52 protein-coding genes and 2 pseudogenes (1 of these 54 running past the window's edge) are annotated in these 57,056 nt (G+C 59.9%); 35 read left to right on the top strand and 19 right to left on the bottom strand.

Annotated elements, in window-relative coordinates:
* The 9 genes from ACXAIC_RS05140 to ACXAIC_RS05100 all read left to right on the top strand — a co-directional run.
* A protein-coding gene (locus ACXAIC_RS05140; RefSeq protein ID WP_475174338.1) for a response regulator transcription factor crosses the window boundary here: on the top strand, positions 1-447 show its 3' portion. 231 nt of this gene lie to the left of the window's left edge; the window shows 447 of its 678 coding nt (coding positions 232-678); its start codon lies beyond the left edge, outside the window; it ends in the stop codon at positions 445-447.
* Entirely contained in the window at positions 434-1,819 is a 1,386-nt protein-coding gene (locus tag ACXAIC_RS05135) for a sensor histidine kinase (RefSeq protein ID WP_475174336.1), read from the top strand. Before ACXAIC_RS05140 ends, ACXAIC_RS05135 begins: the two co-directional genes overlap by 14 nt.
* Positions 1,820-1,905: 86 nt before the next feature.
* Positions 1,906-2,556 carry a YfdX family protein gene (locus ACXAIC_RS05130; RefSeq protein WP_475174334.1) on the top strand — a complete coding sequence of 217 codons (651 nt, stop codon included), beginning with the start codon at positions 1,906-1,908 and terminating at the stop codon, positions 2,554-2,556.
* A 125-nt stretch (positions 2,557-2,681) separates the two neighbouring features.
* Positions 2,682-3,671 (top strand): AAA family ATPase, encoded by a 990-nt coding sequence (locus tag ACXAIC_RS05125; protein WP_475174331.1) that lies wholly within the window; start codon positions 2,682-2,684, stop codon positions 3,669-3,671.
* A gap of 22 nt (positions 3,672-3,693) precedes the next feature.
* On the top strand, positions 3,694-4,629 hold the full coding sequence (locus tag ACXAIC_RS05120) for a DUF58 domain-containing protein (RefSeq protein ID WP_475174329.1): 936 nt from the start codon (positions 3,694-3,696) through the stop codon (positions 4,627-4,629).
* Positions 4,626-5,102 (top strand): DUF4381 domain-containing protein, encoded by a 477-nt coding sequence (locus ACXAIC_RS05115; RefSeq protein WP_475174327.1) that lies wholly within the window; start codon positions 4,626-4,628, stop codon positions 5,100-5,102. Before ACXAIC_RS05120 ends, ACXAIC_RS05115 begins: the two co-directional genes overlap by 4 nt.
* Positions 5,099-6,118, top strand: coding sequence for a vWA domain-containing protein (locus ACXAIC_RS05110; RefSeq protein WP_475174324.1), 1,020 nt, complete (start codon positions 5,099-5,101; stop codon positions 6,116-6,118). Before ACXAIC_RS05115 ends, ACXAIC_RS05110 begins: the two co-directional genes overlap by 4 nt.
* 4 nt (positions 6,119-6,122) lie before the next feature.
* Positions 6,123-8,414, top strand: coding sequence for a tetratricopeptide repeat protein (locus ACXAIC_RS05105; RefSeq protein ID WP_475174322.1), 2,292 nt, complete (start codon positions 6,123-6,125; stop codon positions 8,412-8,414).
* Positions 8,415-8,429: 15 nt separating this feature from the next.
* Positions 8,430-10,244: a BatD family protein gene (locus tag ACXAIC_RS05100; protein WP_475174320.1), complete on the top strand. Its 1,815-nt coding sequence runs from the start codon at positions 8,430-8,432 to the stop codon at positions 10,242-10,244.
* 204 nt (positions 10,245-10,448) lie between these two features.
* Here ACXAIC_RS05100 and ACXAIC_RS05095 read toward each other — a convergent pair whose 3' ends face one another.
* The gene (locus ACXAIC_RS05095) at positions 10,449-11,357 is read right to left on the bottom strand and encodes a LysR family transcriptional regulator (RefSeq protein ID WP_475174318.1); all 909 of its coding nucleotides are present in this window, start codon (positions 11,355-11,357) and stop codon (positions 10,449-10,451) included.
* 349 nt (positions 11,358-11,706) lie between these two features.
* Between ACXAIC_RS05095 and ACXAIC_RS05090 the strand changes: the two genes are divergently transcribed.
* On the top strand, positions 11,707-12,036 hold the full coding sequence (locus ACXAIC_RS05090; protein ID WP_475174616.1) for a hypothetical protein: 330 nt from the start codon (positions 11,707-11,709) through the stop codon (positions 12,034-12,036).
* Between the two features lie 14 nt (positions 12,037-12,050).
* On the opposite strand, the pseudogene ACXAIC_RS05085 reads toward ACXAIC_RS05090, so the two are convergent.
* From ACXAIC_RS05085 to ACXAIC_RS05065, 5 genes and pseudogenes are all read right to left on the bottom strand, one after another.
* A pseudogene (locus tag ACXAIC_RS05085) lies at positions 12,051-12,926 on the bottom strand (hypothetical protein); the annotation flags it as partial.
* 15 nt (positions 12,927-12,941) lie between these two features.
* Positions 12,942-13,991 (bottom strand): glycosyltransferase family protein, encoded by a 1,050-nt coding sequence (locus tag ACXAIC_RS05080; protein WP_475174316.1) that lies wholly within the window; start codon positions 13,989-13,991, stop codon positions 12,942-12,944.
* 120 nt (positions 13,992-14,111) lie between these two features.
* Positions 14,112-16,559, bottom strand: coding sequence for a mechanosensitive ion channel family protein (locus tag ACXAIC_RS05075; protein WP_475174313.1), 2,448 nt, complete (start codon positions 16,557-16,559; stop codon positions 14,112-14,114).
* A 274-nt stretch (positions 16,560-16,833) separates the two neighbouring features.
* On the bottom strand, positions 16,834-17,919 hold the full coding sequence (locus ACXAIC_RS05070) for a DUF2336 domain-containing protein (RefSeq protein ID WP_475174311.1): 1,086 nt from the start codon (positions 17,917-17,919) through the stop codon (positions 16,834-16,836).
* A 751-nt stretch (positions 17,920-18,670) separates the two neighbouring features.
* Complete coding sequence (locus ACXAIC_RS05065; RefSeq protein ID WP_475174310.1) at positions 18,671-22,204, bottom strand: indolepyruvate ferredoxin oxidoreductase family protein; 3,534 nt, start codon at positions 22,202-22,204, stop codon at positions 18,671-18,673.
* Between the two features lie 146 nt (positions 22,205-22,350).
* Between ACXAIC_RS05065 and ACXAIC_RS05060 the strand changes: the two genes are divergently transcribed.
* Complete coding sequence (locus tag ACXAIC_RS05060; protein ID WP_475174309.1) at positions 22,351-22,830, top strand: Lrp/AsnC family transcriptional regulator; 480 nt, start codon at positions 22,351-22,353, stop codon at positions 22,828-22,830.
* A gap of 32 nt (positions 22,831-22,862) precedes the next feature.
* On the opposite strand, the gene ACXAIC_RS05055 is transcribed toward ACXAIC_RS05060, so the two are convergent.
* The 3 genes from ACXAIC_RS05055 to ACXAIC_RS05045 all read right to left on the bottom strand — a co-directional run bounded on the left by ACXAIC_RS05055 (position 22,863) and on the right by ACXAIC_RS05045 (position 25,420).
* On the bottom strand, positions 22,863-23,447 hold the full coding sequence (locus tag ACXAIC_RS05055; RefSeq protein ID WP_475174307.1) for a helix-turn-helix transcriptional regulator: 585 nt from the start codon (positions 23,445-23,447) through the stop codon (positions 22,863-22,865).
* A gap of 201 nt (positions 23,448-23,648) precedes the next feature.
* Positions 23,649-23,954 (bottom strand): PepSY domain-containing protein, encoded by a 306-nt coding sequence (locus ACXAIC_RS05050; protein ID WP_475174305.1) that lies wholly within the window; start codon positions 23,952-23,954, stop codon positions 23,649-23,651.
* Between the two features lie 185 nt (positions 23,955-24,139).
* Positions 24,140-25,420 carry an NAD(P)/FAD-dependent oxidoreductase gene (locus tag ACXAIC_RS05045; RefSeq protein WP_475174303.1) on the bottom strand — a complete coding sequence of 427 codons (1,281 nt, stop codon included), beginning with the start codon at positions 25,418-25,420 and terminating at the stop codon, positions 24,140-24,142.
* A gap of 310 nt (positions 25,421-25,730) precedes the next feature.
* Here ACXAIC_RS05045 and ACXAIC_RS05040 point away from each other — a divergent pair, with 310 nt between their 5' ends.
* The 5 genes from ACXAIC_RS05040 (at position 25,731) to ACXAIC_RS05020 (ending at position 30,928) form a co-directional block, all read left to right on the top strand.
* A complete protein-coding gene (locus ACXAIC_RS05040; protein ID WP_475174300.1) occupies positions 25,731-26,696 on the top strand; it encodes a sodium:proton symporter in 966 nt (321 codons plus the stop codon).
* 74 nt (positions 26,697-26,770) lie between these two features.
* On the top strand, positions 26,771-27,541 hold the full coding sequence (locus ACXAIC_RS05035) for a DUF2259 domain-containing protein (protein WP_475174297.1): 771 nt from the start codon (positions 26,771-26,773) through the stop codon (positions 27,539-27,541).
* 169 nt (positions 27,542-27,710) lie between these two features.
* Complete coding sequence (rpe, locus tag ACXAIC_RS05030) at positions 27,711-28,379, top strand: ribulose-phosphate 3-epimerase (RefSeq protein ID WP_475174296.1); 669 nt, start codon at positions 27,711-27,713, stop codon at positions 28,377-28,379.
* Positions 28,380-28,546: 167 nt separating this feature from the next.
* A complete protein-coding gene (locus ACXAIC_RS05025; RefSeq protein WP_475174600.1) occupies positions 28,547-30,163 on the top strand; it encodes an APC family permease in 1,617 nt (538 codons plus the stop codon).
* Between the two features lie 141 nt (positions 30,164-30,304).
* Complete coding sequence (locus tag ACXAIC_RS05020; protein WP_475174293.1) at positions 30,305-30,928, top strand: YitT family protein; 624 nt, start codon at positions 30,305-30,307, stop codon at positions 30,926-30,928.
* Positions 30,929-30,941: 13 nt separating this feature from the next.
* Here the strand turns inward: ACXAIC_RS05020 and ACXAIC_RS05015 are convergent, their stop codons facing one another.
* Positions 30,942-31,424 carry an NUDIX hydrolase gene (locus ACXAIC_RS05015; RefSeq protein WP_475174291.1) on the bottom strand — a complete coding sequence of 161 codons (483 nt, stop codon included), beginning with the start codon at positions 31,422-31,424 and terminating at the stop codon, positions 30,942-30,944.
* Positions 31,425-31,583: 159 nt separating this feature from the next.
* Between ACXAIC_RS05015 and purB the strand changes: the two genes are divergently transcribed.
* The 3 genes from purB to ACXAIC_RS05000 all read left to right on the top strand — a co-directional run bounded on the left by purB (position 31,584) and on the right by ACXAIC_RS05000 (position 34,519).
* Entirely contained in the window at positions 31,584-32,912 is a 1,329-nt protein-coding gene (gene purB, locus ACXAIC_RS05010; protein WP_475174289.1) for an adenylosuccinate lyase, read from the top strand.
* 271 nt (positions 32,913-33,183) lie between these two features.
* Positions 33,184-33,945 carry a metallophosphoesterase family protein gene (locus ACXAIC_RS05005; protein WP_475174287.1) on the top strand — a complete coding sequence of 254 codons (762 nt, stop codon included), beginning with the start codon at positions 33,184-33,186 and terminating at the stop codon, positions 33,943-33,945.
* Between the two features lie 19 nt (positions 33,946-33,964).
* Positions 33,965-34,519, top strand: a complete 555-nt coding sequence (locus ACXAIC_RS05000) for an RBBP9/YdeN family alpha/beta hydrolase (RefSeq protein WP_475174285.1) — start codon at positions 33,965-33,967, stop codon at positions 34,517-34,519.
* A 232-nt stretch (positions 34,520-34,751) separates the two neighbouring features.
* Here ACXAIC_RS05000 and ACXAIC_RS04995 read toward each other — a convergent pair whose 3' ends face one another.
* The 3 genes from ACXAIC_RS04995 to ACXAIC_RS04985 form a co-directional block, all read right to left on the bottom strand.
* Positions 34,752-34,970, bottom strand: a complete 219-nt coding sequence (locus tag ACXAIC_RS04995) for a hypothetical protein (protein WP_475174282.1) — start codon at positions 34,968-34,970, stop codon at positions 34,752-34,754.
* A gap of 224 nt (positions 34,971-35,194) precedes the next feature.
* Positions 35,195-35,998, bottom strand: a complete 804-nt coding sequence (locus ACXAIC_RS04990; RefSeq protein WP_475174281.1) for an HpcH/HpaI aldolase family protein — start codon at positions 35,996-35,998, stop codon at positions 35,195-35,197.
* Between the two features lie 242 nt (positions 35,999-36,240).
* Entirely contained in the window at positions 36,241-36,564 is a 324-nt protein-coding gene (locus ACXAIC_RS04985) for a DUF1476 domain-containing protein (RefSeq protein WP_475174278.1), read from the bottom strand.
* A gap of 308 nt (positions 36,565-36,872) precedes the next feature.
* Between ACXAIC_RS04985 and purC the strand changes: the two genes are divergently transcribed.
* From purC to ACXAIC_RS04955, 6 genes are all read left to right on the top strand, one after another.
* Entirely contained in the window at positions 36,873-37,637 is a 765-nt protein-coding gene (gene purC / locus ACXAIC_RS04980) for a phosphoribosylaminoimidazolesuccinocarboxamide synthase (RefSeq protein ID WP_475174277.1), read from the top strand.
* Between the two features lie 136 nt (positions 37,638-37,773).
* Entirely contained in the window at positions 37,774-38,307 is a 534-nt protein-coding gene (locus ACXAIC_RS04975; protein ID WP_475174274.1) for a hypothetical protein, read from the top strand.
* Positions 38,308-38,428: 121 nt separating this feature from the next.
* A complete protein-coding gene (gene purS, locus ACXAIC_RS04970; protein WP_475174597.1) occupies positions 38,429-38,671 on the top strand; it encodes a phosphoribosylformylglycinamidine synthase subunit PurS in 243 nt (80 codons plus the stop codon).
* Between the two features lie 16 nt (positions 38,672-38,687).
* Positions 38,688-38,795, top strand: coding sequence for a phosphoribosylformylglycinamidine synthase-associated small membrane protein (locus ACXAIC_RS04965; RefSeq protein ID WP_475174272.1), 108 nt, complete (start codon positions 38,688-38,690; stop codon positions 38,793-38,795).
* A 17-nt stretch (positions 38,796-38,812) separates the two neighbouring features.
* Entirely contained in the window at positions 38,813-39,481 is a 669-nt protein-coding gene (gene purQ, locus ACXAIC_RS04960; RefSeq protein ID WP_475174270.1) for a phosphoribosylformylglycinamidine synthase subunit PurQ, read from the top strand.
* 28 nt (positions 39,482-39,509) lie between these two features.
* Complete coding sequence (locus ACXAIC_RS04955) at positions 39,510-39,764, top strand: DUF2164 domain-containing protein (RefSeq protein ID WP_475174269.1); 255 nt, start codon at positions 39,510-39,512, stop codon at positions 39,762-39,764.
* Here ACXAIC_RS04955 and ACXAIC_RS04950 read toward each other — a convergent pair whose 3' ends face one another.
* Positions 39,765-40,568, bottom strand: a complete 804-nt coding sequence (locus ACXAIC_RS04950) for a helix-turn-helix transcriptional regulator (RefSeq protein WP_475174266.1) — start codon at positions 40,566-40,568, stop codon at positions 39,765-39,767.
* A 156-nt stretch (positions 40,569-40,724) separates the two neighbouring features.
* Here ACXAIC_RS04950 and ACXAIC_RS04945 point away from each other — a divergent pair, with 156 nt between their 5' ends.
* Positions 40,725-41,261, top strand: coding sequence for a peroxiredoxin-like family protein (locus tag ACXAIC_RS04945; RefSeq protein WP_475174264.1), 537 nt, complete (start codon positions 40,725-40,727; stop codon positions 41,259-41,261).
* Between the two features lie 195 nt (positions 41,262-41,456).
* Here the strand turns inward: ACXAIC_RS04945 and ACXAIC_RS04940 are convergent, their stop codons facing one another.
* Entirely contained in the window at positions 41,457-41,702 is a 246-nt protein-coding gene (locus ACXAIC_RS04940) for a DUF1127 domain-containing protein (RefSeq protein ID WP_475174262.1), read from the bottom strand.
* A 103-nt stretch (positions 41,703-41,805) separates the two neighbouring features.
* Here ACXAIC_RS04940 and ACXAIC_RS04935 point away from each other — a divergent pair, with 103 nt between their 5' ends.
* From ACXAIC_RS04935 to ACXAIC_RS04910, 6 genes are all read left to right on the top strand, one after another.
* On the top strand, positions 41,806-43,317 hold the full coding sequence (locus ACXAIC_RS04935) for an aminotransferase-like domain-containing protein (protein WP_475174260.1): 1,512 nt from the start codon (positions 41,806-41,808) through the stop codon (positions 43,315-43,317).
* A gap of 335 nt (positions 43,318-43,652) precedes the next feature.
* The gene (locus ACXAIC_RS04930) at positions 43,653-43,802 is read left to right on the top strand and encodes a hypothetical protein (RefSeq protein ID WP_475174257.1); all 150 of its coding nucleotides are present in this window, start codon (positions 43,653-43,655) and stop codon (positions 43,800-43,802) included.
* A gap of 193 nt (positions 43,803-43,995) precedes the next feature.
* Positions 43,996-46,194: a phosphoribosylformylglycinamidine synthase subunit PurL gene (purL, locus tag ACXAIC_RS04925; protein ID WP_475174256.1), complete on the top strand. Its 2,199-nt coding sequence runs from the start codon at positions 43,996-43,998 to the stop codon at positions 46,192-46,194.
* A gap of 47 nt (positions 46,195-46,241) precedes the next feature.
* Entirely contained in the window at positions 46,242-46,475 is a 234-nt protein-coding gene (locus tag ACXAIC_RS04920) for a BolA family protein (RefSeq protein WP_475174254.1), read from the top strand.
* Positions 46,476-46,710: 235 nt separating this feature from the next.
* Complete coding sequence (grxD, locus tag ACXAIC_RS04915; RefSeq protein ID WP_475174252.1) at positions 46,711-47,046, top strand: Grx4 family monothiol glutaredoxin; 336 nt, start codon at positions 46,711-46,713, stop codon at positions 47,044-47,046.
* Between the two features lie 411 nt (positions 47,047-47,457).
* Positions 47,458-47,739, top strand: coding sequence for an antitermination protein (locus ACXAIC_RS04910; RefSeq protein WP_475174250.1), 282 nt, complete (start codon positions 47,458-47,460; stop codon positions 47,737-47,739).
* A 96-nt stretch (positions 47,740-47,835) separates the two neighbouring features.
* On the opposite strand, the gene ACXAIC_RS04905 is transcribed toward ACXAIC_RS04910, so the two are convergent.
* From ACXAIC_RS04905 to ttcA, 3 genes are all read right to left on the bottom strand, one after another.
* Positions 47,836-49,416 carry a DUF427 domain-containing protein gene (locus ACXAIC_RS04905; RefSeq protein WP_475174247.1) on the bottom strand — a complete coding sequence of 527 codons (1,581 nt, stop codon included), beginning with the start codon at positions 49,414-49,416 and terminating at the stop codon, positions 47,836-47,838.
* A gap of 50 nt (positions 49,417-49,466) precedes the next feature.
* Positions 49,467-51,110 carry an EAL domain-containing protein gene (locus ACXAIC_RS04900; RefSeq protein ID WP_475174244.1) on the bottom strand — a complete coding sequence of 548 codons (1,644 nt, stop codon included), beginning with the start codon at positions 51,108-51,110 and terminating at the stop codon, positions 49,467-49,469.
* Between the two features lie 406 nt (positions 51,111-51,516).
* Entirely contained in the window at positions 51,517-52,458 is a 942-nt protein-coding gene (ttcA, locus tag ACXAIC_RS04895) for a tRNA 2-thiocytidine(32) synthetase TtcA (protein ID WP_475174242.1), read from the bottom strand.
* A gap of 195 nt (positions 52,459-52,653) precedes the next feature.
* Here ttcA and ACXAIC_RS04890 point away from each other — a divergent pair, with 195 nt between their 5' ends.
* A complete protein-coding gene (locus tag ACXAIC_RS04890; RefSeq protein ID WP_475174239.1) occupies positions 52,654-53,142 on the top strand; it encodes a LysM peptidoglycan-binding domain-containing protein in 489 nt (162 codons plus the stop codon).
* Between the two features lie 82 nt (positions 53,143-53,224).
* On the opposite strand, the gene rpsD is transcribed toward ACXAIC_RS04890, so the two are convergent.
* Positions 53,225-53,842 carry a 30S ribosomal protein S4 gene (gene rpsD, locus ACXAIC_RS04885; protein WP_475174237.1) on the bottom strand — a complete coding sequence of 206 codons (618 nt, stop codon included), beginning with the start codon at positions 53,840-53,842 and terminating at the stop codon, positions 53,225-53,227.
* A 577-nt stretch (positions 53,843-54,419) separates the two neighbouring features.
* On the opposite strand from rpsD, the gene ACXAIC_RS04880 reads away from it, so the two are divergent.
* Together ACXAIC_RS04880 and ACXAIC_RS04875 are read left to right on the top strand one after the other, a co-directional pair.
* Positions 54,420-56,228: an EAL domain-containing protein gene (locus tag ACXAIC_RS04880; protein ID WP_475174236.1), complete on the top strand. Its 1,809-nt coding sequence runs from the start codon at positions 54,420-54,422 to the stop codon at positions 56,226-56,228.
* A gap of 340 nt (positions 56,229-56,568) precedes the next feature.
* A pseudogene (locus ACXAIC_RS04875) lies at positions 56,569-56,964 on the top strand (transposase family protein); the annotation flags it as partial.
* Positions 56,965-57,056: the final 92 nt, after the last annotated feature.

Here is a 57,056-nt window from a genome sequence, read left to right as displayed (position 1 = left end):
CTGACTGCCATGGCCGATGTGGAGGACAAGGTGGAAGGCCTGATGGCCGGGGGCGACGACTATATCGTCAAACCGTTCCATTTTTCCGAGCTACTGGCGCGCATTCACACCCTCACACGGCGGCCCAAGGTGAAATCCCAAAGAACAGAATTGACATGCCACGACCTGACCCTCGACCTTTTGAAACGCGTCGCCAGGCGCCAGGGCGTGACCATCGACCTGCAGAACAAGGAATTTGCGCTGCTGGAACTGCTGATGGAAGCCGAAGGCCGGGTTGTCAGCCGGACGATGATTCTGGAAAAGATCTGGGATTTTTCCTTCGATCCCGGCACCACCGTGGTGGAGACCCATATCAGCAAGCTGCGCAACAAGATCGACAAACCTTTTGATGCGCCCCTGATCCACACCATCCGCAACATGGGTTATTCGATCCATGCGCCCCGGTGACATCCTCTCCGGCCTGCCCTTCAAGACTGCCGCAAGGGTGGCCTTCGGGGTTCTGATCCTGCTGGGCCTGGGCGGGGCGCTGCTGACCTATGCGGTGACCGGCGCCCTGCACCGGCAATTGCAGGAACAGACCCTGGAAGAGGCGGTGCTTTTAAGGGATATCTATGGAAAACAGGGCCGGGACGGACTGGTGGGCGCCATCCGGACCCTGGACAGTTTTTTCGACAACCAGGAGCGGGTCTCGGCGGTTTTCGATGAGACAGGCGCCCGGCTGGTCGGCCCGATCCTGAAGGCGCCCCCCTTTGTCGGCCTGCGCGAGACCAGCTTCGAGCGGGTCTCGGGAGAGCGGCGGAACGAACTCTATATCCTCTCTGTCCAGAAGGTAAAGGACACGACCATCGTTGTCGGGCGCAGCCTGAAAGCCATTCACGAGACACGGGACAATCTGGTTTCGGGCATGGCGCTGCTTGCGGTCTTCATCACCACTGGAACCCTTTTGCTTGGCGTCAGCGCAAGCTACCGCAGCTTCGCGAAGCTGCAATCCATTGAAGAAGTGCTCGCGCGGGTCGCCCGGGGACAGACCGCAGAACGCATCCCGATTCCTAAGAAACCGGACCAGATCGACAGGATCTCCGCCCAGATCAACTCCAATCTGGAGCGGCTCTCCAACCTGATGGACGGCATGAAAGCCACCGCAACGGCGATTGCCCATGACCTGAAGACGCCGATTTCCCATGCCCAGATTGCCCTGAACAAGGCAGCCGATACCTGCGAGCCCCACCCACAGGCCCTTCAGGACATCGAGACCGCGCTCCGCGAGACCAGTGCGCTGAATGAAATCGTCGACACGATCCTGCGGATTGCCCGCATCCGGGCATCATCCCCCAAACGGGATTTCAAAAGCCACAACCTGACGCAGCTTGTGCGCACGACCTCTGAATTCCTCTCGCCTCTTGCTGAAGACTATGCCCATGAAGTGGCCATCGAAGCCGACCCGGACCATCCGGTCATGCTCCAGTGCGACAAGAGTATGGTGCAGCAGATGCTGGTCAATCTGATCAAGAATGCCATCGTCCATTCCGGTGATGGCGCTGCGGTTTTCGTCACGCTTGAAGAGAGCCCGGATCAGGTGGCCCTGATTGTGAGCGACACCGGCCAGGGGGTTCCGGCAGACAGCCGGGAGCTTGTGCTCGGCGCTTTCAAACGACTGGATTCCGCCCGCCGGGACCCGGGCAGCGGCTTGGGCCTTGCCCTTGTGGCCGCTGTTGCCGATCACCACGGCGCCGTTGTGGACCTCAGCGATGCGCAGACGGGCCTGAAGGACCGGCCGGGCCTCAGGATCACGGTCACCTTCCCGAAAGCTCAACAATAATTAAACTTCACGTCAGGCGCGCTCAAGCACCGGCCATTACCTTCCTTCCATCACTGGATGGTCCAGTGTGAAAAGAGGAAGAGATCATGTTTTCCCGCAGTAAAGTCCCGGCAGTCTTGATGGCTGTAATTCTGGGCACCTCTGCTTTGTCACCGCTTGCGATGGCAGAGGAAGTCGTGTCTACCAGCGCCGTTCAGTCAGATGGCGTTGTCAAAACCTCCAGTCTTGATATTTCTCCCGTCGGCAAAGATGTGCTGACGTCGATCTACAATGCCCGGCTCGCGATTTTCGACGGCAAGGTCGATGACGCCAAGAAGATGATTTCCGACGCCAGCGACAAGCTGAACAAGGACCTGACCAAGTTCCTTGTCAAGCAGGACCAGGCGGTGGTGCTGCCCGTGGACAGCGGCATCCGCTTCAAGGATGGCTATACGCCTGACAAGGACCACGCACAGGTGCTCGCCGAAGCCGGCAAACTGATCAATAACGGCCAGGTGGAAACTGCCGTCGACAACATGGTCAAGGCAGGGATCGAGCTCAACATACAAGTGGCCATGCTGCCGTATCAGCAGGCGCTTACAGGTCTGACAGAAGCCCAGAAAGACATCTCGGCCGGCCATGTGCAGAAAGCGAATATGACCCTGAAATCCATCGAGACTTCAGTCTCCGTGGCGGATTTCCAGCCCGGGCAGATGCCAAGCCAGGGCGTGTCGGCCAGTGACATCAAGTCCGGCTGACGGGCCTCACTGACCTCCAATCGTTTCATGCCAGCCGCATACGCCATCCGGCCCGAAGGATCGGGTCGGAGCGGCGCCTGAACGTAAACTCAAAAGACCAGACATTTCACACCAAAGGAACCGTCATGAGCACCCAGGCAATCCGCACTGACAGCCGGCCGCATAATGCCCTTGTGGACACGCTGCGCGCCCACATGAACGCCCGCATTCTCGGCCAGCCGCAGTTTGTGGACCGGCTGCTTCTGGCCCTTTTTGCAGACGGCCACGTGCTGCTGGAAGGCGCGCCCGGCCTTGCCAAGACCAAGGCGGTGAATGCGCTGGCAGAGGTGATTGCCACCGATGCCTGCCGGATCCAGTTCACCCCGGATCTTCTGCCGAGCGACCTGACCGGCACCGAAGTCTACCGGCCCGAAACCGGTGCCTTCGAGTTCCACTCCGGCCCACTGTTCCACAGTCTCATCCTGGCCGATGAGGTTAACCGCGCGCCCGCCAAGGTACAGGCGGCCCTTCTGGAAGCCATGGCTGAACATCAGATCACGGTGAGCGGCAAGACTTACCCGCTGCCGGAACTCTTCATGGTCATGGCCACCCAGAACCCGATCGAGCAGGAAGGCACCTATCCCCTTCCCGAAGCCCAGCTGGACCGGTTCCTGATCCATGTGACCATCGGCTATCCGTCCAAGGAAGCCGAACGGGACATTTTGAAGCTGGTGCGCGGCGAGGTTCTGGGAGAAACCGATGCGCCCGCCCGCCGGATCAGTCCGCAGGAGATCTTTGCAGCCCGCCGGGCCGCAATGAACATCCATGTCTCCGACGCCCTGACCGAATATGTCATTCAACTCATTCAGGCGACCCGCAATCCGGGCCTCTATGGTGAGGATCTGGCGGGAGAGATCGCCTTTGGCGCATCGCCCCGCTCCACAATCGCCCTTGACCGCTGCACTCGGGTGCATGCCTGGATGAATGGTGCGGATTTCGCAACTCCTGCCGATGTTCAGGCCGTCCTCCACGACGTGCTCCGCCACCGGGTTCTGCTCAGTTTCGAGGCCGAAGCCGATGGCAGAACCACTGATGACTTCATCGATGCGCTGATCGACCGCGTGCCGGTTGTCTAAGCCCGAGCCTAAGGAGCCCGCCATGTCAGAGACAGCCCCGCATGCCCGCCCCTTGCAAGGCATTGCCGCGAGCCTGCCAGATCTTCTGAGAACCCGCCCCCAGCGGGGCCGTACCGGCTTTGCGCCCGCAGGCGCCGTGCTGACCCATGAATGGGGGGTCAACCGGTCGGTGTTTCTCGGCCGGGGCATGGAATTTGCCGAAAGCCGGGTTTACCAGCCCGGCGACGACGTCAAGTCCATCGACTGGCGGGTCACCGCCCGCACGGGTCAGGCCCATACCAAGCTCTTCCAGGAAGAGCGCGAGCGCACGGTGCTGATTCTGCTCGACACCCGCGCCATGATGCAGTTTGGCACAAGAATCAGGTTCAAGGCCAATCTTGCCTGCGAGGTGGCAGCCATGCTGGCCTGGGTCGGCCATGATGGCGGAGACCGGGTCGGCGGCCTGATCATGACACGGGACGGGCACAGGGACTTCCGCGCCCAGCGCACCCGCCGGTCCGTGCTCGGCTTTCTGGAAGCCATGTGCGAGGAAACCCGGCCAGAGCGGAACAGCGGCCAGGAAATAGCCCTGGCTGAGGCCCTGCGCCGACTGCGCCATCTGTGCCGCCCCGGACATCTGGCCTTCGTGATCAGCGACTTTGCCGACCTTGACCCGGCGGCCGAAACCGAACTCCGGCATCTGGCCGCCAAGGGCCATGTGACCACCATTCAGGTGACGGACCTTCTGGACGCAGCCCTGCCGCCGGGCGGCGGGCGGATCAGCGATGGCCGCTCGGCCATGGCCCTTGCTGCCCTGAGCCGCCGCACGCTCGCCGAGTATCACAACCAGTTCAAGGACCGGCAGGCCAGGCTTGAGGATCTGTGCCGCAAACACCGCATGGTGTGCCATTTTCTTCAGACCCAGGACGACCCTGCCCGGATCCTGCATCCCCAGATCAACCGGAGGCTCGCGGCATGACCCCAACAAACGCCCTGTCTCCGCAAATTGCTGCGCAGTTGCAGCAGCTGCGCGATATCCGCCTGCCGGAGCCTGTGGGCTGGTGGCCGCTGGCGCCTGGATGGTGGGCGCTGATTGCGCTTTTGTGCACCCTCATGCTCCTAATCATCGCCTGGGGGTATCTGCGCCGTCGTACGGCCCGCCATCTGGCCCTGAAGGAACTCAACAAGCTTGACACAGGCGAAGCTGCCGACTTTGCCGCACACGTCTCCGGCCTCTTACGCCGGGTCGCCCGGCGCCGGGTCCGGGGCGTCGACGTCCTGACTGGCCAGGCCTGGATCGACTTTCTGTGTGACGGCAAGAACGGCTTACCCGGCGATCTGGCCGGCTTTCTGGCCGCCGGCCCTTATGCGGGCGGAACCACCGACGCGACCACACCGGATCTGGAACAGCTCCGCCTGGGAGCTGCCCGCTGGATCAGGAGGCATGCATGATAACGTTTCTGTGGCCGTTCGCCTTTTTGCTGCTGCCCCTGCCCTTTGTGATCCGGCATTTCATGAAGCCGGTCGACAAGGGGCTGGGCGGCGCCTTGAAAGTGCCCTTCTTTGCCAATCTGGCATTGGGCCTGACCGCTGGTGCGAACCAGCTGAAAACCTCCTGGTGGCGTTTTGCCCTGGCCTCCGTGATCTGGCTGCTGGTGGTGACCGCTCTGGCGCGCCCTGCCTTTGTCGGGCCGGAAGTGCCGCTCCCGGCAGCCGGGCGGGATGTGATGATGGCCATTGACCTGTCCGGATCCATGGACCAGCAGGATTTTGCCGTTGGAGGACGGCCGACAACCCGCCTTGGCGTGGTCAAGGAAACAGCCGATGACTTTCTGGCCCGCCGCAAGGGCGACCGGGTCGGGCTGGTGCTGTTTTCCGACCGGGCCTATCTTCAAGCGCCCCTGACCTTCGACCGCGACGCGGTGCGTGCGCTGCTGGAACAGGCCCAGGTCGGGCTGACTGGCCAGAAGACCGCGATCGGCGACGCCATTGCCGTGTCGGTGAAGCGTCTTAAAGACCGGCCGAAAGACAGCCGCGTTCTGGTGCTTCTGACAGACGGTGCGAACAATGAGGGCGTGATGGACCCGATCCGCGCCGCAGGGCTTGCCAAGAAAACCGGCACCCGGATCTACACGATCGGCGTCGGCGCCAAAAAGATGATGATGAACACCCGCTTCGGACGCCAGATGGTGAACCCGAGCGCCGATCTTGACGAAGGCACCTTGCGCCAGATCGCAGATATCACCGGCGGCCAGTATTTCCGGGCAACTGATGTGGCAGGTCTGGCCAAGATCTACCAGGCCATTGACCGGCTGGAACCGGTTGTTGGCGACCCGGTCCATGTGCGCCCGGAAGTCGCGCTGTATTTCTGGCCCGCCGGACTCGCCTTGCTCCTGTCTGGTCTGTTTGCGGTTGCAAGTTCGGTCCCGGCGCTGCGGATCAACCGGCTGACAAAGAAGGAGGCCTGACAGGATGGATCTATCGCATTTTCATTTCCTCCGCCCCGACTGGTTCTGGGCTCTCATTCCAGCCGCGCTTTTGTTCTGGCTGGTGCTGCGCACCCGCAGTGCGGCAGAAGGCAGCAATTGGGTCAAACATGTAGATGCCCATCTGTTGAAACATCTGGCCCTCAGCGGAGGCGCTGCCCGTGCGTCCCCTGTGATCCCGGTGGCTGCGGCCCTCATGATTGCGCTCCTGGTGCTGGCCCTTGCCGGTCCGACCTGGAAAAAGGCCGCCGCTCCGTCCTTTATGGGCGATCAGCCGGTGGTGCTGGTTCTGAGTCTCACCCAGTCCATGAATGCCGATGACCTGATGCCGAGCCGTTTGAAGCGCGGCGTCCACAAGGTCCGGGACATTCTCGCCCGGACCGAGGGCGACGACCGGGCCCTGGTGATCTATTCCGACATTCCTTTTGTGGCAGCGCCTTTGACCAACGATCCCAAAGTGATTGAACAAATGCTGCCGGAACTCTCCACCCGGCTGATGCCGGTTCTCGGCAACCGGCCAGACTTGGCGTTGAGCGAAGCCTCTGCAGTTTTGAAACGGGCCCATGCGGCCAGTGGCAGGATTGTGCTGATTGCCGACAATGCCGGGGACGCGGCCAAGACGGAAGCTGCGGCCAAAGCGGCCAGACAGGCCGGATATGACGTATCGGTTCTGGCCGTTGGCACCAAAGATGGCTCCACACTGCAAACAGCCGATGGCCAGGCGATCGAAACACGTTCGGGCAAAACCATGATCACCGCACTTGATGCGGACGGCTTGCACAAGGTGGCCCGCGCGGGCGGCGGCGCCTATGCCACGATTACTGCAAACAGTCAGGACCTGAACAAGGTCCTTCCCAAAAGCACAGCCCTTGAAGGTGCTGGCCGGAAACAGGACTTCAAGTCAGATACCTGGGTAGATATGGGCTACTGGCTACTCGTGATCCCCGCGCTACTCCTGCCGTTTGCGTTCCGGCGCGGCATGGTCTTCGGCCTCGGCCTGATGATCGTCGGGCTCGGCATAGCGCCGCACCGCGCCAAAGCCAGTACCTGGGACAATCTGTGGGCCACACCCGATCAGCAGGGCCAGACAGCTTTTGGCAACGGGGACTATGACGCCGCAGCCAAGTCCTTCGAAACATCGGGCTGGAAAGGGAGTGCCGCCTATCGCGCCGGGGACTATGCCAATGCAGTCGGCGCCTTTGCCGGAGAAGATTACAATCTCGGCAATGCGCTTGCCAAATCCGGTCAGCTCGAGCAAGCGCTTGCCGCCTATGACAGGGCACTGAAAAAGTCCCCCGAAGATGCAGATGCAAAGTTCAACCGGGATCTCATTCAAAAGATCCTCGATGAGCAAAAAAAGCAGGAGCAGCAAAAACAACAACAGCAGCAGTCATCTCAGGATAAAAACCAGCAACAGAACCAGCAATCCTCCGGCCAGAACAGCAAGCCGAAAAATCAGCAGGCCTCCAACGGGGCCAGCCAAAAAGATCAGAAAGATCAGGGCAAGCAGGATCAAAATCAACAGGATAAGAGCCAAAAGGATCAGGGCCAGAAGGGCTCATCAAAAACATCTGACGGCCAGACGGGCTCCACACCGAAGAACCATCAAAATTCTGCACAGAAGGATCAGCAGCAGAAGGGGCAACCGCCGCAGCCGCAACAACAGGCCGGAAACCAGCAGCAGCAGGCTTCAGGCAAGAACGACGCTGGCAAGAAGGATCATGACGCCCAGAAAACTGGCGGCAAGGATCAGGCAAACAACCAGACGCAAGCCGGCCAGAACGGCAAAAGCCAGGACGGCAAAGATCAGGCCGACAACCGCCAGAAAAACGCTGATCAGCAGAAGGCCGCGCAGCAACAGCCAGGCCAGCAAGACAGCCCTGCGCCTTCCGGGACACAAGAAGAAGCGCAACAGGCCTCACAGCAGCAAAAACCACAACAGGGGCCGGGCGCACAGCAGCAGGCAACGCACCAAGCAGGCGATCATCAAGAGGCCGGGCAGCCTCAGCAGGGGAAGCCGACGGCTCCCGGACAAATGGCCGGAAGGGCTCCTGAAAAGAAAGAGCATGGCAGCCTGTCCAGCATGTTGTCGGAATTCCTGAGCGGCAATGGCGACAAGGACGAGACCGGCGAACAGGTGGAAGCCTCCGTTCCCGGCGCTCCGGTCACCGATCAGGCGGTGGAACAGCAATTGCGCAGGGTGCCCGACGACCCGTCCGGCCTGCTGAAGGCCAGGATCCGCCAGTATTACGCCCAGCTCCGGGCTGGACAACAGTAACAAGGAGAGAGAAAGATGAACTCCACCTGGTTCAAATCCACGGCAAGCGCGGTTGTCCTGTCAGCAGCTCTGATGACCCCGGCCCTGATTGTTCCGGCAGCAGCCAGCGGACTGACGGCCCATCTGAACACGGGTACCGTTGCCATGGGAGATACGTTTCAGCTGACCCTGTCCAGTTCAGAAGCCACTTCCACACCTGACCTGTCGCCCCTGCAAAAGGACTTTGAGATCCTCGGCACCACCCAGTCCTCGTCCAGCACGATCATCAACGGCCGGGCCTCCCAGACCTTGAGCTGGATCCTGACTCTCACCCCCCGGGCCAAGGGGACCTTCAAGATCCCCTCTATTGCAGCCGGCTCTCTCAGCAGCGCCCCGGCCGAGATCAAGGTCGTCGATGCCAGCGCCTTGCCAAAGACACAGGGCACAAACGGGGTGTCGGTCACCACGAAACTGGAAGGTGGAAAACACTTCCTGTTTCAGGAAATCCCCCTCACCGTGCGCGTTGAAGCCAGTGTGCCCCTCGGGCAGGCAGAGCTGATCGTGCCGCACTCTGAGGATTTTGACCTTGAAGCCAATGGCGACGGCACGGTCAGCCAGCTCAACCGGGGCGGCAAGCCGGTGACCGTAGTGGAACGCAAATTCATGCTCCGGCCGCAAAAGGACGGAGCCATCGAAGTGCCTCCCTTTGTGCTGCGCGGCACGGTTCAGGACCCCAACGCCCGCCGCAACGACCCGTTTGCCGATTTCGGTTTCGGCCGCCTGCCCAATCTGGGCAGTTCTCTGTTCAGCTCCTTCATGGAACCAGGCAAACCTTTCACCGCGCGCTCCGACGCGATCAAGATGCAAGTGGCAGCCAAGCCGGGCCATAAATCGGCCGGAACAGACTGGTTCCTCCCGGCCAAGGTGGTAAAACTGAAGGCAGAGTGGGATCCGGCCAACCCGGTATTCCGGGAAGGAGAAGCCGTCACCCGGCGCATCAGCCTGATAGCGCTTGGCACCCGGCCCGAGCAATTGCCCGAACTGAGCTTTACCAACCCGGACGGGGCCAAAATCTACGTCGACGATACGGAAACCGGAACCGCCCACACGGATCAGGGCACCGTTGCCCAGCGCGACACGTTCCTCTCCATCGTGCCGACGCGTGGCGGTGACATCACCCTGCCGGAGGTCAAGGTCAGCTGGACGGACAGCGCCACCGGAGAAGAACGGGAAGCCGTTCTGCCCAGCGAGGTCATCCATGCTGAAGGCACGGCGATGGCCCCGCCTGCCCAGGCCGATGCCTCGCAACCGGCCCCAGCCCAAACAGCCCAGACCACAGGCGCTCCCCCTCCCCTGAAGACTGGAGCCGGATCGCTTGAGCGATGGCAGCTCTGGGCAGGAGCTGGAGCTCTGGTCCTGGTTCTGGCAGTGACTGTCGCCGGAACCCTCGTGATACGCAGCCGCCGCAACGCGGTCGCAAAGGGCCCGGCCTCTTCCCGTTCTGCAGGCAGCGGATCACAGCCGCACAAGGTCCAGCCCAGCCCGCGCACCAGACAGACTGCTGAACTTCGCAAGGCAGAGGAACTGGCAAGATCGGGAGATCTTCAAGCCAGCTACGGCGCCCTCTTGAACTGGCGTCGGCTGGCCGGAGGCCCTTCGGCGCTCCCCCAAAAGGCCAACCGCACTATTGAGGACTTCGGCCGCCTAGCATATGGCGGAGAGGCTGGCGCTTCAAGCGAAGAGGCCAGACGCCTGCTCGCAGACCTGCGCAAAGACAGCCATAAGACGGACGAGAAACCGGGCGGGAAAGCAGGCGACGGCCTGAGGCTGCCGGATCTTTATCCAGCCTGACGGCCAAAAGGCGTGCTGCCTCCGGATCTGTCTTCGAGCCTTGCTCAAGACTTTTCCGTGAGCCTTCGCCAGGACCAAGGCAGATGAGGAACGGTGCAGGGCACGGCCGGCGATCAAGGCTTTGCTGCACCGGCGGCGCTGCGGGAACCAGTGTGAAGGGGCAACAGTTCAGCCCGGGCAAAAATAAGAGGCAGGTTCTGAGGCTCAGCCCACAGCGTCTGCACTTTCTTCGCGGAGCCAGTCCAGAAAGGCGCGCGCCAGAGACTTCTGCCGGTTCCGGCCCGTGACGACGGCACCAAAGCCATCCTTGATCGTGTGAAAGCCGAACGGGGCCACCAGACGGCCATCCTGCACTTCCTCTTCAATGATCCGCCGTTCGACCAGCGCAATACCGAAGCCGGCGAGGGCTGCCTCGATCACCAGAAAGGTATGCGGATAGGTCAGCACCGTCTCGCTGATGATCTCCACGCCAGTCCGGCTCCGGTATGCCCCCCAGACATCTCCGGGCAGCTCCTGCACACAGCGGGTCCTTGTGGTCAGCGTGCGGCCATTTACCGTGACATCGAGCCCCGGGGCATGGACAACGCCAAAGGCGACATCTCCCAGGATCTCGATATCCGTGCGTTCATTGAACTCCCAGCGCAGCCGGTCCCAGGTCACCACCAGATCGACGGCGTTGTCAGGCAGCCAGACCTTTCCGGTCATGCGGAAATTGACCTGCGCCTCCGGATGGCGCTGGTAGAACCGGGACAACCGGGGCATCAGCCAGCGCATGGCGAAGGTGGAGCTGATACCGATATCCAGAACGGGAGCCTGCGCCCGCTGGGCCAAATCGCCCCAGACTTTCTCCAGCCCGTCCAAAGCCGGTGTGGCGGCCCCGGCCAGCAAGGCGCCTTCTTCTGTCAGCTTTACCCCCGACCCGGATTTTTCAAACAAGGGCGTGCCTGCCAAATCCGACAATTGCGCAATCTGTTTGCTTACCGCCCCATGGGTGCGCCCCAGTTCCTGGGCTGCAGCGCTCATGGAGCCGAGCCGCACGGTGGCTTCAAAAGCAGGCAGAGCATTGAGCGGCGGCAGTTTTCGCAAGGGCTGGTCAGCTCCGGTTCGGGTCAAGGCACATATCATTTGCCCCGGTTTGGCGCACGTCGCGTTTCATCGGACTTGTGTTCCAATGCCTGAAACCAGAGATTTCAACGCACCAGACAAAACGGGGTCAATCCCGGTCAACGCAACACGTTATAACCTAGGTTACGCGACCCTATCTTGTGAATTTTTCTCACACGAGACAGAAAACTTCTCCTTCGACTTTTGAAAGCCCCCTGGGCATAGTCCTAAAAACCCGGTCACATGAAGGGTTTGAAAGTCCATGACTGCCTCGAAATTTTCAGAAAAGTCGCATCATCTTTCCGATGACAGCACTGTTTTGCAGTTTCCCATGCCTCGCATCGAAACCGGAGCGCCCGTGAAATCAGTTCCACATGCTCACAGTGTTAACCTGCTGAGCTTTGCAGCAGCCCTTTGGGCTGACTGGAGAGACCGGCTGCGTTTTGAAAGAGAGCGGGCCCGCTTTCTGACCTATGAACCTGACAGTGTTTTGCAGGATCTCGGGATTTCACGGGAGGATCTGGCGCGGTGCCGCTACAGGAAATCCGCCGCGCGACCGGTCCGCTCCGCTGAGGTGATCCTGCTTGAGCGCCGCCCGGGGGACCAGAGTGCCCCAGGTAACGCGGCCCATGCCACCGCCTCGATCAAGACCGCACCCGGCGCTAATCCCCGCCACCGGCTCGGCTAACACATGCTGCAACCTCAGTCAGACACTGCCAGCATGTGATCAAAATTTCCGTCCCGGACGCAGGCCGGCAGCGTACCCAGATCCACCAGCACGGTTCCGGTCAATTCGCGCTCATAAAGCTGGCGGATGTCGCTGGTGTCGACGGTCTGACCGTGGACAACGGAGGCCAGTTTGGTCTGGAAGGCCTCCAGCCCGCCCATGGAGGAAAAGTGCCAGCCGGCATCCTTGACGATCCGGACCGGACGGCTGATGCCGGACAGGCTGTTGTTGCGGAACCGGAGCAAAGGCTGCGTTAAAACGCCGGGAATATAGGTCTTTTTAGTCATCCGCGCCTTGGTCCGGCGCAGCTGCTGCGGTGTTGTCAGGTATTTGTACTCAAGCAGGCGCGAACCGAGCAGCCAGGTCTTGCCGGGCACGACCCTATTGAGATGGTGCTTGTGCAGGCTTTGCTCAAACACCAGCAACCGGCCCTTGTAGAGCTGCCGGTCCAGAACCTCCTTCAACACCGGCGCGCGGACAATCTCATCCACATCCGAGAGCAGGATCAGGTCGCTGCCGGAACTGTCTTCCAGGGCTCTGGCAATGCAATTGCGCTGGTAATTCTCCCGCTCCCAGTCCTTTTTCCGCCGGGTCTTGTAAACCCCGAGCGCAGGCGGCAGCTCTTCGGGAAAGCGGATCTGAAGGTCAATGATCTTGTCGGCCCAGGGGGCAAACCGCTCCCGGTTTTCATCGAAATAGAAAGGTTTGGCCGTGCCCCGCTGGGTCTGGTCCGCCTCCACCAGTACGAACCGGTCAACGAGATCAACCAGCTCCCGAAGGCGGATCTCCAGAAGATCAAACTCGTTGTGAAAGACAAAACAGTCGTAAATCATGGTCTTCGTCCGTTCCGGGCCGTGCCACCCCTCTTAAAGGCTTTTCCAGAGCCTGAAGCGGGCCCGCATGAGCTTTTCTTCCACAAAGCGCCTTGCTTTGAAGCTGCTGGAGAGGCTGAGATCATCCGCGCAGTAATCCCCTGACAGGAACGCAGCCTCGAAGCGCTTCATGACGGCTTCAGGCCTGAACCCGGCCACAGCGCCTCTGGCCAGATCCGCATCCCCCTGATCCGTTTGATACTGGGTCAGAAGACGTGTCAGGCCACGCTTTGTCCGGTATATCCAGTCCCGCTTCGGGGTCATCTGAACATGGTTCTGATCCATGCCCCCTGCCCAGCTGAACACCGGCTTGCCGAATTGCAGGAACTCGGCAATTGCGAGACCGAAGCTCTCGCCGATTTTCTTGGCATTGAGCCCCGCATTGCAACTGGCAATGAACCGGGCCTTGTCCTGCGCCCCGACAACCGGGGGCAGGAACAGCGCCCTTGGGTGGTCGAGGAACTTCTCGGTGTTCACGAAGAGAAAATAAAGATCGGAGCGCTTGTCCAGCGCCTCTTTCACAGCCTCAAGCGCAAAGGGAAGATTGAACTGGTCAAAGCCCCCATAGCGCCCCACGACAAAAGCATCGGCCGGAATGCCGAGTTCCGGCCGTAAGCTGCCCTGCGCCTCCGGCAGATCCACGATATGCGGCACAGCAGGCGCCTTGCCCCCGGTCATCCAGTCCGACAGCCAGTCGGACACATAGGCATAGACATCCCCATGGGGCTCAAAATGCCGGAACACCGCATGAATTCCGGTCCGGTCCGCGCAGATATTCAGCGGCCGGACCCGGCCGTCGCGGATGAAATAGCAAAAATCCAGCTTGTGCGGTTCGCTGGCCGCTTCCCCGCCCTGGCCGGGCGCAACGGGAATAAGAGTGAGCGAGGCCTTGAATTTTTCGACCACTGCCGGATCGCTGCCCGCCTCGGAATAGTAGACAAAGGCCTCGTGACCGAGATGGGTCTGCACCCCAAGCGCATAGTCATAGAGCGCAACGCTCATTCCGCGCTCGTTGATCGCCCCTGCCTGAAATCCAATCCGCATTCCGGTCCCGTTTTCTTCTTGTGCCGGGACCGTTATCGGATTTCAGGCGGAAGGTCCACGGAAATGCGCGCGCCGTTTCAAACAGGCGCCCGTCCGCAGCTTTGCCCCAGAAGATCAAGCTCAGACCGGGCCATCCCCCGCCCCGCCATTGGCCTCGTCCGGGTCGAAGACACCGGCCGCCCCGCCTGCCGCAGCGGATTGAACGGCCGCCTTAACGGCAGCTCTGGCGGTTTCGGATGACATTCCGCCTGCCGCAGGCTCCGGTGCGTCTCCGTCCCCCTCCGCATCGGCCACCCGCACCGTGACCTGACGGTGGGCGAATTTGATGCCGTTCTGCTCAAACATATCCCGCAGGCCTGCATAGACGATCTTGCGCAATTCAAACTGCTTGCCGGGCTTTGTGGTGAATTTCACCCGGGCAATCATGGCAGAATCTTCCATGGACATGATGCCCTGGGACTTAAGCGGTGCCAGGAACATCGGCCCGTAATACTCATCTTCAAGCAGTTCCTTGCCGAAATTCTTGATCAGCTTGCGCATCTTCTCCACATCCGTGTCATAGGTGACCCGGAAGGCAAGCTTCATCACCGCCCAGTCCCGGGAGAAATTCTCCACCTGCTGGATTTCCCCAAATGGCACGGTCGTCAGCGCGCCCCGGTGATGGCGCAGCTGCATGGACCGGATCGAGATTTTCTCCACCACGCCCTTGGCGCTGCCGATATCGATATATTCCCCTTTCCGGAAGGCATCATCGAGCAGATAAAAGGCGCCGGAAAAGATATCCCGGATCAGGGTCTGCGCCCCAAACCCAACCGCAAGCCCAACAACACCAGCCCCGGCAAAGAGCGGTGCGATATTCACTCCGAGTTCCGACAGCACCACCATGGAGCCAATGACGACAATGGTGATCAAAAGGAAGTTGCGGAAAATCGGCAGCAAGGTCGCAATCCGGCTTTCTCCGGTCCCGCCCACTTCAACTTCTTCGTCCTGCTCCGCCGGGCTTTCCTTGGCAATCTGCCGGTCAATGACGATCTTGACCGACTCGTAAGCCATATAGCCAAGGAATGTCACCAGCAGCACCTCTACAAAGGAGCCGATCAGGGTGCCGCTGCCCGCAAGCGGCACACCCCACCAGGACGCCAGAAGGTCAATCGAGCCGAAGAACACGATGATCCCGGCGCCCCTGTCGAACAGATCCCGGAATGGCGAGCGCTGCGCCTCCCGGTCAGCCGCCTCCGCGCGGGCCTGGGCGAGTGCAGCTTCCGGGTCATCACTGGTGCCACCGCTGTCTTCCGCCCACTGAATGTCCTCTGCGATCTTTGCCTGTTGCTCTGCCGTATCAAGACGCGGCAGCAACACCTTGTCGATCAGCAGGATCAAGGTGCCATAGGCAATTGCCGCCAGCAGCATCACCTCCAGCGGCGCCGCGACCAGACCCGTGGCATCTGGCAAGTCCAGAAGAATGCGGACGGCGGAAATGCCCCAGGCCAGAACGAAATAGAGAACCGCAATGAAATGCCAGAGATTGGCCAGCAGCTTGCGCCAGGCTGACGCCTTGCCCTCTACGCGCCCCCGGATCAGCCGGGCGATCAGTTTGCGGTAGACGACCGAGATCCCGATCAGAATGACCATGGTCAGGCCCGACGCTGCGATCAGCGCGATCTTGTGGGCATCCTGCGACAGGCCGAGCCGGTCCATCCACACACAGAAGCCAACCGTGACCAGCGAAACAGCTCCGCCGCCCAGCAGCGCCCGGTAGAGGCTTTTCGCCTCCGCGCCGGAAAGGTTCAAAAGCCGGTGGCTGTCCGCGTCTGGGGCCAGCAGATTGAGAAATATGATGCGCAGCACCAGAAACGCGGAGAGGACGCCGAGCACGACAAGCGCGGTCTGGTTCGCTGCCTTCAGCCCGCTTCCGGCCAGCAGATAGACAAGCACGGCAACAGCAAAGAACAGCGCCACGGACACGATCATCAAAAGCGCCCGGAAATAGAGATAGATGATCTTGTCGGAGCGGGTATAGACATCGCTCTTGTACATGCCCGCAAACTGGCGCCGCCCCCAGCGGGCCAGCAGGATCATGGCCAGAAAGCCGAAAATCACGCCCGCGGCAATGTCCAGAAGTGTTGCCGGGATCCAGCCAAAGCCCTGGTCTTCCCCTTGCACGAGCAAGGTCGTCAGCATGGTTTCATGGATGACCGGGATTTCTTTCACGATGTCCCGGAACACGTCCCGCGCGGCAACCGCCTTGTTCACGAATGCATCAGCATCCTGCAACAGGCTGCGGCTGTCTTCCGAGACCGGGTCCGCCTGCGGGGACGCGGTGTCCTTGCCCGCTTCTGTCTGGGGTCCCGCCGCCGTATCACTGTCTTTGCCCTCTTGTTTCTCCCCGACCTGACCGCTGGCCGCACCTGTTACGATACTTGTCAGACCTTGCGCCTGGACCGGCAGTTGCAAGCCCGCGCCCCCGAGCAGCAGCGCCAAAGCCAGTCCCAGCAAAAGGACAACCCGTGGAGCAGGTTTGGTGCCCAGACCTATTTGCTTGATCGAAAGAAAAAAAGAAACCTGCATATCCGCCCCGTTTGCCCCGTCACCTGTGCCGGAACTGCACTTAATACACCTTGCCTTTAAGCACGGTTCGGTCGCGTTTTGAAGAAAACGGACAAGAAAAAATCCTTAGGGCAATTTATAAGGTGTCCCCGGACACAAGACAGAGGTCTGGCTTCACCGCAGCGTGCTGCGGGCCAGAACCAGGCTCGGGAGTGGCCGCTTAAAGAAGATCAGGTTAAACGAAAGAACCCCGGCACAAGGCCGGGGCTCGATCAAAGTCTATCGGAGCAGCGCGTCAGCCGACAACCCTCTTGTCCCAATGGGCCATCCTGCGTTTGGCTTCGCCAACGGTCAGGCGGCCGAAAAGAGCCATCGCTTCACTGCGGGCTTCCGGGGTAAGCCGGTGGCGCCAGGGACCGATGGACAACAGGGCGCTGACGGAAATCGACGAGAACCCGGACGCCTTGGCCAGAACAATAAAGGTGTCCGTGTTCGGGCTCACCATGCAGTGGCTGAGGTCGATAACCTCTCCCCCCACCATATAGGCGAAGGTGGCCACGGCCTCGGCAAAGCGGTCTTCGGAGGCAAACCGGCGCAGGGCGGCCTCGTTGACCATGCCGCGTTTGGCCAGCAACTGAACCCGGGCCTCGCCCTTTTCGAAATCATAACGTCCAAGCCAATACTGGTTGGACATGTGCTGTGCGGCAATGTCAGCCGCCTCGCCCAGCCGCTCGGCTTCTTCTCCCCGGCCAGCCTCTTGAAGCTTCTTGCGCACTTCGTCGCTTGCGATTGCAACGAGGCTTGAAATATGAGCTTCGGCCAGATCATCGCGATCACTCAGGAAGGTCTGCAGGGTCGCATCGGACGCAGCGTCATTGATGAGGGTCTTCAAAGACGCGTCCGACAAGCTTGCCCCTTCGTTGCTTGCCACCTTGCGCTTGACCGTCAGGTCGCCCCGCTGAACCAGAACGTCGGTGACGGTTTCAGACAGCTCTTCGCGCTGCGCAATGGCAAAACAGTGGGAATTCCCGCGCTTCTCGGCAATCTTGACGAGATCCTCGTCGCTCAGAACGCTGGAGCGCATGAGAACCGGTTCCGCCACTTCAATGTCGTCATCGGCTAGTCGGCGGATCGTGTCTTTCGGCCCCCGCCGCAGTCCCGCCATCTGATCGGACACATAGCGGCGGACTTCCGCTTCCACCATATCGACCAGGCGGAACAGAACCGAATCGTAGATCCCGACCTGCTCGTCCGAGCACCGCTCCGACGTCAGAGCGAACAAGGTGGCCACATGCCGGGCCAGTTCTGCCTTTCGGGCGCTTCCAGCTTCACCGGTAAGCTCTGAAAAGTTTACCAGTTCTGTTTTCAACGCTTCTGTCATTCTTAGATACCAGTTCTCACGGGTGGTGCCTTTGCCAGGCGCTCGCAGAAAAATGGAGCCGAGATTTAAAAAAGAACCGAAGAGGATTGCTGGAAATGTAATCGTGTTTGTTCAAAATTTATGGAAAATTCTAAATGCATCCGAATGACCCGGCTCAAGATCCTGTTTCATTGAATTATTTTTTGGTTCCACCAGCTCTGCCCCTGCGATCGCACAGAGGAAAAAAACTGTAAATCCGATTGAATTTTTTTTCGAACCTCACAGGAAGCCGCAACGTCAATTTCCAAAGCTGATCAGGGATTTGCACCAACCTCACCAAACAAGACCCACCGAAAGCCACGCCATGAAAGCGTGCCGCCGTGTCGCGCGTCGATAGTGTCCTTGGACGAGGCCCCACATTGGCCTGCGACACGCTCCTTGCTGAACGCTCTCCTCTCCCGATCGAATAGGGTCTTCTTGGGTGAGATTGGTCCAACGCCTGCAAAGATAACGCGTTCCAGTTTAGGGCTCTTCTCGCAGATGGACTCACCTGCTTTGACTGCACAGCCCCGCACTCTGCGGAGCCTTGCGGTGCGGATCAGACCAGAGGCAGGTCGCCGCAAAAGAAGGAAAGAAAGAACTTTTATCGAAGGTTACTTTGCCAAACTTGCAGCTTCTCTATGGGCAGACCGGCCAGGCATCCGAAAACCGGCGCAACCTGCGCCGGTGTCCTGCCCCCCCTCTTGAAGAGGACCGGGCGTTCCGGCCTTACTTATTCCGCCGCTTCCAGATAGACGGCCGTATCGGCATCGCTGTCGCCACCGCCTGTGCCGGACCGGCTGAGCTGATCCCAGAGGCCCTGGCGTTTTTCCGCCGCCTTTTTCATATTGGCCTCCTTGACCGGTCCAAAACCGCGCACCAGGTCCGGCACCCGGGCCAATTCGACCAGGAGCCCGTATTTGCTGCCCGGAAGGCGTTTGACGATCTCGGCAACATCGGCAGTATACTGGACCAGAAGCGCCCGCTCGGCCCGGCGTTCCGCCGTACGCCCGAACGGATCTGCCCAGGAGCCACGCAGTCCCTTGGCCTTCGCAAGCAGCTTGAACACCCGGAAGACCCAAGGCCCAAAGGCGATTTTCTCCGGGCGGCCTGTCTTGGCATCCTTGCGATGGGCCAGGAAAGGAGGCGCCAGATAAACCCGGACCTTCCTGGGATCTTCGAACCGTTCAGAGATTTTTGCGGCAAAGGACGGGTCTGAATACAGGCGCGCCACCTCATATTCATCCTTATAGGCCATGACCTTGAACAGCATGTCTGCAATTGTCCGGGTCAGCCGCATCGTGCCGGGACCATGGGCCTCGTCCGCACGTTTCACCTTGGCCACCAGATCCTGATAGGCCCCCGCATAAGCCGAATCCTGATAGGCGGCAAGTTCCTCCGCATTCAGCGCGATTTTTTCGTCCAGACTGTAGGTCTTTTGCGGTGCCTCGGACGGCAGCGCCGACAGCAGTTTTCCGGCATCGGCCGCCAGAACCCGCCCGGCACGGAACGCCTTGATGTTGCTGGCAACAGCCGCTCCGTTCAACTCCAGTGCCGTCTCGACCGCCTCGGCAGACATTGGCAAGGCACCGCTCTGATAGGCCATGCCGACCAGCAACATGTTTGCGAAAATGGCATCCCCCAGAAGCTTTTCGGCAATCTCCACCGCATTGACGGGCAGATAGGCGCCGGAGGCTTCCCGCAGCGCCGTGTCCATGCGCTTTTCGTCAAAGGAAAGGGTCTGCTTCAGGACGAATTCGGCCGTCGGCGCAACCTTCGTGTTGGCAACCGTCAGCGTATGCCCCCGCCGGGCCAAGGCCAGCTGATCCGCATTGGTGGCCACCACCATGTCGCTTGCGATCAGAAGGTCGAGACTCGCCGTCGGCACACGCGGCCCTTCAATGGAGCGGTCCCCCGCAGCAAAGCGCACATGGGAGGTCACAGGTCCACCCTTCTGGGCAAGACCGGTCATGTCCAGGGTCGAGGCCTGTTTGCCATCCACATGGGCCGCCATGGCCAGAACCGCGCTGATCGTGGTCACGCCCATACCGCCGATCCCGGCAATCAGGGCATTGCGGGTTTCGGCAAGGCTGGCAAGCTCTGGCTGTGGCAACCCCGCCACCAGCGCATCAATATCAACCTCCGCCTTTTTCGGCTTGCGCAAGGCCGCTCCGTCAATCTCCACAAAGGACGGGCAGAACCCCTTGATGCAGGAAAAATCCTTGTTGCAGCTCGACTGGTTGATCACGCGCTTCTCGCCAAAGGGCGTCGGCAGCGGCTCAACGGACAAGCAATTGGATTGCACGGAACAGTCGCCGCAGCCCTCACAGACCCGGTCATTGATGAACAGCCGCTTGTCCGGATCCGGGAACTGACCGCGCTTGCGGCGGCGGCGCTTTTCCGCCGCACAGGTCTGATCAAACACGATCACCGAGACACCGTTGAACGACTGCAGCTCCCGCTGCACATCCATCAGTTCGTCCCGGTGGTGCACCTTGGTGCCTGGCGCCAGCGGGCTCCAGGAACCGTAACTTTCCGGTGTCTCCGCCACAACGGCAATGCGCTCAACCCCTTCGGCCTCAAGCTGACGGGTGATCTGAGGCACGGTGAGCTGGCCGTCAACCTTCTGCCCACCGGTCATGGCCACTGCGTCATTGTAGAGGATCTTGTAGGTGATCGGTACTTTGGAGGCGAGCGCCTGACGGATAGCCAGAATGCCGGAATGGAAATAAGTGCCGTCACCCACATTTGCGAAAACATGGCTGTCGCCGGAAAAGGGCTGCTGTCCGACCCACAGAACGCCCTCGCCGCCCATGGCGATCTGGCCTTCCGTGGTCCGGCCCGCCAATTCCGTCATGGCATGGCAGCCGATCCCCGGCAGGGATCGGGCGCCGGACGGCGTCATGGTGGAGGTGGAATGCGGGCAGCCAGAGCAGAAATAGGGAATGCGGGCGGCCCGCTCCGCGTGGCCCTGGGCCCACATGACCTGCTTTGTCATCCGGTTGGCCACATCGGCCATGTCGTCCGAGACAAGATCCTTCGGCAACCAGCCGATCAGGCCCTTGATCAGTTCGGCCACCGACAGCTCCAGCACATCCGACAGGAAGACTTCCCCGTCCGGGCGCCGCTTGCCCCAGATTTCCGGCCGGCTCATCTCCGGCCAGTGATAGGAGATTTCCTTGATCTGCGGCTCCATGAAGGCCCGCTTGTGCTCGACCACCAGAAGCCGTTCGGCTCCGCGCGCGAAGTCGCGCAAGCCCAGCGGTTCCAGCGGCCAGGTCATGGCCACCTTGTAGACGGCCAGTCCCAAGGCCTTCGCCCGGTCTTCAGAAATGCCCATCAGGCTCAGGGCCTGAAGCAAATCCCGATAGGCCTTGCCGGACGCAACGATGCCGAGCTTGACCTGTCCACGGGTTCCGAAAGCGACCCGGTCGAGGCCATTGGTGCGCACATAATTCTGCGCCGCCGGTATGCGCAGATCGCGCACCAGCCGCTCGGTTTCCAGCCGGTTGCCCAGAAGCAGATCCCGGTTCTGCCGGTAATCCTTGCGCGGATCGCCTTCCAGCGGGCGGACCAGACGCAGACGGTCCGGGGAAATGTTGATGGTCGCGGAGGCATCCATCGTATCGGCCACACAGATCAGGGCACTCCACAGGCTGGTGAAGCGGGACATTTCCAGCCCATGCAGGCCGTAATCCAGAACTTCTTGAATATCCGCCGGATTGAGCACCGGAATTTCGGCGTGCTGGAAGAAAAACTCGCTCTGGGCGGGCAGAATGGAAGATTTTGCCAGATGGTCATCGCCTGCAAGCGCCAGTACGCCGCCATTGCGGTCCGTGCCTGACGCGTTGGCCTGGCGCAGCACATCCCCGGCCCGGTCGACCCCCGGCGCCTTGCCATACCAGATGCCGAAGACACCATCATATGCCGTGTCCCGGCCCGTGCCACCTTCCCCGCGCAGCTTCTGGCTGCCCCAGACCGCTGTAGCGCCCAGTTCCTCGTTCACACCCGGTTTAAAAACGATTTCGGACGGGCCCAGATGCCGGGAAGCCCGCATGAGTTCCGTGTCATAGCCCGCCAGCGGCGAGCCACGGTAGCCGGAAATGAACCCGCCGGTTTTGAGCCCGGCCTGTCTGTCCAGCCGGGCCCGGTCCAGGGCCACACGGACAAGGGCCTGTATGCCTGTCAGATAGACCTGCCCATCGGTTGCGACATATTTGTCCTCCAAAGTCACGGGCTGGCTCTTCGCGGGCATGTGAACGTTCATGCGGCTCCCTCCTGAAACGTCATTCCTGACGGCCGCGCCTCCGGGCAACCGTTCTTTGGATAAATATCATCCTTTTCACAGGCAATTTCTGTGCTATCGTCACGGCCAATACCCTTCCAGCCGCATAAAATTTCTCAAAACCGCCCATGACCGAAAAAAATCTCCTCGACCCGTCAGACATTCGAGTTCTTCGAGTCTTGCAGCGAGACGCGTCCTTGTCCATTGCCGAAGTTGCCAAGGAGGCCGGAATGAGCCAGACGCCCTGTTGGCGGCGAATCAAACGGCTCAAGGAACAGGGCATAATCCGGCAGATTACAGCCATTATCGACCGGGAATCCGTCGGTCTCGGCTTTGTTGCCTATTCCTTTGTAAAACTGGCTGTGCCCAGCCGGGAAAACATGGAAACTTTCGACAAGCTCGTCCATCACTGGCCGGAAGTGGTCACCTGCGAACGCATCACCGGTGCGGTCGACTACCTGATCAAGGTGGTGACCGATGACATCAAGACCTATGATAATTTCCTCCGCCTGAAGCTGCTGGACAATACGCTCGTCTCCGACGTCCAGTCCCGGATCGTGGTCAATACGGTCAAGGATACGGTTGCCCTGCCTTTGCGGGAAAGCTGACAGATAGGTCCGTCACACAGGCCGGGGGCGCATCAGGCAGGACTGAGCGCGTCTGGCCGGTCCGCCCGGCCGTTGCCGGAAGCCCCGCCTGGGCCTGACTGACCGCTTCCGGCCCCCTCCAGAACACCCCCATGCAGCAGCTCGTCAATGAACAGGGACAAGAGCTGCGGCCGCCCGCTCACCCCGGCTTTGCGGTAGATAGCGTTGCACTGGGCCTTGACCGTACCGTCCGCCGTTTTGCGAATCCCGGCAATCTCCGCAATGGAAAACCCTTTGAGGCAGAGCATGGCAACGTCGCATTCCGACGGGGTGAGCGCCCAGGTTTCAAAATGCTCTTCCAGCATGCCGGCAAAGGCGCCGGACGCAATCCGGACCTGACTTTCAAGGCGCTTTTGCCGCCCCATCACCCGGCGGACCTGAAAGGCCGACGCGGCCAGGCTGACGACCAGCACGGCCAAAACCAGATTCTCAATCAGGTCATTGTCCAGAACCGGAGCCGGGCGACCTCCCAGAAACAGATCGGAGGCTTCTTCACTGACAAGAAACAGGACACAAAGGGCCTGCAGCCCGACCAGCAGCCAGGGCAAGGCAACGTTCCGGCGCAAAAAGGCAGGCATGGTATCTCCTCTGCATGGCCAGTCATGGCCTGCGTCATAATCCGTGTCTTCATCCGGGCCGTGATCCGACTCAGAGCCCCTCAGAATTGGTACATGGTTTTTGGGGAAAGGCGAGCCCGCCCTGCCCGGACCAGGGCACCCCGGCCGGCGGGACCGCAGCAGATCACGGGAGATCCGGCCAGGGCAGGCTCAGGTCAGATGTCAGTCGCGGTCTTTTTCATTCTCATCTGCGGTCTCCAGCTCCATTTCCAGAACCTGACCGGTTGAGGCATCCACGACCACTTCCATCTCCTGGCCATTCAGCGTGACCTCAGCCTCCAGTTCGCCGTCTTCGGCTTCAATGTCCTGGACCTGGTAGCCTTGCGCGGTCAAGGCGGCGCGGATTTCGTCTTCCGTAGTGCCGAGCCTGTCGCCCAGAGAGACGGCGGCCGCCGCCACGCCCATACTTGCCAGCAGGCCGGAGACGGAAAAGAAGGTGATGGCGGAAGAGGTAAACGGTGTTTTCATCGGAAAGTCATCCTTTGCTTGAAGGTCAGATCACAGCACCGGCTGAAGCACCGGCTGGCTCTGATCTGGCCCCGCAAAGGTCCGTCCTGCCATAGCTCAAAGGCTTATAAACCCGGCCTTGAACGAAAGTTTAGGCCGCTCCTCTGGGGGTTTAGTGCAGGTTTATGCCATTGGGCCCGGCCGGGTCAGCAGGCGCTTTTGAACACGAACCGGACCGGAGCGACGGCGCTCATATCCAGCAGCGGCGCCTTGCCCACGATCTGCTCCGCCAGCAGGCGGCCCAGGACCGGCGCCAGGGTGAAGCCGTCATTGCCATGGGCGGTGTTGAGCCAAAGACCGCGTATCGTTGGGCAGGACCCGCAGAGCGGTAGAGAATCCGGCAGGCAGAGCCGGGTGCCCAGCCAGGGGGTCTGCTGCAGCGGATCGCCGAGGGGAAAGAGATCATCGGCCCGCCGCCGGGCCTGTTTCAGTACGGCCGGATTTGCTGGGGCGTCCCGCTCTGCCAGTTCAAAACCGGTGCTCAGGCGGATGCCCATTTCGGTCGGCGTCAGGGCAAATCCGTGATCGGCATCCACCACAGGCCGGGACAAGGTGCCCCCGGTCCGGGGCTGAAAATGCATGTGATAGCCGCGCAGCATGGCAAAGGGATAGGTGACACCCAGACGCTGAAGCAGATCCGGCGACCACGCCCCCAGCGCCACCACCGTTTCCGCCCCGAAGACAAGCCCGCGCTCGCTTTCCAGAACCCAGCCGCCTCCCTGCCGCTGCAAGGTCAGGGCATCTCCCCGGATGGAGCTGCCGCCTTCCTGAACAAAACTGCGCCATAGCGCATCGGTGACCGCACCCGGATCGGAAACTGAACAGCTCTGTGGCCAGTAAACCCCCTTGCGGTCAGACGCCGTCAGCCCCGGCTCCAGCGCATGAATGCCATCCGCTGTAAGTTCGTCATAGGGAACGCCAAACACCCGCGCATAATGACGCTCGATCTCATCCTGTATCCAGGATGCCTTGCCACGGAACAGATGCAGCCAGCCGCCTTTGCGATAGTAGCGGTGGGCATTGGTCGTCTCTGCCAGGGCCTGATGCTCTTCCACAGCAAGCGCCCTGAGCGGCGCGACCGCCCGTGAATATGCCTCCAGCCCGTTGTCCTTGCCCGCTTCCCGATAGGCTTTCAGCCAGTCCTTGTGCCGGTAGAGTGCTGGAAGGTCTGCAGATGCCGCACAGGACTGGCCACTCAGGCTGGTCAACACCTGCAAGGGGCGGCTCGGGAGCGGCGGCGGGGCGAAACCATTGCCCTTCACGATCCCGGCATGGCCAAACGAGGCCTCCTGCCCGGGATGTTTACGGTCGATCAGGGCCACGTTCACACCCAAGCGGCGCAAGTGCAGAGCAGCCGCCACGCCAGCAATACCGGCGCCCAGCACAAGAATATCGAAGGATCTCAGCGGACCGTTGAGTATTTTCATCACTTTGCCAGGCACCGGCCGGAGGCAACTGTCCAGATGGTACCGGTCTTCTTGTTCTTGCCAGCCCGCCTCGTCCTGCTTCACGTTGCGGTTCCAGAAGATTAGTTCAATGCGTACGCTAATTCCAAAATTTCGGCTGCCACCATTCGGTTTGCGCCCTGAAAGTCTGCGTTATCCCCTGTATTATCACCTTGCCCGTCCCCGCCGGCGCCCGCACCGCATGGCCCCGCATGCGCCAGAAGCCGCGCTGCTTGCCCAAAGCGCGCTTTTGCCGCATCACTCTTGAACCTCAGACCAGAAAGCCGACTTCATGATTCGACACCTTGGCGCAGGACTGGCCTTTACAGGGCGCCACGGAACGGCGGCCTTGGCCGTCAGCCTGTTTATCGGCATCGCTTTGCCGGCCCTGTCCGCCTATCTGCGCCCCTATCTGGCGCTGGCCGTCTTCAGCCTTTTGACCCTTGCCTTCCTGAAAGTGGATCTTGCGGCTGTCAAACAGCGGGTGAAACGGCCCGGCCTTCTGCTGGCTGCGCTGGCCTGGATGATGCTGGGCGCCCCACTTCTGGCTTTGCTCCTGATCAGATCCCTGGATCTTGCCCCCGGAAGCCCGGATATTGTTCTGGCCCTCTTTATTTCAACGGCTGCCCCGCCGGTGATGGCCTCCCCCGCCTTTATCTATCTGCTGGGGCTGGACGGCACCTTGAGTCTGACCCTCTCGGTCGCCGCCCTGATCGCGACACCGCTCACGGCCCCGTTCATCGGCAGCCTGATGCTTGGCCCGTCCCTGCCGCTCAGCGTCAGCGGGCTCGCCGCGCAGCTCTCCGTGCTCCTGGCCGGGGCCTTTCTCACCGCAGCCCTGATCCGCAAGCTGGCAGGCGCTGCCAGGCTTCAGCGCAGCGCCGACCATATTGGCGGGCTCAATGTGCTGCTGCTGTTGATTTTCGCGATCGCCGCCATGGACGGGGTGGCGGCCAGTTTCTGGTCAAAACCGCTCTTCACCCTGGCCGTCACCGCCCTCACCTTCTGCCTGGCCATTGTTCAGATCGCCCTGTCGCTCGCCCTGTTTTCGCCCGCGACGCGGGAAGATGCCTATGCCATTGCCCATACTTGCGGCACCCGCAATATGGGGCTGATGGTCGCCGCCTTTGGCGGCACAATCCCGGAATTTACCTGGCTCTGGTTCGCCGTCGGGCAGTTCCCGATCTATCTTCTTCCCATGTTGATGAGACCTTTTGTGCGGATCTACTGCCGGCAAAACGCCAAATCTGTGATGTAGACGGGTCTTGCAGTTAGTGTCTTCCGGCTAGTCTTCCTGCAAAGGCCCAACGGCCCTGACAAGAGGAGACGGATATGCCTGCAGATTTCACCCCTTTGAACCGGATCGCACACGCGGGTCTGAATGGCCTGGCCGGTGCTGTTCTTCTGGTGCTGTCGTCCCTTGCCGCGGCGGCCGGAGACACTGCCGGGGTCAGGGTTCTGGGGTTCAATGCGACCGGCACCTTTTTCGCCTTTGAGCAATACGGCATTCAGGACGGCTCCGGCTTTCCCTATTCGGAGATTTTTGTTCTCGATGTGATCGGGGACAGCTGGGTGAAGCCGTCCCCGTTCCGCCGCCGGGACATGATCGACGACAGTCTGGGATATGATCCCGAGGCTCTGCTCAAGGCCGCCCGTGCCGCCAATCTTGAGACGGCCCAGGGGCTGCTGGCAGCAAAGGCTATCTCCGGAAAAGGCAAGACCGTGGCCCACAATCCGCCCTCCGAACTCAGCTCCCTGCCACACAACATGACGGTTGCCCCGCGTTTTCCGCAGCTGCCCGGGGACACGCCCATGGAACTGACCCTTGCCGAATATCCGCTGAAAAATGCGGAGTGCGCCGGATATGGCGCTGCGGTGAAAGGTTTCCGGCTGACCTTGCAACAGGGCGGCACCCAGCGGCTGCTCAATCAGGACACAAGCGTGCCCGCCAGCCGCCGCTGTCCGCTCTCCTACCGGATTGACCGGATCATCACCCACTATCCGGCGGAAGCTCCGCCGGTTTTTGCCATCCTGATCCAGGTTGAAAGCCTGGGCTTTGAAGGACCGGACCACCGTTACCTGGCCATTACCGGGCGGCTGTAACCTCTGTCCGCACACAGGAGTGCGCCGCTCGGGCGCGCAAATGGAATTGCCACAGGAAAAAGGATTTGAATCGGCCCGCCGCCCGTGGTAGCCGCGCTGACACATTCAGAACGGCCGGTTCAGGACCTTTTCGGCCTTGCCCGGCCCGCCCAGCTTCCGGGAGCCAGACATGCCGCGTGACCTCAAAATCGCCCCGTCCATCCTTGCATCGGACTTTTCCAAACTCGGCCAGGAAGTTCGGGATGTGGTCACTGCTGGCGCCGACTGGATCCATCTGGACGTGATGGACGGCCATTTTGTGCCCAACATCACTTTCGGCCCGGATGTGATCGCCAAGTTGCGGCCCCACACGGACCGCATCTTCGACACCCATTTGATGATTGAGCCGGTGGATCCCTATCTGGAAGCCTTCGCCAAGGCCGGGTCCGACATCATCACCATCCACGCGGAAGCCACCCCCCATCTCGACCGCTCCTTGCAGGCAATCCGGGACCTGGGCAAGAAGGCGGGCGTCTCGCTCAATCCCTCGACCCCTGAAACCGTGATCGAATATGTTCTGGACCGGCTGGACCTCATTCTGGTCATGACCGTCAATCCGGGCTTTGGCGGCCAGAAATTCATTGCGTCCCAGGTGGAGAAAACACGGCGTCTGCGGCAGATGATCGGCGACCGGCCGATTGATCTGGAAATCGATGGCGGCGTGACGCCAGACACCGCCCCCCTTGTCGCCGCAGCCGGAGCCAACGTGCTCGTGGCCGGATCCGCCGTCTTCAAGGGCGGTTCGGTGGACAGCTATGCGGGCAATATATCCGCGATCCGACAGGCCGCCAGCACCTGACGCAAGCAGCCGGAAGACACGTCCAGACAGCGGTGCGGCGGAGAGGAGCACTGCCCCCTTCCCACACCCGCCTGATCAGGTGTCCAACAGCTCTTCCCTAAAGGAAATCCAATCAGGTAAGCTTCCCGGCAAGACCGTTCAGGATCCGGGGGGTTATCTTGGCACATATGCAACGCAGCATCGGGCTGCTGGGCCTGACCTTTGTCGCCATCAGCGGCATTTTGGGCTCCGGCTGGCTGTTTGCGCCACTTCTGGCCGCTCAGGCCGCAGGCCCGTCTGCGCTGCTTGCCTGGGTCATCGGCGGGGTTGCCATGCTGCTGCTGGCAGCCACTTTTGCGGAAATCGCCGCCATCCTGCCGGTTGCCGGCGGCATTGGCCGGGTGCCGCATTTCTCCCATGGCTCGGTCGTGTCCATGACCATGGGCTGGACCGCATGGATCGGCTACAACACGACCGCGACCATCGAGGTCGAGGCGGTGCTGCGCTATTCGAGAAGCCTAGCCCCATGGCTCTATGGCGCGGACGGGCACCTGTCGGCCGGGGGGCTTGGGGTTGCCTGTCTCCTGCTGCTGGTGTTTACGGTGCTCAACGCCTTCGGTGTGCGCTTCTTCGCCCGGCTCAATACGGCCCTCACCTGGGTGAAGATCATCGTACCCGCCCTGCTGGCCTCCGTCATCCTGAGCTCGGACTTCCGCTTCGGGAATTTCAGCGATTATGGCGGTTTTGCCCCTGAAGGGCTCAAAGGCATTCTCTCTGCCATTTCCACCGGCGGCGTCATCTTTGCCCTGATCGGGTTCCGCCATGTGATCGACATGGCTGGAGAAGCTCGCAACCCGAAAGTCAATGTGCCGCTCGCCTTGATCCTGAGCCTGGTGATCTGCCTGCTGATCTATGGCGGTCTGCAACTTGCCTTTCTCGGTGCCCTGGACCAGGCGGACCTGTCAAGAGGCTGGGCGTCTTTGCATTTTTCCGGAGATCTGGGGCCCATGGCCTCCCTTGCAACGGCGGTTGGAGCGCTCTGGATCGTCAGCATCCTGGACACAAGCGCCCGGATTTCCAGTTTCGCCTCCGGCCTTGTCTCCGTCGGCTCCAATGCCCGTCTGGGTCTGGCCATGGCACAGAACGGGCTGTTTCCCAAATTCATGGAAACCTTGTCAGAGCGGGGCGTGCCGCTGTTCGCCCTTCTGGTGAATTTCGCAGTCGCTGCCCTTTTCTTCGTGCTGCTGCCGTTTCGCGAGGTGCTGGCACTCAACACCTCATCCATCGTGCTGTCCTTCGTGGTTGGACCGGTTGCGGTCCTGGCCTTCCGCCGGCTGCTGCCCGATGTGCCCCGGGCTTTCACACTTCCAGCCGCCCCCGTCACAGGCTGCCTTGCGTTTGTGGTCGCCAGTCTGATCATCTATTGGAGTGGCTGGAGCACCATGCTGCATCTGGGCATCTGCCTCGCCCTCGGCCTGGGTCTTATGTTGATCCGCAATGCCCAGGGCGGCTTTGACCGGCTCGACTGGCGGGAATCTGCCTGGCTGGTGCCCTATCTGGCCGGACTTGTGCTCCTGTCCTATCTGGGGGGCTTTGGCGGCGGCACCGGCCTTTTGCCCCTCGGGCCTGATATTGTTGCCGTCAGCCTGCTGGCGGCCGGGATCTATTGTCTGGCCAACCGGCTCAGCCTGCCGCAGGACAAGTTCGATCTTTATATGGCTGAAGAAAGACAGGACGAGGCTGAAGAATATGGGGCACCGGAGGAGATTTCTCAGGATGGCCTGCCGCTACGGCCTGACGTGTAAAGACCACTCCCGTTCCGCCTCGACTCCGTGAAAGATGCCGTTTTTTTAAGCGCGTTAGCCACGCAATGGGGCTGGCATTGCAGCGCACAATTTTCTAATTTTGGCTTCCTAAACTGCTGCGAAGTCAGAGAAACCCCGAACATGCCAGCCCTCACCGCTCCGGATCTCGCCCCTCAAAAACACAGCGCTGCCGATGATGTGCAGGGACTGGCCTTCGGTGTCTTCACCTGTGCCCTGGGCATTGTCTTCCTGTCCCATCTGGGCTTTCTGACCGGCCAGACCGCAGGTCTCGCCCTGCTGATTTCCTATGTGACCGGCACTCCGTTCGGGATTGTTTTCTTTCTTGTGAACCTGCCTTTCTACTGGTTCACCTATAAACGCATGGGACTGGCCTTCACGCTCAAGTCAGCCGTATGTGTCACCGCTCTTTCCCTCTGCGTGGAGCTGCTGAAAAACTATATTGTCTTTGAGCATCTTGATCCGCTGACCGGCACGCTGGCCTTTGGGGCCCTCTCAGGTGTCGGCATCCTGGCCATCATCCGCCACGGTGGCAGCCTTGGCGGCGTCGGCGCCATGGCCGTGGTGTTTCAGGAGGCGTTTGGACTGAAGGCCGGATATGTGCAGCAAGCCGTCGATTTTCTGATCTTCGCCGCCGCCCTGGTTTTCTTTCCCTTTTCCATCGTCGCCTGGTCCGTCTTCGGCTCCCTCGTGTTGAATGCCATCATCACGATCAACCACCGCCGCGACCGTTATATTGCGACCTGATACCGGGGACCCTTCAGCTGTAGATCCGGCTTGGCCTCATAGCCACGTCTCTTGAAGACAGTTTTTCGGCAAGACCTGCGGGATAAAGCTCCAGGTGTTTGGCCGCCAGTTCCTCGAGCGTGACCCATTTGGCCGTGCCGTCCGTTTCATCGCTCTCTTCAAAGACGAAGCTGTCTTTTTTATAGAAGCTGTTGTCGGTGAAATGCGCATGGCACAGGAAGACGATCTCGTGGCCGGAAACGCCGTGATGCTCATAAAGATTTTCCATCACGAAATACGTGTCCAGAAGCGTGATGCGGGTTCCGAGTTCTTCCAGAAACTCCCGCTGCAACGTGTCCCGCCAGGGCTCGCCGAACTCCACCGTGCCACCAAGGGGGCGCATGCCTTTCACCCGGCCAGCGTCATCATAGACCTCCGACAGCAGCAGCGCATCGTCCTGCCAGATCAGGGCCAGCGCCTTGACCCGGATCGTGTCTGCGGGGCGCCAAGTCTGCATGAAGATCTCCAATGGTCTGTCTGATGAGCCGCAACAGGCCCCAAAATTCACCGGCACGGGCCACATCGCAAGCAAAATCATGGCCGCCCACATTGAAGGCCACGCGCCCCTCTGCTATTCCGCAGCCAGAAACACCCTTAAAAAGAGGTTCTGTCCGCGATGATCCCGCGCTATTCCCGTCCCGACATGGTGTCCATCTGGTCCCCGGAATCCAAATTCCGCATCTGGTTCGAGATCGAGGCCCATGCCTGCGATGCGCTGGCCGAACTCGGTGTCATCCCCAAGGAGGCAGCGGCCACCATCTGGGAAAAGGGCGGCAAGGCCACGTTCGACATTGACCGGATCGACGAGATTGAGCGCGAGACCAAACATGACGTCATCGCCTTCCTGACCCATCTGGCCGAAATTGTCGGGCCCGACGCCCGGTTTGTCCACCAGGGCATGACCTCGTCCGATGTTCTGGACACCTGTTTCAACGTTCAGCTGGTCAAGGCCACCGACCTGCTTCTGGCCGATCTGGACGCGCTTCTCGCAGCCCTGGAACGGCGTGCCATGGAGCACAAGGACACGGTGTGCATTGGCCGCTCCCACGGCATTCATGCCGAGCCGGTCACCTTCGGCCTGAAGATGGCCGAGGCCTATGCGGAATTCGACCGTTGCAAGACCCGTCTTCTGGCTGCCCGCGAAGAAATTGCCACCTGTGCCATTTCCGGCGCGGTCGGCACCTTCGCCAATATCGACCCACGCGTGGAAGAGCACGTGGCCGAGGCCATGGGCCTGACCGCAGAGCCGGTCTCCACCCAGGTGATCCCGCGGGACCGCCACGCCATGTATTTTGCAACCCTCGGCGTGATTGCCTCGTCGATCGAGCGGGTCGCCACAGAGGTCCGCCACTTGCAGCGCACCGAAGTGCTGGAAGCCGAAGAGTTCTTCTCCAAGGGGCAGAAGGGCTCGTCCGCCATGCCCCACAAGCGCAACCCGGTGCTCACCGAAAACCTCACCGGTCTTGCCCGGATCGTTCGGGGTTACGCGGTTCCGGCCATGGAAAATGTCGCCCTGTGGCACGAACGCGACATTTCCCACTCCTCTGTGGAGCGCATGATCGGCCCGGACGCGACCGTCACCCTGGACTTCGCCCTGGCCCGGCTGACCGGTGTCATCGACAAGCTGATGGTCTATCCGGAACGGATGATCGGCAATATGGACCGGCTGGGCGGCCTCGTGCATTCCCAGCGCATCCTGCTTGCGCTCACCCAAGCAGGTTCGTCCCGCGAAGACGCCTACCGTCTGGTCCAGCGCAACGCCATGAAAGTCTGGGACAGCTATCAGGTGGCAGGCTCGGCCTCCGTCGACTTCCAGACGGAACTGCTGAACGATGAAGATGTGCGCAAATATCTGTCTGAAGAGGATATCCGCGACCGGTTCGACCTCGGCTACCACACCAAGAATGTCGATGTTATCTTCAAGCGGGTCTTCGGCAAAAGCTGAATCAGCACCGGCCGGGACTGACACCGGGCCTCCGGCAAAAGTCCGCCCTTTCGATGCGAAGCGCGGATTGCGCTGTCGCCCCCTTGGCGGCGGGCATGGCGGCCATCTCCCGCAAAGAACTGTCCCGGCCCCGCGCCGGGACCTTTTGCGAGCGCGGCAAAAAAGCCCGGTCCCGGGGCAACAGCGGGGCAGCTTTCAAAAAAGCTGGCCGTCTGGTTTTGACAAACCCGGGTCCACCTTGATTTAAAGGCGCCTTTGGCGGGAGATCTTCATGAAAATCGCTGTTCTGTCTGACATTCACGGCAATGTTCTGGCTCTGGAAGCCGTGCTGGCCGACTTGAAACAGGAAGCCCCCGATGTGGTTGTCAATCTGGGCGACTGCGTGTCCGGCCCGCTCTGGCCGGAAGAGACGGCAGCGATCCTTCGCGAAAGCAACTGGCCTACGGTGCGCGGCAATCATGACCGGTTCGTGATTGAGGATCCGATCGAAAAAATGGGCCCGACCGATGCCTTTGCCACCGAACGGCTGTCCGCGCTCAGCCTGGATTGGCTGAAGACGACCCGGCCCACCATCCGCCTGAGCGACGAGATCTTCCTGTGCCACGGCACGCCGGATGATGACGACCGCTACCTGACGGAGAAAGTGGAAGGCCCCAAGGGGCACCTGCCCGATGAGGACACGCTGCTGGCCGCCCTGAAAGGGGAAACAGCCCCCATCATCTGCTGCGGCCACACCCATATTCCCCGCCTGATCCACCTTCACGCCAGCGGACAGACCCTGCTCAACCCGGGCAGCGTCGGGCTGCCCTCCTATGAGGACGATCATCCCAACCGGCACAAGATGGAGGCTGGCAGCCCCCATGCCCGCTATGCTGTGATGACCCGCTCAGAAAACCACTCGGGGGGCCGCTGGAACTTTCAGGAAAAGTGCCTGACCTATGACTGGGATACCGCCAGCGCCGAGGCAGAGAAAAACGGCCGCCAGGGCTGGGCCCGCGCCCTGAAACACGGCTTTTACGGCCCGCTTTCCTAAGTATGAGCAAGGCACCCTGATGAAGATTTCAGACACCGATATTCTCCTGATCCCCGGCTATGGAAAGACCCTGCCAGGCCATTGGCTGCTGCGCTGGCGCGACAAGATGCCGACGGCCCGGGTGGTCAAACAGGCCGAGTTGCACACGCCCTCCAAGAAGGAATGGCTGGACACGCTTGTGCGCGAGATTGAAGCCGCAGAACGCCCGGTGGTTCTGGTAGCCCATTCCCTGGGCTGCATTCTGGTCGCCCATGGCGCCCATGCCTTGAAAGGCAAGGTCAAGGGCGCCTATCTGGTTGCCCCGTCCGACTGGGACCGGGACGGGCTCGTGCCGGAGTTTGACGGCGGTGATTTCCGCCCCATTCCCCACGATCCCCTGCCCTTCCCCGCCCATCTGGTCGCCAGCCGGAATGATCCTTACTGCGGCTATGAGAGGGCCGAAGCGTTCTCAAAAGCCTGGGGCACAACCTTTCAGGATGCGGGCGAAGCCGGTCACATCAATCTGGAAAGCGGACATGGGCCCTGGCCGGAGGGCCTGATGTCCTTTGCCCATTTCATGAAACGGCTCGGCTAGAGCCTCGTGCGATCAGTCTGCACCATTTGATGCTGGACAGCAGATCCTTCGGCAAGGCGCTTCGCGCAGCGGGATGCGGTGTATCGGGCAAGCGACGCAACGCTTGCCGATGGGCTGCTTTCCATCACCCGAGGGGCCGGTCTGCTTTGCCCGCTGAGATCATTGGATCGCGCATGTGCTGGGAAACACCAAGGCGCGCGATCCGCCTCCTCAGCAGACAAAGCAAATCCGGTCAATGTTGCGCCGACGGCTTGGAACCCATCAGGGCCCCTATGCGCATGGCAACAACAAAACTGACCGGAATGGCAACAAGCGCTCCAGCAGCCGCGCTGCCCACTAGCAGCAACGGATTGAAATCCGACACCCCGAAAATACTTAAGGGCAAAAGCGCACCGGCTCCGGCCAAAGTGGGTCCAACAATAATGAAGAGAATAAGCGCCAGCTTCCACATGGGTGTCTCCCTGGTGAGGAAAACGGCGGTTTTCCGTCCGAAACCAGCACATCACGCAGGGTTTCAAAACCGTCGCAAACAGAATAATTTAGTATTTGCGAATTTTTGAATTTATATGCATTGTCTCAAATCAAGCCCAGACTTGCGGGAAAACAGGCAACGCCACAAGGCAGTTGCCTGCAAAGCCAGCACGCCTTGCCCCTGTTTATGCCCAGCTCAGTTGATCAATGTCCGGCCCGATCCCGATCACCTTTGAGCGCTGCCTTGACCTCTTGAAGGGCCTGCCGGGCGGAATGGTCCAGCATGACAGTGTCGATGCCGTAAGACATCAGCCGGTAGCCCTGGGCAATGGCGTCTCCCACCTTGTCCGGAGAGAGACAGAAAATGCCCGCCAGCTTGCCTGCCGCGCACGTCTTTTGCGCAATTTGCGCGCAGATCTGGGCGGTCTCTTCCCCATTGGGATCAAGCGCACTGCCGCTGGACAGCGAAAGGGAAAGATCGCTCGGACCGACAAAGATCCCGTCCAGCTCCTTCACCGACAGGATGTCGTCCAGCGCCTCGACCGCCTCCTGGGTCTCGATCATGGCAAAGGCAAGGGTCTGGGCATTCGCCTTTTGCAGATAGGTGTCGCTGGTCTGGCCGGACAACATGGCGGCCCGGTAGGGCGACCAGCTGCGGGTGCCGTCCGGCGGGTATTTTACCGCACGGGCAAAGGCTTGTGCCTCCGGCCTGGAATTGATCATCGGCGCGATCAGGGCTTCGGCGCCCATATCCGCCAGCCGCCCGGCCAGCGCATTGTCCCCCACCGGGATCCGCACCAGCCGGTGCGCCCCGCCGAGTGCGGTCAGCGCAAAGGCTGTGACCGCCGCGTCGAAATCCAGCATGCCATGTTGCAAATCAAGCGTAACCGCCTCATAGCCCGCCCGAGCCAAAAGTTCCGGCACCATCGGCGCCGACAACAGGCACCACCCGGTGATCACCGGGTGTCCGGCCTTCAATTTCTCGGCCAAGCATTTTGTCTCTGTCACGTTATTCTCCTCCGCTTTCTACCAGTCCATCCGATTCTTGGCGGAGGCTGCAAGCCTTCCGGTCCGGCAAACAGACCCCCGATCGGTTTACCGCAGCCCCCAATACAAATCTCTCAGTCCCGGGAGGACGAAGAGTGTCCGTTTTGGAAAAGCCCCCCATCTCCCCCCCCAAACCAAAAAAAACGCCCGCCGGGTCCGGCGGGCGCTTCTGAAATCGTTCAGGCGTGGGACCCTCCAGCGGATCAACCTTCGCTTTGAAGCTGCTCCACGGCGGTTGCCATCAGCTCTTCCATGGTGCGGCGGATCTGGTGGTCGGACTGCTCGACATTGGCCGCGTCGAAGTCGCCGCGGATCTTGCGGAACACATCTTCATCGCCCGGCTCTTCAAAGTCGGCACGGACCACTTCCTTGGCATATTCTTCGGCCTTGTCGCCTTCATGGCCCAGGAAGCCGGCAGCCCACAGGCCCAGCAGCTTGTTGCGGCGCGCGGTCGCCTTGAACCGCAGCTCCTCGTCATGCGCGAACTTGTTTTCAAATCCCTGTTCGCGCTTGTCGAATGTGCTCATACTCTCGTCTCCCGAACTGCGTTCTTGCACTGCTCCCCATATGGGGTGCCTTTGGCCTCTTGCATATCCCCGCAAGGGCAGCAAATCAACGCAGTACAGAACCGGATGCGTCAAAAGCACGGGAAAGCAGGCCCCGGCAGAAAAACAGATGATTGTACTTTTGCCCCGCTTCGGGTAAGTTCCGCGCCGCAAAACGGGGATTGCAGCCATTCGATCGCACCAGCCGATTGACCGGACAACGTTCCGCAGCAAAACTGAGCAGGTGTGCAAGTCCCGCCCAAAGGTTTCAGAAAAACACGGTAAAGCCCATGAACCGCCGCCGGCGCATTTATGAAGGTAAAGGCAAGATTCTCTACGAAGGTCCGGAACCGGGAACCCTGGTCCAGCACTTCAAGGATGATGCAACCGCCTTCAATAACAAGAAACACGAGATTGTTGACGGCAAGGGTGTGCTCAACAACCGTATTTCCGAATTTATCTTCAACCACCTGAATGCCATCGGCATTCCGACCCATTTCATCCGCCGTATGAACATGCGTGAGCAGCTCATCCGGGAAGTGGAGATCATTCCGCTGGAAGTGGTGGTGCGCAATGTGGCCGCCGGGTCGATCGCCAAGCGTCTCGGTCTGGAAGAAGGCACCCAGCTGCCCCGCTCCATCATCGAGTTCTATTACAAGAACGACGAGCTGGACGACCCGATGGTCGCCGAAGAGCATATCACCGCCTTCGGCTGGGCCACCCCGCAGGAACTGGACGACATGATGGCCCTGGCCATTCGTGTCAACGACTTCCTGTCCGGCCTGTTCCTGGGGGTCGGCATCCGTCTGGTGGATTTCAAGATCGAATGCGGCCGCCTGTTTGAAGGCGACATGATGCGCATTGTCGTGGCCGACGAAATCTCCCCGGACAGCTGCCGCCTATGGGACATTGAAACCAACGACAAGATGGACAAGGACCGGTTCCGCCGGGATCTCGGCGGCATGCTGGAAGCCTATCAGGAAGTCGCCAAACGGCTTGGCATCATGATTGCGGCCGAACGTCCGGCCAATTCCGGCCCGACCCTGGTTCAGTGACGTAACGGTCTCAAGGCTCTGTGATGCAATTGTGGCACAGGCCGGAGACAATGCGCACCAGACATCCATAGTCAGGTTGTGCAAGCTTCAGACACATTCGATAACGCCTTCTTGGAAACAAGGGGGCGTTATCTTTATGAAATTGCATATCTTTATCAGAACCGCACTGTTTGCACTTCTTTGCGGCCTGCTGGCGGCCTGTCAAACGACCGGTCTGAAGCCCGGCAGCATCCAGGCCAACTACGCACCGAGCGGCTGGACGCAAAAAACGAAAAACGGCATCACCGGATACGTGTGCAACGTCCCAAAATGCAAGTCCGCCAGAGCGGTTGGCTACGGTCCATTGCGGATTCACGGCAATTTCGAACAGGCCATCAAGAGCGGTGAATTTTCGACGGAATTGTTCAATGCCGTTGCCAATGTCTACACCGTAGCTTCGAAGGGCCGGGAAAAATTTCGGATCACACGAAAAATCGTCCGGAAGAACTACGCGGGTTTCGACGTCAGTGCACGCTTTTCAGTCCGGACCGAAACAGTTTGGTTTAAGGGCCGGGTTATCGTTCAAGACAATCGAGCATCCGTGGTGTTTGCGATCGCCCAGTCGCAAGGGATCGCGAACAGCTACTTCAAGAGATACATGAACAACACCACAATCCGCCGCCTGCCTTAAGGGACTGGCCATAAATCCCGGCAAATCCGGGCTGGGCACTTTCGCTTTCGGGGCTCCTCGTGTATGGGGAGCCCCAAACTGTTTGTCCTTGCAGATTCTGCAGACTGTTGCCGGGAAGCCAATCATGAAAGCTCGTGTTATCGTCACCCTGAAAAACGGCGTTCTGGACCCCCAGGGCAAAGCCATCGAGGGCGCTCTTGGAGGACTCGGCTTCGGCGATGTCGGTTCCGTGCGCCAGGGCAAGGTGTTTGACGTGGAGCTGACCAGCGCCGACAAGGACGCAGCCAAAGCCGAGCTGGAGCAGATGTGCGAAAAGCTGCTGGCCAACACGGTGATTGAAAACTACGCGATCGAGATCGCCTGACTTCCGGACCCGGGCCATGGATGACGACACCCGCAAGGCCATCACTTTCATGGCCGTCAAGGCGGCCATATTCATCCTCGTGCCCGCTCTTGCGGCCGTCATAGCCGTTCTTGTCCTGCTTTAGAACTTCGGGATAGCCTCATGAAAACCGCCGTCATCGTCTTCCCTGGCTCCAACCGCGACCGCGACATGTTCCACGCCCTGGAACTGATGACCGGATCCCGGCCCGAGAGCGTCTGGCACACGCAAAGCACCCTGCCCGATGTGGACCTTGTGGTGGTGCCCGGCGGATTTTCCTATGGCGATTATCTACGCTCCGGCGCCATTGCTGCCCGCTCACCGATCTTGAAAGACCTTGTAGCCAAAGCCAATAGCGGTGTGGCCGTGCTCGGGGTGTGCAACGGCTTCCAGATCCTGACCGAGGCGGGCCTTTTGCCCGGCGCCCTGATGCGCAATGCGGGCCTAACCTTTGTCTGCAAAGAGGTGAAGCTGGAAACGGTCAACACGGCCACACGGTTCTCGTCCAAATTCACCAAGGGACAGGTCTGGCGCTGCCCGGTTGCCCATCACGACGGCAATTATTTCGCTGACACCGACACGCTGAAACAGATTGAAGACAATGGCCAGGTGGTGTTCCGTTATGCTGACGGCACCAATCCCAACGGCTCCCTGAATGACATTGCAGGCCTCACCAATGCGGCCGGCAACGTCCTGGGCATGATGCCCCATCCGGAAAACCTGGTAGAGCCGCTTCATGGCGGTCTGGACGGACGCCTGCTGTTTGAAAGCCTGAGCAGCCGGGCAGCCTGAGCTGCCAGATCCAAGTGGGGAGAGAGCCATGCGCGATCTGAAACTGGACAAAGACACGGCCAGCCAGCTTGCGGACCAGATACGGCGCTATCTGGATGAGGATCTTGATATTGGCATCGGCAATATGGACGCCCAGCTTCTGATCGACTTTCTCGGCCCCACCCTCGGCGCCCATTTCTACAATCTCGGCCTGAAGGACGCGCAAGCCCTGTTCGCCCGAAAGGCCGATGACATCGCCGATGAAATCTATGCGCTGGAACGGCCTGTCAAAGACCAGCGCTGACTATCCGGCCTGCTTTCGCTTCTGTTTGGGCGGATAGCCGAAGCGGCGGGAAAAGGCCCTGGAAAACGCCGCAGCGCTGGAAAACCCGCACAGTGTGGCGACGGCCTTGACCTGAAGTCCCGCCTCCAGTTCGGAACGGGCAATCTCCAGCCGCCAGTTTGACAGATATCCCATGGGCGTGGCCCCCACCAGATCCCGGAATGTGACCGCGAACTGGGTCCGGGACATGCCTGCCGTTTCCGCCAGCTTTTCCAGGGTCCAGACCTCTGCGGGCGCTTCATGAATGGCCACCAGGGCTGCCGCCAGCCTGGGGTGAGCCAGCCCGGTCAAGAGGCCGCTTTCAACCCGCCCCTCTTCCAGCGCATGGCGCAAAAGCCGGATCACCACCACCTCGCACAGGCGCGCAAAGGCCGCCTGACCGCCGCATCTGGGCTGGGTCGCCTCCTCGATCAGCGGGATCGCAACCGCCGCCAGAAAAGGGTCTTTGGACAGGTCCACCGTCAATTGCTCCGGCAGTGCCGTGATCAACTGGCGCCCAAGGCCGGACACCGTGATATGGGCGGCGACGATCAGCGTCTCACCGGGCCCCGCCTTCGGGTCCCGGCAGCCCGCAGCCCCCCGCTCCCACCCTGGACAGAACACCAGCCGCTGAGCCCCTTCCTCGCCCCGGAAGATCATCAGATTTGCGCGGCCGGTGCCGGAGCCTTCATGCAAGGCGTTGCTCACATGCACCCGCAGCCGGTCAATGAGCGAGGACAGCCGGTCCAGCTTCCCATTGAAGGACATGCGATAGGCAACCGGCATTTCTGTACTCCAGATCAATTTTTTAGAATGTTTCTTCGTCAAGCGTTCGCTACATTAAGCGCATTGCGAGGCAAATGAAAAGCGCTGCCTGACAGAGAAAGACGTAAGCGCCCGTTGACCGGGCTCAATGTCACTTAAGAACCGCAGGAGGAAAAGATGCTTGTTCCACGCCAACAGGTTCCCCCGCTGAGCGTTCCGCTGCTGGGCGGCGGCACCTTCGATCTTGTACAGGATGCTGCCGCGTTTGCAACGCTGGTCGTTTTTTACCGCGGCCTGCATTGCCCGATCTGCGCCACTTATCTCAAAGAGCTGGGCCGCCAGACCCCCGCCTTTGCCGAAAAAGGTGTCAAAACGATTGCTCTTTCCTCCGACGGGGAAGAGCGGACCCTGCAAATGGCGGAAAAGGTCGGTCAAGAGAGCCTGCGTTTCGGCTATGACCTTCCACTGACCGCCGCGAGAGACTGGGGGCTTTACATCTCGACCGGACGCGGCAAGACCTCCATCGGTATCGAGGAACCCGACCTCTTCTCCGAGCCCGGTGTCTTTCTGGTACGGACCGATGGCAGCCTCTATTTCGCCTCGGTTCAGACCATGCCCTTTGTGCGCCCGCATTTTCAGGAGATGGTGGGCGCTCTCGACTTCGTTCAAAAAAACGACTACCCGGCCCGCGGCGAATTTACCGGCGCGGTCTGAGCAGCACCTCCAGGCCGGGCTCCCACCTCCGGTCTGGAGGCTCTGCCTGACGTTCTCAGGGCTAACCCGCCCTGTGAGGCAGCCAGAGGACCCTTGAGCACAATTCAGCAAAACAGGACACGGGGTTTGTAACCGGGCTGGTTTGAAACCAAAAACCGGAAACTGCTTTCGGGCACTGCTTACGATGGCCGTCCGTCAGACCCTTCCGCTCTTGCAAAGACGAAGGGAGGACGCCCAGAAGGGACGCTTGGCTTCCCGAAGGGCCGTCTCCCGGTCAAGCCCGATGTCCTTCAGGGCTGCATCATCCAGGTCCAGCAAGTGCCTGCGGGTTCTGTAGCGTTGAAACCAGGCCTGCACGACCCGCCAGAAACGCTTGCGCACGGGCGACCAGCGCTGGCCTCTCAGGGTCAGCGGCCTCTGAATTGTCTCTATTGAACTCATTGCAGCCCCTCAATTTAGGTAACAATATCCACATTGGACACATTGTATTGGTTCAATCATATGAATTGACCCTTTTTGAGAGGCAATATACAAAATTGTCACCATGACAAATTGGCTTCCAACAATCCCCGATGGCACAGGGCCGCTCTATATGCGCCTGGCTGACCGCATCTGCGACGACATAGCCACCGGAACGCTTGCGGCCGGGACCAAACTGCCGCCGCAGAGAGATCTGGCCTATGACCTCGGCGTGACCGTGGGCACGATTGGCCGGGCCTATGCGGTGATCCGTCAGCGCGGGCTTGTAAGCGGGGAAGTCGGCCGGGGCACCTATGTTCTTGGATCGCAGGCAACAGGCCATCTGGAGGAAGAGACCAAGCCGGCCCTTACCGAAGCATCCTCCTTTGGCAATGGCTCCGGCCACTCAGCGCCGGGTGGTGCCTCCTGGGTGCAAGGGGCAATGGCACCGCCAAGCGACAGAGAGTTTGCCGGAACGCGTATCTCTGTTCCCGCGCCCAATTCAATCCGCTTTGACAGCACCTCAGCGCCTCAGGTAGGCCAGTCGGAGGTGATCCGGGAGCTGACCGCCGAAATTACCCGGCAATCGCCTTACGAGATTGCCAGTTACACCCGCTCTGTGCCTGAGAACTGGCGCCTTGCCGGACAAAGATGGCTGACGCGCGGCGGCTGGACCCCGCCTGAAGGCTCCATCGTACCGGCGACCGGTGCCCAGGCGGCCATCATGGCCATCATAGCCGCAACCACCGCGCCCGGCGATCAGATCGCCTTTGAAGACCTCACCTACAGCTCGATTGCAAGGGGCGCCGCCCTTACCGGACGACGGCCGGTCGAGGTGGCCCGGGATGCGGAAGGCCCCCTGCCGGAGGATCTGGCCCGGGTCTGCGCACAGCGCCACCCGAAGATGATTTTTCTCATGCCCACCATGCACAATCCCACCACCCGTCTGATGGGGGCAGACCGACGCAAGGATCTTGTGGCTGTGGCACAGGAACACAATTTGTGGATCATCGAGGACGAGGTCTACGGCACGTTGCGGGCGACCAGCCTGCCGCCGCTGGCAAGCCTGGCACCGGAGCGCACCTTTCATGTCGGCTCCCTGTCCAAGGCGGTTACAGCCGGTGTGCGCGGCGGCTGGGTGTCGAGCCCCGCGTCCCAGGCCCAGCGAATTTACACCGCCCACAAGATGTTGACCGGAGGGATTTCCTTTCTCCTTGCCGAACTCTCCGCCCGTCTGGTTTTAACAGGAGCTGCTGACGCGATCCGGAAACAGGTTCTGGATGAGATTTCCACCCGTCACGCACTCGCCCGGCGTTTCCTGGGCGCGTTTGAAATGGAAGCGGCCCCCGACGCTCCCTTTGTCTGGCTGAAAGTGTCCGAACCCTGGCTCTCCGGCACCTTCAAGGCCGCGGCCGCCGCCGGAAATACACTGATCGATGACGAAGATGAATTCAAATCCGGACGGTCCGGCAAGGTTCACCACCGCGTGCGCATTGGCATCACCAACCCCTCCACCCGCGGAGAAGTGATCAGCGGGCTTGAGACCCTCAAAAGCCTGATGGAAGACAGCGGCGCAGGCTACGACCGGTTTGAATAGGCAAGGCCGCTCTCAGCATAGCCAGTCCCCAGACAGGACTGATCTCCCATTGCTGCAGCCTTGGGACATTTTCTGAACATAAGTCCTTTTATCACTGATTGACTTTACAAATTCCGGAAAAGAGCTTACGTTGAGTTAGAGCCCCATCGACACTCACGTCTTCGAAAAAAACAAATAATATACTTAAGATTTTCATCTCAAAACAATGCCCCGCCAGTTATGGGGGGGCATTGCCCAGATTTTGTCATTTTGTAAAAAGTCCTTTTGAAGCCGTTGCCATGCTCTCAGAAAACAGCTCTTCTCCGCCCCGGGACCTGACCGCGGAACGTTTGCTCATGCGGATCATGAAACTGGAGCATAGGGTCCGGGAACTCCATCAGCAAAGCATCTTCAAGGATCAGGAAATCAAGCGGCTGGAAAGCCGGATCCGTGAATGGCAGCAGATCACATTGCGGCTGCAAACGCGCGTTTCCAAACGGCCCTGACACCAAAGGCCACCGGGCATCTGCGCAGGACTGTGCAGGGAGACACAAACTTTCCTCCCTCCCCTCCCTTTTCCGGACACAATCTGCTAAATGGCGGCAACACTGCCCGCGCTTGGCTGCCCGGCCCTTCACAGCCGGTCCAGAAAGCGGCCCAATCGACTGGCCAAAGAACTGGCCAAAGAACTGGAACGTCATGATCCCGAACGACATCAAGATCACGCCCGACCTGATTGCGTCCCATGGACTGAAACCGGATGAATATGAGCGCATCCTGGAGCTCATCGGCCGGGAACCGAGCTTCACCGAACTCGGCATCTTTTCCGCCATGTGGAACGAGCACTGCTCCTATAAGTCCTCCAAAAAGTGGCTGAAAACCTTGCCGACCGAAGGCCCGCGCGTGCTGCAAGGACCCGGCGAGAATGCCGGTGTCGTTGATATCGGGGACGGCCAGGCCGTTGTCTTCAAGATGGAGAGCCACAACCACCCGTCCTATATCGAGCCCTATCAGGGCGCGGCGACTGGAGTGGGCGGCATCCTGCGCGATGTTTTCACCATGGGCGCCCGGCCGGTTGCGGCCATGAACGCCCTGCGATTCGGCGAGCCGGATCATCCGCGCACCCGCCACCTGGTCTCCGGCGTTGTTTCCGGTGTCGGCGGCTACGGCAATTCCTTCGGCGTGCCGACCGTGGGCGGCGAAGTGGAATTCCACGCCCGCTACAACGGCAACTGCCTGGTCAACGCCTTTGCCGCCGGTCTTGCCAAGACGGATGCCATCTTCCTGTCCAAGGCCGAGGGCGTCGGCCTGCCGGTCGTCTATCTTGGCGCCAAAACAGGCCGGGACGGGGTGGGCGGCGCCACCATGGCGTCTGCCGAATTTGACGATACGATCGAGGAAAAGCGCCCGACCGTGCAGGTGGGCGACCCGTTCACCGAAAAATGCCTGCTGGAAGCCTGCCTGGAGCTGATGGAAACCGGCGCGGTCATCGCGATCCAGGACATGGGGGCCGCCGGCCTGACCTGTTCGGCCGTTGAGATGGGCGCCAAGGGCGACCTCGGCATTGAACTGGATCTGGACAAGGTGCCGGTGCGCGAAGAGCGTATGAGCGCTTACGAAATGATGTTGTCGGAAAGCCAGGAGCGCATGCTGATGGTGCTGCGCCCGGCTATGGAACAGCAGGCGGAGGCGATTTTCCGCAAATGGGGCCTCGATTTTGCAATTGTCGGTGTTACGACAGACACACTGCGCTTTGTCGTCAAACATCAAGGCGATGTTGTCGCCGACCTGCCCATCAAGGACCTGGGGGACGAAGCGCCTGAATATGACCGCCCCTGGGCCGCGCCGGTCCAGCGGGAGCAGCTTTTGGCTGGCGATGTCGCCGAGCCAGCCGACTATGCCGAGGCCCTGAAAACGCTGGTGGGCAGCGCCAACGGCGCCTCCCGCCGCTGGGTCTATGAGCAATATGACACGCTGATCCAGGGCAACACAGCGGAAACACCCGGTGGAGATGCGGGCGTGATACGGGTGGAGGGCACGCGCAAGGGCCTGGCCTTTTCCGTCGATGTCACCCCGCGCTATTGCGAGGCCGACCCGTTCGAGGGCGGCAAGCAGGCGGTGGCCGAAGTCTGGCGCAATCTGACTGCCGTTGGCTCGGAGCCACTGGCCGCAACCGATAATCTGAATTTCGGCAATCCGGAAAAGCCGGAGATCATGGGCCAGTTTGTCGGCTGCATCAAAGGCATTGGCGAAGCGTGCAGGGAGCTGGATTTCCCAATCGTCTCCGGCAATGTTTCGCTTTATAACGAAACCCACGGCGAAGCGATCCTGCCAACGCCTGCCATTGGCGGTGTCGGCCTGCTGCCTGATGTAACCGTACGTGCCGGGGCGGCCTTTGCCGCTGAAGGCGACGCTATTCTGCTGGTCGGCGGCTTCGGCACCCATCTTGGCGCCACGCAGTATCTTGCCGAGATTCTTGGACGGGAAGACGGCACCCCGCCCCCGGTGGATCTGGCGGCTGAAAAGCGCCGGGGCACGCTGGTGCGCCAGTTGATCGGCGCAGCCCGGCTGACCGGCGTTCACGACATTTCCTCCGGCGGCCTCGGCGTGGCGCTTGCCGAGATGGCCATGGCCAGCGGAATCGGCGCCGTGGTCGAGATTGACGGGCCGGCCCATGCCGCCCTGTTCGGCGAAGATCAGGGCCGCTATGTGCTGACCGTTTCCCCGGGCAACGCCGATGCGGTTCTGGAAGACATTCTGGATGCCGGCATTGAGGTGCGCCAGATCGGCAAAACCGGCGGCAAGGATTTGACTGTTGACGGTATTCTCACCATATCCGTTGCAAACTTGAAAGAAGCGCACGAGAATTGGTTCCCGGACTATATGGCAAACGCCTGAGCCATATCGTCTTTTTTGACGGACCTTGAGACGAGGATTGACGTAACATGCCGATGAACGCGAACGAGATCGAAACCCTGATCAAGGACGCATTGCCCGACGCTCAGGTGGAGATCCGGGATCTGGCGGGAGACGGCGACCATTATGCGGCCAATGTCGTCTCTGAGTCCTTCCGGGGCAAAAGCCGGGTTCAGCAGCATCAGATGGTCTACGAAGCCTTGAAGGGCAATATGGGTGGCGCTCTGCACGCCCTCGCGCTTCAAACCAAGGCGCCGGACTGAAAGGGGCCTGAGACACGGCGTGCAGCGCCGCTTGCCAGACGGCCTCTTGATGTTGCGCCGGTTTGAAACACATAACAGGTCAGTTAAAAGGACATCAGATGGTTTGGCTTCTTCTCCCTGTTCTGCTCCTCCTGCTGGTTATGGAGCTCCGCGTGTGGAGAGCGGCCGCCAGACTGCTTTATCGCACCGGCCGCGGGATATTTCCCGTGCCCGCGAACCAAAAGGACGGACACTCATGAGCATCCAGGACTGGATCAAGAACGAAGTCGACAGCAACGACGTGGTGCTGTTCATGAAGGGCACACCGAATTTTCCGCAATGCGGCTTTTCCGGGCAGGTCGTGCAAATTCTCGACTATGTCGGCGCCCCTTATAAAGGTATCAATGTTCTGGAAGATGACGAGTTGCGCAACGGCATCAAGGAATTCACGAATTGGCCGACAATCCCCCAGCTCTACGTGAAGGGAGAGTTTGTCGGCGGTTGCGACATTATCCGCGAAATGTTTCAAAATCAGGAATTGCAGGGGCTTCTGTCCGAAAAGGGCATCGAAACCGCACAGCAAAGCGCCTGACGCGCCGCTTTTCTTCAAGGCACGATTTGGCGCATGGCTTCAAGGGGCGGGAATTCCGCCCCTTTTTGCGTTTCCAGCCCGCACCCGTGCTTTCCCGCCCTTTTGCCTGTCGCAATTGTCTGAATTCAAACCGTTTTGTCCTTTGCGCTGAACGCGCTGATTTCAGGCAGCGAACGGCAAATCCGAATCACCCCGGCCCACCCGCAAAATTCCCTTACGTCAATTTATCCAAAGCTAAATCGCCTCAAAACGGGCCGAAATATGGCAACAGCTCGGCAAAATTTGCCGAATCACCTAAACTGAACTGAAGGTGAATGCGGATTTCAGAGTCAGTACAGGTGCGTTCCGCCATTCTCCGACCATACCGCAAGGCCTGTCACACCGGCAGGCCGGGACATGGGACCGGGGACGATGAACAAGTTTGCTGTTGCAACCACCTCAACACTCGCCTTTGCTCTGGCAGGGTTCAGCTACGCCATGACGGCAAGTCCGACCACAGACCGGGAGCTGCGCCGGGTTGAGTGCCAGGCGATCACGATGTTCACACCAGCCCACCGGAAAAGCGCCGAAGAACTGTGCGCCAATTATGGCGGTGTCGCTGACCGCGGCGCTGAGCCCAGCAAGGCCGGGCTTGTCATTCTCGTACGCAATCAGCCGGTGGGCGGCTTTGATGGGGACAAGACGGTCCGCTGATCCGATCATAAGTTGAGATTGGTACCACAAGACCGCCCCCCAAGGATTGAGAGCGTATCGCGTTCAACTGGCTTTAGAGCATCCTGCGCTAAGATATCAGCGCCCTTCCTCCGGCGGAGACGCCTCCAGTGAAAAGGCCTCCAGCGGATCGGCCACATTGTGCAGGTCCAGAGCTCCCAGACGATGCGCCGGGCAGCCCGCTTCCTGCTTCACCTCCCTCGAGAGGACCACTGCTGCCCCACACATCTTGCCGTGGTCGGCAAGCCGTGCGGCGATATTGGCGGCGCTGCCGATAACCGTGAAGTCCAGCCGTTCTTTCGAGCCCACGTTGCCATAGGTCACGTCCCCATAGGCAATGCCAATAGCACAGGAGAGCGGGCGCACCTCCTCTCCCTTGCCGCCTCCCTCCGGTTCGGCCAGCGCCCGCACGATTTTCTGCGCGCTGTCCGCGGCCTGCCGGCACGCTTGTGCCTGCCCGGCCCCAGCAGGAAAAATGGCCAGAACCGCGTCGCCGATGAATTTCAGCACTTCGCCGTCATGCGCATTGACAATCCCGGTGGCTGTTTCGAAAAACCGGTTCAGCACCGCCACATACTCCTCCCGGCCCAGGTCCCTTTCCAGCCGTGTGGAATGACGCAGGTCGCAGAACAGGATCGCCGCATCGATCACGTCTCCGTCGCCCCGCCGGATCTTTCCACCCAGCACCCGGGCCCCCGTGCGTTTGCCCAGATAGGTCTCCAGAAGCGTCGTTGCATTTGAGGTCAGGGCAAAGACTTCAAACAAGCGGCTGATCAGAGCAGAACATTCAAAGATCAGCCCCAGATTGGCCGTGGTGAACCCGTCCGGGTCATCACAGGCCAAGGTCAGGACGTTGATTCTGCCGTCGGAAAAGGGCAGCGGCATCGCGACATAGTCGGTCACCCCCTGCGCCTTCAGCTCCTCCATGATCGGGAAATTGAACTCATCCGGATTGGTGTCCAGTTTCTGGCGCACGCCGCCCAGACCATCCGCCACATGGCGGAACGGGCTGTCCTGGAAGATCGGGCTCTCCAGAAGCTCATAGGAGGGATAGCGGATGGTCACCTCGTTCCCGTCCCGCTCCCAGATGCAATTCTGCCCAGCGATCATGGGATGCAAGGACCAGATGAGAATGCTCATGCGGCGGACGGCAACGCCATCTTCCACCAGCTTGTTGCCAAGACCGGCAATCAGCGCCTCCGGAGACTTGATCAGGCAAGCCTCCCGCAACAGCCAGTCCACCACAGGGCCGGATATGTTGCCGGCCAGCCCTTTTCCGAGAGCCGCCCCGCCATGGTCAATCCGGCTGGCCACCCCGGGCATGAACGCCACATATCCATCCACCGCCCGGCCTTCCGGCAAGGCGTTCCGATAGCACCAGGCCCCCTGTCGAAGGTCTTCGCCTGCACACCGGACCCGAAAGTAGGATGCCGTGCCCTTGAAGGGGCAAAACGTCCTGTGCGCGTCCTCCGGCGACAGGCTGGCCAGAATGTCTTCCCTAGGAAAATAGACCACCGGTGCCAGACGGGTCTCATACATGACCCGGGCACGTGTTGAGCGCGCCAGCACATGCTCTCCCCGCCAGGCGGTCACCTCGCCGGACAGCGGCTCCACCAAAATGCCATAGTCATTCGAGGTTTGTTGCACAGATAAGGGCATGGTGTCTCAGATAGGCGTGAGAGCCGCTGCTGTCCATAAGGGACCTAAGGTCAGCGGGCGGCGAACACCACCTTGCCCGCCTTGGGTCTGTCCCCGTCGTGCTGGTCCTCTTTGCGGCACAACAGGGTCAGAAAATCGGTCACAGGCACCGGGCGGGAAAAAAAGAAACCCTGGCCAAATTGCACATTCAGATGACGCAGCAAGGCAAGCTGGCCTGCATTTTCAATGCCTTCGGCGACGATCGTCACATCCATCTCACCACAAAGCGAAACAATATGCCGGACAAAAGCCCCCACCACCGACTGACGGTTGACCGACAACTCGTCGATAAAGCCACGGTCGATCTTCAAATAATCCGCATCAATCTCCTTGAGCTGATTCAGATTGGAAAAGCCCGTGCCGAAATCGTCGATTGCGACCTGTACACCTAGCGCCTTCAGGTACTGGAGAGACGCAGCACTGTCACTCTTGTCGGTCACACTGGTTTCCAGAAGTTCGAAAATCACCTGCACCCCAAGCCGCATCAGCTCTTTCAAGGCTTCGCTGTGCTTCAGGCGGTCAAAGTTGGCGGCCGACAGATCCGTCGGGAAGATGTTGATGGCCACGCGGAAATCCTTGGGCAGCGTCTCCACACCGCGCAAGTCGTCCAGAACACAGTTGAAAATGCGTTCGGTGAACGACCAGGTTTGTCCTGACGCCTCCACGACCGGAATGAACACGGCCTGCGAAACCGGGCCCCGCGAATCGGTAAACCGCGCCAGAACTTCGCAGCCGATGATCTTTTCACTCTGCAAATCAACAACCGGCTGATAGTGGCAATGGAAGCCCCACCCACCCTTTGCCGTCAAAGCCCGTCTGACACGGCCCTGCGGGCTGAGGCGGATTTCAGCCTGTCGCACAGACTTTCGAAACACAATCCAGCCGAGCAGCAGGGACAACAGCAGGCTGGGCGTCAGAAATACGGCGTCCTGCAACAGAAGTTGCTGAAAAGGCAGGCCAATGAGCATGCACATGAGCGTACCGGGAACACAGACTTTCGTGACAATTTTCTCCGGCAATACGAAAACGCCTTGGTTTTCCAAATAGTCTTGATAAAGGCCCCGGTTGCCGAAGCCATGATGCCGGAAACTGCCGTCAAGGTTCTGGACGAACATATGCCAGTCCTGATCCGCGAAGGTTGCCCTCATAATGTCGGTATCCATGATCAGGCCAAACCGGCCTTCCCGGCTCACATGATGCTGATTTCCGTCGGGCAGGAACGAAAGCTTCGGCTCGTTCCATAACATCCGGTCGGGGTATCTTGGATTGACGAGAGGTTTCTCGGAGATCTTGTAAACATCAGGCAATCTGCCGATTTGCGCTGTGCATTCGATGGTCCGGCCATCTTCTTTGAAAACCGCAATATCACGCAGCATATAGTGGCGATAGACTTGAGCCCGCAGCAGCATCAGCGTGCGCGCAGAACACGGGGTGCTGTGGTGACCCTTGAGCAGACCATGCACCTCATCGGCAGTCGTCATTGCCTCAAGAACATTGGTCTTGAACCGGGCCCCGATCCGTTCAAGTTGCAGGGTTTCCAGATAGATGAGGCTCTTGAGCGACAAGAACACGGCCAGAGCCGCCACGCCCACACCGAGCAAGGCCGACAGTCCCCAATACCTGTTTCTGCCATGTATCGCAGCGCTTACGCTCATGAAGGTCTCATTGATATTTTTACGTATACTTCTTTGAAACCGAGTTGAGCAAACCTGACAAAACAGCCTCACCCAATTGCACGAATCTAACACTATCGCACAAACTGAATATATTGAATTAATTTCAAAACGAGACATTGGAACTTAGTGACTTCTTACTTAAGATGCCGCAAGTTTCATCTTGAAAAGCAACCAGAAATACAACTCTTGATATAAATTTCAAATTTTTACATTTGTTGATTTTGTGTATTTTTTACAGGTATCGATCCCGGCAGTTCAAAAAACACCACTGCACTCGGCGACATGGCACCGTATTTCTTAAAACAGGCCCTCACCGTCCCCAGACCTGCGACGGGTGCCGGCAAAGATAATGTAGCGGCGGTCAGGCGTTAAACGCCCGTTCCGTTCACTCCGCCGCAAACAGCTTTGCGGTCATGGCAAGGCTGGCGCCGCAGGGATCTTCCGCTTCTCCGCCCCCGTCCAGCACCTGCCCCCCGGCCGGGCGCAGAGCGGCGAAATCATAGAGCTGGCGGTCCAGAAGATGCGACGGGCGGGTGTGGCCAAGCGCCCGGGCCATGACACCAAGCCGGCCCGGATTGTCCTTTTCCCAGCCCTGAAGCATGCGTTTGACCTCTTCACGCTGCAGGCCATCCTGGGAGCCGCACAGGTTGCAGGGAATGATCGGAAAGCCCATCCCGTTGGAAAAGCGGGCAATATCGCTTTCAGACGCATAGGCCAGCGGACGCAGAACCAGAAGATCACCTTCGTCATTGACCAGCTTCGGCGGCATGGAGGCCAGGCGGCCGCCATGGAAAAGGTTCATAAAGAAAGTTTCCAGGATATCATCCCGGTGATGACCCAGGACAATCGCCTCGCAGCCCTGCTCGCGGGCGACCCTATAGAGAATGCCCCGGCGCAACCGCGAGCATAAGGAACAATAGGTCCGGTGCGCCGGGATCTTGTCCGTAACAATGGAATAGGTGTCTTCGCGCACGATGATGTGCTCAATCCCGTTGTCCTTAAAAAATTTCGGCAGAATATCCGCCGGGAACCCGGGCTGGGCCTGATCCAAATTGCAGGCGATCAGATCAACCGGCAGCAGACCCCGCCATTTCAGCTCGATCAGCACCGCCAGCAGCGTGTAGCTGTCCTTGCCGCCGGACAGGCACACCAGCCATTTCGGCCGGGTCTCGGCGGACGCATCCCTGGACAGCATGCCAAAATCGCTGATGGCCTCCCGCGCCTGACGCAACAGCCGCTTGCGCAGTTTCTTGAATTCAACACTGGACGGCGCCCCACGCAGGAGGGCCGGAACATCCGAGTCCGTGCTGGCGGCAATGTCATTCATACGGCAGGCCTTGACGTTTCATTAGAACGCGATGCGTTGATGTATCCGATTGCGCAGCCAAGGCCAAGCCCCCGGCCGCCTCAATGCCAGCTGGCGGCAGGGGGTGCACTCTCCCGCTCGCGCGGGATTGGGTGTAGTCTTGGGTCTGGCTGGGACGAAGATACGCAAAAGCACATTCAGGAGGAGGATCGTGTAATGACCGTAACACTCGACATTCAGCAACCGAGCCCGTTCGATTTGGTCGGCGCAACCATTTTGATTGCAGGCAACGCGGCCGCGTTTGAAGGCACCTTGAGCATCCGGGTGTCGGATGGACATGATGAATTCACGTCCTTTGCCTCTGTCGGCGCACTCGGTCTGCGCCAGTTCCAGGCCTCTATCGACATCCCGGGGGTGAACGGCCTTCAGCTCAACCGGCTGTTCCTGACCCTGGCGGACGACACGGGCAATGAAAACGGGCCCTCTGTGGTGATCCCGATACTGTTCGGCCCGAAAATCCTGACCGGATACCGGGGCTGGCAGCCCTATACGGTTCAGCCAGGAGACACCTTGACCCAGATCGCCCTGCAACAATACGGCACGCCCGATTTTCAACCGCTCTTTGAGGCGAACCAGCATATTCTGTCCGACGCGGACACGATTTTTCCAGGACAGGTGCTCAGAATTCCGCGCAGCGACATTTGAGAAATGCGCGCCCAATGAGACCTGCGCCCAAGAAAAAGGCCCGCCAGAAGGCGGGCCTTTCAAGAACCATATTCGGCGCTGATCAGCGCGAATAGAACTCAACCACCAGGTTCGGTTCCATCTGCACCGGGTAAGGCACATCAGAAAACGCCGGAATGCGGCTATAGGTCACGGTCATTTTGGCGTGATCCACATCCACGTAATCCGGCACGTCCCGTTCTGCGGACTGGACAGCTTCCAGAACCAGAGCAAGCTGTTTGGACTTTTCGCGGACTTCGACAACGTCACCCGGGCGCAGCTGGTAGCTCGGGATGTTGACGCGCTTGCCGTTGACCTTGATGTGGCCGTGGTTGATGAACTGACGGGCCGCAAACACGGTCGGAACGAACTTGGCACGGTAGATGATCGCGTCGAGGCGGCGCTCCAGCAGACCGATCAGGTTTTCCGACGTATCGCCTTTCAGGCGGGACGCTTCCGCATAGACCTTGCGGAACTGCTTTTCGGAAATGTTGCCGTAGTAGCCTTTCAGCTTCTGCTTGGCGCGGAGCTGAACACCGAAGTCGGACAGTTTGCCCTTTCGGCGCTGACCGTGCTGGCCGGGGCCATATTCACGCTTATTGGCCGGGCTCTTCGGACGGCCCCAGATGTTTTCACCCATCCGGCGGTCGATTTTGTACTTAACGCTATGGCGCTTAGACATCGCGGTTTCCTTTGAATTCGCGTTGTTTTTTCTAAAAGGAAACGCGCCCTCCTTTATCCTGCGCAGCTCTCGAAAAAGAGGCTGTTCGGATCGACAGGGACCCAGCTAGACGGCGCCGGCCGGATGCCCACGGGTGCGTAGTGCCGGGAGACAATCGCCTTCCGGACTGCGCGCTCTTACAGTGCTCCTTAAAAAAAGTCAACGGCCAGCCAGCCCCCTCGCCACCCCAGGCTTGATTCCTGCCCCGATTCGGTGCACGTAGCGGCAGCTGTGAAATGCGCAATTTCTGCCAGTCGTAGAAATACAAACCTGCGTGCCGGGTGAAATTGCAAGTGCAACACAACGGCAACCACCGGAATTTGATTAACAATCTGAAAATTCAGACATTTGAATTTACCTCGACTGCAACCATTTATATATACTCAAATTTAATGCATACATTCAGGAAATATTAATCGCGATTTTTGACAATGACAATTAAACCGCGGCCAAGGCTAATATTTGCAGACGCTTCATAAACAGCGCATTATCCTAACGCCTCCGGACAGAAATGCCCGACTTGGTGGGAAGAGTGAGAATGACAACGGAACTGAAGACAACTCAAGCAACAGGACCGGATTCAAGCCGCACACATTTGCGTTCCGTTGAGGACATGATTGCGATCCTGGACTACCGGCTGCAGCCCATCGTCGACGCTGGCACCGGAGTTGTCTACGGTTATGAGACCTTGATCCGCGTGGATGGCCAGGACGAGCCGCATCATGCGGATACCCTCTATGACCTGGCTTTTGCACGGGGCTTCCTGCCCGAATTGGAAACATCCTTGTTCGAACGCGCCCTTCTGACCTTCAAGGCGTTGCGGATTGCACAGGGCACCAAATTGTATTTCCGGCTGGATGGGCGGGGGCTCGGCATCGACTCTCAAGACCCCCGCTTGCAGCTACCCTCCATTGCTGCCCGGTCGGGCGTGCAGGCCAACCAGGTCTGTATCGAATTCTGCGAACGGGACCAGCACGGCTTCACAGACCTGATGCAGGAGGCGATCGGCACCTTGCGCCAGCTTGGTTGCCTGATTGCGCTGGATGATGTTGGCCGGGGCTCTTCGGAATTGCGCCTCATCTACGAGCTTTCCCCCGACTATCTGAAGATCGACCGGTTGTCGCTGGAGGGGATCGACAGCGACCCGCGTCGCAAGCTCTTCGTGACCACCGTCGTCAATCTGGCCCATGTGCTGGGCGCCCGGGTGATTGCGGTCGGAATTGAGACCGAACGGGAATTCAAGGCCTGCCGGGATGTGGGCTGTGACATGATCCAGGGGGCTTATGTGGCCCCGCCCTTTGAGGGGAGCGCCTCGGCCAAGCTCTTCTACGATCACGTCCGGGCCCCCAGCAAGGGGCAACTGCATCGGGAAGAGCAGAACCGCATTCGCAGCGAATTGCTGCCCTTCCCGGCGATCCAGTTCGATGCCACGCTGGCCGAACTGCTGGAAATGGTGGTTCACAATCTCGACGGCACCGTCATTCCGGTTCTGGATTCAAACATGGAACCGCGCGGGCTGATCCACGAACGGGACCTCAAAGCCTATCTTTATGCGGGCAGCCAGGAAGAGACGGGCGAAAGACCGTCTCTCGACATTCCTCTACAGTCTTTCGTGCGCCCATGCCCGATTGCCGATATCGATTCCAACGCCGATATGCTGCTGGTCACCTTCGCCTCGTCGATCAATTCCGATGGCATCATCATGACGGAGAATTTCCGCTATGCCGGGTTCCTGTCAGCCACATCTCTCCTGAAGATCATTCACGAGAAACGCCTTCAGGAGGCCCAGGACCAGAACCCGCTGACCCGGCTGCCCGGCAACAGCGCGGTGTCGCGCTATATTTCCGATGTCGCGCGCAAGAGCCAGCTGGACCGGCATCTGTGTTACCTGGATTTCGACAATTTCAAGCCGTTCAACGACACTTATGGCTACAAGCAGGGCGACCGCGCGATCATCCTGTTCGGAGAGCTGCTGCAACGCCACCTGTCCGGCTCCGATATCTTCCACGGCCATATCGGCGGCGATGATTTCTTCACCGGGATCCAGAACACCGACCAGGAGGATGTGGCCGATCGCATGCTGAAGCTCAAACAGGCGTTCCGCCTGGACGTGGAGAGTTTTTATGAAGCCGAGCACAGGGAACTCGGCTATATCGAAGCTCAGGACCGGTTCGGCACCACCCGGCAATTCCCCTTGCTGGAATGTTCGGTTTCCATCCTCAGCCTGCCCCAGGGGCTAACGCTGCGCCCGAACGAGCTGAGCGAAGAAATCGCCGAACTGAAGATTGCCGCCAAACATTCCAAGACTGGCCTCGTGCTGAAGAAACTTCGCGAAGACGCGTCTTAGAGCCGGATTTGAAAGTAGTTGAGTGACATCATCCCAGGGCATCCGATCCTCCACATTCTTGTCAGAAGTGTTGCATCACAACTCTTGAATATCACTCAAGTAGTCTTAAATCGGGCTCTGACAAACTGAAAAGACTCCTTGGATCCATAACCACACCTCCGTCCATCCAGTGAATCAGAGATTACGCTCCAAGGCGAGGTTTTTGCGGGCGTCCAGCTTTGCAGCATTCATATCCCTCGCAGCAACGATCCTGTGGCTCAAGTGAACGTCAACAGACCCTAGGTTGTTTGATCCCGGGTTTTGATGGTGCAATCTTTTCGACAGAATGGAAGGAAGCACTATGGGGCAGGTTCTTCACGGGAGCGCCAAAACGACGGAGGCGGTCCGTCGAGCAATACAAAATAGTCAAGAGAGCCTGAGGACGCTCTCGAAGCGTTACGGCATCAATCCGAAGACGGTTGCCAAATGGAAGAAGCGGACCTCGGTGACCGATCGTCCGACTGGGCCTAAAGAGCCGCATTCAACGGTGATGTCACCGCAAGAAGAGGCAATCATTGTCGCTTTTCGTAAGCACACACTGCTGCCGCTCGATGATTGCCTCTATGCGCTGCAACCGACCATTCCAAATCTGACGCGCTCGTCGTTACATCGGTGCCTGCAGCGCCATGGCATCTCCAGGCTGCCGGACGTGGATGGTGACAAACCTTCAAAGAAGAAATTCAAGCGATACCCGATTGCACTACTGTCCGGGAAAATTGAATTGGAATTGATATTCCGGATTTTGTTTGTCGACCCTGTCGTTTGGATTTAGCAGTCGGGTTATGTCGC

Source organism: Roseibium sp. AWQ4_254, assembly GCF_056161025.1.
This window is presented reverse-complemented; position numbering and strand designations above follow the sequence as displayed.

Coding starts and splice junctions, on each gene's coding strand:
- ACXAIC_RS05135 (WP_475174336.1), top strand. CDS start 434: ATGCGCCCCGGTGACATCCTCTCCGGCCTGCCCTTCAAGACTGCCGCA.
- ACXAIC_RS05130 (WP_475174334.1), top strand. CDS start 1,906: ATGTTTTCCCGCAGTAAAGTCCCGGCAGTCTTGATGGCTGTAATTCTG.
- ACXAIC_RS05125 (WP_475174331.1), top strand. CDS start 2,682: ATGAGCACCCAGGCAATCCGCACTGACAGCCGGCCGCATAATGCCCTT.
- ACXAIC_RS05120 (WP_475174329.1), top strand. CDS start 3,694: ATGTCAGAGACAGCCCCGCATGCCCGCCCCTTGCAAGGCATTGCCGCG.
- ACXAIC_RS05115 (WP_475174327.1), top strand. CDS start 4,626: ATGACCCCAACAAACGCCCTGTCTCCGCAAATTGCTGCGCAGTTGCAG.
- ACXAIC_RS05110 (WP_475174324.1), top strand. CDS start 5,099: ATGATAACGTTTCTGTGGCCGTTCGCCTTTTTGCTGCTGCCCCTGCCC.
- ACXAIC_RS05105 (WP_475174322.1), top strand. CDS start 6,123: ATGGATCTATCGCATTTTCATTTCCTCCGCCCCGACTGGTTCTGGGCT.
- ACXAIC_RS05100 (WP_475174320.1), top strand. CDS start 8,430: ATGAACTCCACCTGGTTCAAATCCACGGCAAGCGCGGTTGTCCTGTCA.
- ACXAIC_RS05080 (WP_475174316.1), bottom strand. CDS start 13,991: ATGCGGATTGGATTTCAGGCAGGGGCGATCAACGAGCGCGGAATGAGC.
- ACXAIC_RS05075 (WP_475174313.1), bottom strand. CDS start 16,559: ATGCAGGTTTCTTTTTTTCTTTCGATCAAGCAAATAGGTCTGGGCACC.
- ACXAIC_RS05070 (WP_475174311.1), bottom strand. CDS start 17,919: ATGACAGAAGCGTTGAAAACAGAACTGGTAAACTTTTCAGAGCTTACC.
- ACXAIC_RS05065 (WP_475174310.1), bottom strand. CDS start 22,204: ATGAACGTTCACATGCCCGCGAAGAGCCAGCCCGTGACTTTGGAGGAC.
- ACXAIC_RS05060 (WP_475174309.1), top strand. CDS start 22,351: ATGACCGAAAAAAATCTCCTCGACCCGTCAGACATTCGAGTTCTTCGA.
- ACXAIC_RS05055 (WP_475174307.1), bottom strand. CDS start 23,447: ATGCCTGCCTTTTTGCGCCGGAACGTTGCCTTGCCCTGGCTGCTGGTC.
- ACXAIC_RS05050 (WP_475174305.1), bottom strand. CDS start 23,954: ATGAAAACACCGTTTACCTCTTCCGCCATCACCTTCTTTTCCGTCTCC.
- ACXAIC_RS05045 (WP_475174303.1), bottom strand. CDS start 25,420: ATGAAAATACTCAACGGTCCGCTGAGATCCTTCGATATTCTTGTGCTG.
- ACXAIC_RS05040 (WP_475174300.1), top strand. CDS start 25,731: ATGATTCGACACCTTGGCGCAGGACTGGCCTTTACAGGGCGCCACGGA.
- ACXAIC_RS05035 (WP_475174297.1), top strand. CDS start 26,771: ATGCCTGCAGATTTCACCCCTTTGAACCGGATCGCACACGCGGGTCTG.
- rpe (WP_475174296.1), top strand. CDS start 27,711: ATGCCGCGTGACCTCAAAATCGCCCCGTCCATCCTTGCATCGGACTTT.
- ACXAIC_RS05025 (WP_475174600.1), top strand. CDS start 28,547: ATGCAACGCAGCATCGGGCTGCTGGGCCTGACCTTTGTCGCCATCAGC.
- ACXAIC_RS05020 (WP_475174293.1), top strand. CDS start 30,305: ATGCCAGCCCTCACCGCTCCGGATCTCGCCCCTCAAAAACACAGCGCT.
- ACXAIC_RS05015 (WP_475174291.1), bottom strand. CDS start 31,424: ATGCAGACTTGGCGCCCCGCAGACACGATCCGGGTCAAGGCGCTGGCC.
- purB (WP_475174289.1), top strand. CDS start 31,584: ATGATCCCGCGCTATTCCCGTCCCGACATGGTGTCCATCTGGTCCCCG.
- ACXAIC_RS05005 (WP_475174287.1), top strand. CDS start 33,184: ATGAAAATCGCTGTTCTGTCTGACATTCACGGCAATGTTCTGGCTCTG.
- ACXAIC_RS05000 (WP_475174285.1), top strand. CDS start 33,965: ATGAAGATTTCAGACACCGATATTCTCCTGATCCCCGGCTATGGAAAG.
- ACXAIC_RS04995 (WP_475174282.1), bottom strand. CDS start 34,970: ATGTGGAAGCTGGCGCTTATTCTCTTCATTATTGTTGGACCCACTTTG.
- ACXAIC_RS04985 (WP_475174278.1), bottom strand. CDS start 36,564: ATGAGCACATTCGACAAGCGCGAACAGGGATTTGAAAACAAGTTCGCG.
- purC (WP_475174277.1), top strand. CDS start 36,873: ATGAACCGCCGCCGGCGCATTTATGAAGGTAAAGGCAAGATTCTCTAC.
- ACXAIC_RS04975 (WP_475174274.1), top strand. CDS start 37,774: ATGAAATTGCATATCTTTATCAGAACCGCACTGTTTGCACTTCTTTGC.
- ACXAIC_RS04965 (WP_475174272.1), top strand. CDS start 38,688: ATGGATGACGACACCCGCAAGGCCATCACTTTCATGGCCGTCAAGGCG.
- purQ (WP_475174270.1), top strand. CDS start 38,813: ATGAAAACCGCCGTCATCGTCTTCCCTGGCTCCAACCGCGACCGCGAC.
- ACXAIC_RS04955 (WP_475174269.1), top strand. CDS start 39,510: ATGCGCGATCTGAAACTGGACAAAGACACGGCCAGCCAGCTTGCGGAC.
- ACXAIC_RS04950 (WP_475174266.1), bottom strand. CDS start 40,568: ATGCCGGTTGCCTATCGCATGTCCTTCAATGGGAAGCTGGACCGGCTG.
- ACXAIC_RS04945 (WP_475174264.1), top strand. CDS start 40,725: ATGCTTGTTCCACGCCAACAGGTTCCCCCGCTGAGCGTTCCGCTGCTG.
- ACXAIC_RS04940 (WP_475174262.1), bottom strand. CDS start 41,702: ATGAGTTCAATAGAGACAATTCAGAGGCCGCTGACCCTGAGAGGCCAG.
- ACXAIC_RS04935 (WP_475174260.1), top strand. CDS start 41,806: ATGACAAATTGGCTTCCAACAATCCCCGATGGCACAGGGCCGCTCTAT.
- ACXAIC_RS04930 (WP_475174257.1), top strand. CDS start 43,653: ATGCGGATCATGAAACTGGAGCATAGGGTCCGGGAACTCCATCAGCAA.
- purL (WP_475174256.1), top strand. CDS start 43,996: ATGATCCCGAACGACATCAAGATCACGCCCGACCTGATTGCGTCCCAT.
- ACXAIC_RS04920 (WP_475174254.1), top strand. CDS start 46,242: ATGCCGATGAACGCGAACGAGATCGAAACCCTGATCAAGGACGCATTG.
- grxD (WP_475174252.1), top strand. CDS start 46,711: ATGAGCATCCAGGACTGGATCAAGAACGAAGTCGACAGCAACGACGTG.
- ACXAIC_RS04910 (WP_475174250.1), top strand. CDS start 47,458: ATGAACAAGTTTGCTGTTGCAACCACCTCAACACTCGCCTTTGCTCTG.
- ACXAIC_RS04905 (WP_475174247.1), bottom strand. CDS start 49,416: ATGCCCTTATCTGTGCAACAAACCTCGAATGACTATGGCATTTTGGTG.
- ACXAIC_RS04900 (WP_475174244.1), bottom strand. CDS start 51,110: ATGAGCGTAAGCGCTGCGATACATGGCAGAAACAGGTATTGGGGACTG.
- ttcA (WP_475174242.1), bottom strand. CDS start 52,458: ATGAATGACATTGCCGCCAGCACGGACTCGGATGTTCCGGCCCTCCTG.
- ACXAIC_RS04890 (WP_475174239.1), top strand. CDS start 52,654: ATGACCGTAACACTCGACATTCAGCAACCGAGCCCGTTCGATTTGGTC.
- rpsD (WP_475174237.1), bottom strand. CDS start 53,842: ATGTCTAAGCGCCATAGCGTTAAGTACAAAATCGACCGCCGGATGGGT.
- ACXAIC_RS04880 (WP_475174236.1), top strand. CDS start 54,420: ATGACAACGGAACTGAAGACAACTCAAGCAACAGGACCGGATTCAAGC.